This is a genomic window from Ruegeria sp. BH6, assembly GCF_056538105.1.
This window is the reverse complement of sequence record NZ_JBQFSR010000003.1, coordinates 171253-226077: the sequence shown is the minus strand read 5'-3', so window position 1 is coordinate 226077 and position 54825 is coordinate 171253. Positions and strand designations below refer to the sequence as shown.

At 56.0% G+C, this 54825-nt stretch carries 59 protein-coding genes and 1 tRNA gene (2 of these 60 cut by a window edge); 34 read left to right on the top strand and 26 right to left on the bottom strand.

Features of this window, described 5'->3' with window-relative positions:
• The 9 genes from hmgA to ACR0B8_RS09065 form a co-directional block, all read left to right on the top strand.
• Window positions 1–1206, top strand: the 3' portion of a protein-coding gene (hmgA, locus tag ACR0B8_RS09105) for a homogentisate 1,2-dioxygenase (protein ID WP_226688901.1). 150 nt of this gene lie to the left of the window's left edge; the window shows 1206 of its 1356 coding nt (coding positions 151–1356); its start codon lies beyond the left edge, outside the window; the stop codon is at window positions 1204–1206.
• 7 nt (window positions 1207–1213) lie between these two features.
• Window positions 1214–1837 carry a LysE family translocator gene (locus tag ACR0B8_RS09100; protein WP_170578297.1) on the top strand — a complete coding sequence of 208 codons (624 nt, stop codon included), beginning with the start codon at window positions 1214–1216 and terminating at the stop codon, window positions 1835–1837.
• Between the two features lie 22 nt (window positions 1838–1859).
• Window positions 1860–3116 (top strand): fumarylacetoacetase, encoded by a 1257-nt coding sequence (gene fahA / locus ACR0B8_RS09095; protein WP_226688900.1) that lies wholly within the window; start codon window positions 1860–1862, stop codon window positions 3114–3116.
• Between the two features lie 28 nt (window positions 3117–3144).
• Complete coding sequence (locus ACR0B8_RS09090; protein ID WP_170359943.1) at window positions 3145–3621, top strand: DUF2059 domain-containing protein; 477 nt, start codon at window positions 3145–3147, stop codon at window positions 3619–3621.
• On the top strand, window positions 3621–4571 hold the full coding sequence (locus tag ACR0B8_RS09085; protein ID WP_480658344.1) for an MBL fold metallo-hydrolase: 951 nt from the start codon (window positions 3621–3623) through the stop codon (window positions 4569–4571). The genes ACR0B8_RS09090 and ACR0B8_RS09085 overlap by 1 nt, the downstream gene beginning before the upstream one ends.
• A 136-nt stretch (window positions 4572–4707) precedes the next feature.
• Window positions 4708–6318, top strand: a complete 1611-nt coding sequence (locus ACR0B8_RS09080; RefSeq protein WP_480658346.1) for an FAD-dependent oxidoreductase — start codon at window positions 4708–4710, stop codon at window positions 6316–6318.
• A 4-nt stretch (window positions 6319–6322) separates the two neighbouring features.
• Window positions 6323–6520 (top strand): DUF2783 domain-containing protein, encoded by a 198-nt coding sequence (locus ACR0B8_RS09075; RefSeq protein WP_170350302.1) that lies wholly within the window; start codon window positions 6323–6325, stop codon window positions 6518–6520.
• 4 nt (window positions 6521–6524) lie between these two features.
• Entirely contained in the window at window positions 6525–7163 is a 639-nt protein-coding gene (gene maiA / locus ACR0B8_RS09070; RefSeq protein WP_480658347.1) for a maleylacetoacetate isomerase, read from the top strand.
• Window positions 7164–7252: 89 nt separating this feature from the next.
• Window positions 7253–7594, top strand: a complete 342-nt coding sequence (locus tag ACR0B8_RS09065) for a DOPA 4,5-dioxygenase family protein (protein WP_480658349.1) — start codon at window positions 7253–7255, stop codon at window positions 7592–7594.
• On the opposite strand, the gene ACR0B8_RS09060 is transcribed toward ACR0B8_RS09065, so the two are convergent.
• Window positions 7591–9219, bottom strand: a complete 1629-nt coding sequence (locus ACR0B8_RS09060; RefSeq protein WP_480658351.1) for an acyl-CoA synthetase — start codon at window positions 9217–9219, stop codon at window positions 7591–7593. The genes ACR0B8_RS09065 and ACR0B8_RS09060 overlap by 4 nt on opposite strands.
• A 221-nt stretch (window positions 9220–9440) precedes the next feature.
• Here ACR0B8_RS09060 and ACR0B8_RS09055 point away from each other — a divergent pair, with 221 nt between their 5' ends.
• The 3 genes from ACR0B8_RS09055 to ACR0B8_RS09045 all read left to right on the top strand — a co-directional run bounded on the left by ACR0B8_RS09055 (window position 9441) and on the right by ACR0B8_RS09045 (window position 12281).
• Window positions 9441–10832 carry an aminotransferase family protein gene (locus ACR0B8_RS09055; RefSeq protein ID WP_170359931.1) on the top strand — a complete coding sequence of 464 codons (1392 nt, stop codon included), beginning with the start codon at window positions 9441–9443 and terminating at the stop codon, window positions 10830–10832.
• A 122-nt stretch (window positions 10833–10954) separates the two neighbouring features.
• Entirely contained in the window at window positions 10955–11416 is a 462-nt protein-coding gene (locus tag ACR0B8_RS09050) for a hypothetical protein (RefSeq protein ID WP_226688897.1), read from the top strand.
• Between the two features lie 235 nt (window positions 11417–11651).
• Window positions 11652–12281, top strand: coding sequence for a C39 family peptidase (locus tag ACR0B8_RS09045; RefSeq protein WP_170359927.1), 630 nt, complete (start codon window positions 11652–11654; stop codon window positions 12279–12281).
• Between the two features lie 118 nt (window positions 12282–12399).
• Here ACR0B8_RS09045 and rplT read toward each other — a convergent pair whose 3' ends face one another.
• From rplT to ACR0B8_RS09025, 4 genes are all read right to left on the bottom strand, one after another.
• Complete coding sequence (rplT, locus tag ACR0B8_RS09040) at window positions 12400–12765, bottom strand: 50S ribosomal protein L20 (RefSeq protein ID WP_152457001.1); 366 nt, start codon at window positions 12763–12765, stop codon at window positions 12400–12402.
• A 14-nt stretch (window positions 12766–12779) separates the two neighbouring features.
• On the bottom strand, window positions 12780–12980 hold the full coding sequence (gene rpmI / locus ACR0B8_RS09035; protein ID WP_010443552.1) for a 50S ribosomal protein L35: 201 nt from the start codon (window positions 12978–12980) through the stop codon (window positions 12780–12782).
• Between the two features lie 182 nt (window positions 12981–13162).
• Window positions 13163–14713, bottom strand: coding sequence for an alanine/glycine:cation symporter family protein (locus ACR0B8_RS09030; RefSeq protein ID WP_170350296.1), 1551 nt, complete (start codon window positions 14711–14713; stop codon window positions 13163–13165).
• A gap of 14 nt (window positions 14714–14727) precedes the next feature.
• Window positions 14728–15165 carry a universal stress protein gene (locus tag ACR0B8_RS09025; RefSeq protein ID WP_170359925.1) on the bottom strand — a complete coding sequence of 146 codons (438 nt, stop codon included), beginning with the start codon at window positions 15163–15165 and terminating at the stop codon, window positions 14728–14730.
• Between the two features lie 199 nt (window positions 15166–15364).
• Between ACR0B8_RS09025 and ACR0B8_RS09020 the strand changes: the two genes are divergently transcribed.
• A complete protein-coding gene (locus ACR0B8_RS09020) occupies window positions 15365–15808 on the top strand; it encodes an Lrp/AsnC family transcriptional regulator (RefSeq protein WP_174818870.1) in 444 nt (147 codons plus the stop codon).
• A 48-nt stretch (window positions 15809–15856) separates the two neighbouring features.
• Here ACR0B8_RS09020 and pyk read toward each other — a convergent pair whose 3' ends face one another.
• Window positions 15857–17302: a pyruvate kinase gene (gene pyk, locus ACR0B8_RS09015; protein WP_480658354.1), complete on the bottom strand. Its 1446-nt coding sequence runs from the start codon at window positions 17300–17302 to the stop codon at window positions 15857–15859.
• A 133-nt stretch (window positions 17303–17435) separates the two neighbouring features.
• Here pyk and ACR0B8_RS09010 point away from each other — a divergent pair, with 133 nt between their 5' ends.
• The 3 genes from ACR0B8_RS09010 to ACR0B8_RS09000 all read left to right on the top strand — a co-directional run bounded on the left by ACR0B8_RS09010 (window position 17436) and on the right by ACR0B8_RS09000 (window position 18919).
• Complete coding sequence (locus ACR0B8_RS09010) at window positions 17436–18173, top strand: N-formylglutamate amidohydrolase (protein ID WP_226688895.1); 738 nt, start codon at window positions 17436–17438, stop codon at window positions 18171–18173.
• Window positions 18174–18259: 86 nt separating this feature from the next.
• Window positions 18260–18499 carry a DUF6868 family protein gene (locus ACR0B8_RS09005; protein WP_170359919.1) on the top strand — a complete coding sequence of 80 codons (240 nt, stop codon included), beginning with the start codon at window positions 18260–18262 and terminating at the stop codon, window positions 18497–18499.
• A 105-nt stretch (window positions 18500–18604) separates the two neighbouring features.
• Window positions 18605–18919 carry a DUF1244 domain-containing protein gene (locus ACR0B8_RS09000; RefSeq protein ID WP_170377405.1) on the top strand — a complete coding sequence of 105 codons (315 nt, stop codon included), beginning with the start codon at window positions 18605–18607 and terminating at the stop codon, window positions 18917–18919.
• Between the two features lie 44 nt (window positions 18920–18963).
• On the opposite strand, the gene ACR0B8_RS08995 is transcribed toward ACR0B8_RS09000, so the two are convergent.
• The 3 genes from ACR0B8_RS08995 to dgcN all read right to left on the bottom strand — a co-directional run bounded on the left by ACR0B8_RS08995 (window position 18964) and on the right by dgcN (window position 21931).
• Complete coding sequence (locus ACR0B8_RS08995; RefSeq protein WP_170359915.1) at window positions 18964–19824, bottom strand: D-amino-acid transaminase; 861 nt, start codon at window positions 19822–19824, stop codon at window positions 18964–18966.
• A gap of 76 nt (window positions 19825–19900) precedes the next feature.
• Window positions 19901–20866 (bottom strand): N-acetyl-D-Glu racemase DgcA, encoded by a 966-nt coding sequence (dgcA, locus tag ACR0B8_RS08990; protein WP_170359911.1) that lies wholly within the window; start codon window positions 20864–20866, stop codon window positions 19901–19903.
• Between the two features lie 63 nt (window positions 20867–20929).
• Entirely contained in the window at window positions 20930–21931 is a 1002-nt protein-coding gene (gene dgcN, locus ACR0B8_RS08985; RefSeq protein WP_170550753.1) for an N-acetyltransferase DgcN, read from the bottom strand.
• Window positions 21932–22226: 295 nt separating this feature from the next.
• On the opposite strand from dgcN, the gene ACR0B8_RS08980 reads away from it, so the two are divergent.
• Window positions 22227–23186 carry an L-malyl-CoA/beta-methylmalyl-CoA lyase gene (locus ACR0B8_RS08980; protein WP_170359907.1) on the top strand — a complete coding sequence of 320 codons (960 nt, stop codon included), beginning with the start codon at window positions 22227–22229 and terminating at the stop codon, window positions 23184–23186.
• A 36-nt stretch (window positions 23187–23222) separates the two neighbouring features.
• Here ACR0B8_RS08980 and ACR0B8_RS08975 read toward each other — a convergent pair whose 3' ends face one another.
• Together ACR0B8_RS08975 and ACR0B8_RS08970 are read right to left on the bottom strand one after the other, a co-directional pair.
• Window positions 23223–23801, bottom strand: a complete 579-nt coding sequence (locus ACR0B8_RS08975) for a PA14 domain-containing protein (RefSeq protein ID WP_170359905.1) — start codon at window positions 23799–23801, stop codon at window positions 23223–23225.
• Between the two features lie 117 nt (window positions 23802–23918).
• Window positions 23919–24371 (bottom strand): Lrp/AsnC family transcriptional regulator, encoded by a 453-nt coding sequence (locus ACR0B8_RS08970; protein WP_170350285.1) that lies wholly within the window; start codon window positions 24369–24371, stop codon window positions 23919–23921.
• A 73-nt stretch (window positions 24372–24444) separates the two neighbouring features.
• Here ACR0B8_RS08970 and ACR0B8_RS08965 point away from each other — a divergent pair, with 73 nt between their 5' ends.
• Window positions 24445–25041 (top strand): LysE family translocator, encoded by a 597-nt coding sequence (locus ACR0B8_RS08965; RefSeq protein WP_170359903.1) that lies wholly within the window; start codon window positions 24445–24447, stop codon window positions 25039–25041.
• Between the two features lies 1 nt (window position 25042).
• On the opposite strand, the gene ACR0B8_RS08960 is transcribed toward ACR0B8_RS08965, so the two are convergent.
• Window positions 25043–25876 (bottom strand): AraC family transcriptional regulator, encoded by an 834-nt coding sequence (locus ACR0B8_RS08960; protein WP_226688894.1) that lies wholly within the window; start codon window positions 25874–25876, stop codon window positions 25043–25045.
• Between the two features lie 121 nt (window positions 25877–25997).
• Between ACR0B8_RS08960 and ACR0B8_RS08955 the strand changes: the two genes are divergently transcribed.
• Window positions 25998–26960: an acetyl-CoA carboxylase carboxyltransferase subunit alpha gene (locus ACR0B8_RS08955; protein WP_170350282.1), complete on the top strand. Its 963-nt coding sequence runs from the start codon at window positions 25998–26000 to the stop codon at window positions 26958–26960.
• A gap of 4 nt (window positions 26961–26964) precedes the next feature.
• Here ACR0B8_RS08955 and ACR0B8_RS08950 read toward each other — a convergent pair whose 3' ends face one another.
• The 3 genes from ACR0B8_RS08950 to ACR0B8_RS08940 form a co-directional block, all read right to left on the bottom strand.
• Window positions 26965–28092 (bottom strand): lytic murein transglycosylase, encoded by a 1128-nt coding sequence (locus ACR0B8_RS08950; protein ID WP_226688893.1) that lies wholly within the window; start codon window positions 28090–28092, stop codon window positions 26965–26967.
• Between the two features lie 111 nt (window positions 28093–28203).
• The gene (locus tag ACR0B8_RS08945) at window positions 28204–28851 is read right to left on the bottom strand and encodes a GntR family transcriptional regulator (RefSeq protein ID WP_170350280.1); all 648 of its coding nucleotides are present in this window, start codon (window positions 28849–28851) and stop codon (window positions 28204–28206) included.
• 30 nt (window positions 28852–28881) lie between these two features.
• Window positions 28882–29577 carry a M48 family metallopeptidase gene (locus ACR0B8_RS08940; protein ID WP_480658359.1) on the bottom strand — a complete coding sequence of 232 codons (696 nt, stop codon included), beginning with the start codon at window positions 29575–29577 and terminating at the stop codon, window positions 28882–28884.
• Window positions 29578–29677: 100 nt separating this feature from the next.
• On the opposite strand from ACR0B8_RS08940, the gene ACR0B8_RS08935 reads away from it, so the two are divergent.
• On the top strand, window positions 29678–30004 hold the full coding sequence (locus ACR0B8_RS08935) for a TIGR02300 family protein (protein ID WP_170350278.1): 327 nt from the start codon (window positions 29678–29680) through the stop codon (window positions 30002–30004).
• A gap of 141 nt (window positions 30005–30145) precedes the next feature.
• Window positions 30146–30221: transfer RNA gene (locus tag ACR0B8_RS08930), tRNA-Ala, on the top strand.
• A gap of 301 nt (window positions 30222–30522) precedes the next feature.
• On the opposite strand, the gene ACR0B8_RS08925 is transcribed toward ACR0B8_RS08930, so the two are convergent.
• From ACR0B8_RS08925 to ACR0B8_RS08915, 3 genes are all read right to left on the bottom strand, one after another.
• On the bottom strand, window positions 30523–30762 hold the full coding sequence (locus tag ACR0B8_RS08925; RefSeq protein ID WP_226688972.1) for an HNH endonuclease: 240 nt from the start codon (window positions 30760–30762) through the stop codon (window positions 30523–30525).
• Between the two features lie 363 nt (window positions 30763–31125).
• Window positions 31126–31650: a flavodoxin domain-containing protein gene (locus ACR0B8_RS08920; protein ID WP_170359693.1), complete on the bottom strand. Its 525-nt coding sequence runs from the start codon at window positions 31648–31650 to the stop codon at window positions 31126–31128.
• A gap of 134 nt (window positions 31651–31784) precedes the next feature.
• A complete protein-coding gene (locus ACR0B8_RS08915; protein WP_170350271.1) occupies window positions 31785–32165 on the bottom strand; it encodes a hypothetical protein in 381 nt (126 codons plus the stop codon).
• Window positions 32166–32540: 375 nt separating this feature from the next.
• On the opposite strand from ACR0B8_RS08915, the gene ACR0B8_RS08910 reads away from it, so the two are divergent.
• The 8 genes from ACR0B8_RS08910 to ACR0B8_RS08875 all read left to right on the top strand — a co-directional run bounded on the left by ACR0B8_RS08910 (window position 32541) and on the right by ACR0B8_RS08875 (window position 42534).
• On the top strand, window positions 32541–32987 hold the full coding sequence (locus tag ACR0B8_RS08910; protein WP_170359691.1) for a universal stress protein: 447 nt from the start codon (window positions 32541–32543) through the stop codon (window positions 32985–32987).
• A 349-nt stretch (window positions 32988–33336) separates the two neighbouring features.
• The gene (locus tag ACR0B8_RS08905; RefSeq protein ID WP_170359689.1) at window positions 33337–34122 is read left to right on the top strand and encodes a formate/nitrite transporter family protein; all 786 of its coding nucleotides are present in this window, start codon (window positions 33337–33339) and stop codon (window positions 34120–34122) included.
• A gap of 457 nt (window positions 34123–34579) precedes the next feature.
• Window positions 34580–34957, top strand: a complete 378-nt coding sequence (locus ACR0B8_RS08900) for a nuclear transport factor 2 family protein (protein ID WP_170359687.1) — start codon at window positions 34580–34582, stop codon at window positions 34955–34957.
• A gap of 383 nt (window positions 34958–35340) precedes the next feature.
• Window positions 35341–36300, top strand: coding sequence for an HlyD family secretion protein (locus ACR0B8_RS08895; protein ID WP_254437429.1), 960 nt, complete (start codon window positions 35341–35343; stop codon window positions 36298–36300).
• Window positions 36297–38993, top strand: a complete 2697-nt coding sequence (rbbA, locus tag ACR0B8_RS08890; protein ID WP_480658364.1) for a ribosome-associated ATPase/putative transporter RbbA — start codon at window positions 36297–36299, stop codon at window positions 38991–38993. Before ACR0B8_RS08895 ends, rbbA begins: the two co-directional genes overlap by 4 nt.
• Window positions 38994–40112 carry an ABC transporter permease gene (locus tag ACR0B8_RS08885; protein WP_170397480.1) on the top strand — a complete coding sequence of 373 codons (1119 nt, stop codon included), beginning with the start codon at window positions 38994–38996 and terminating at the stop codon, window positions 40110–40112. It abuts the gene before it with no gap.
• Between the two features lie 196 nt (window positions 40113–40308).
• Window positions 40309–40809: an Hsp20/alpha crystallin family protein gene (locus ACR0B8_RS08880; protein ID WP_480658367.1), complete on the top strand. Its 501-nt coding sequence runs from the start codon at window positions 40309–40311 to the stop codon at window positions 40807–40809.
• A 150-nt stretch (window positions 40810–40959) separates the two neighbouring features.
• Window positions 40960–42534: a trypsin-like peptidase domain-containing protein gene (locus ACR0B8_RS08875; protein WP_170411513.1), complete on the top strand. Its 1575-nt coding sequence runs from the start codon at window positions 40960–40962 to the stop codon at window positions 42532–42534.
• Window positions 42535–42543: 9 nt separating this feature from the next.
• Here the strand turns inward: ACR0B8_RS08875 and ACR0B8_RS08870 are convergent, their stop codons facing one another.
• Window positions 42544–44160, bottom strand: coding sequence for an MFS transporter (locus tag ACR0B8_RS08870; protein WP_480658369.1), 1617 nt, complete (start codon window positions 44158–44160; stop codon window positions 42544–42546).
• A gap of 48 nt (window positions 44161–44208) precedes the next feature.
• Window positions 44209–45429 carry an APC family permease gene (locus ACR0B8_RS08865; protein ID WP_170359673.1) on the bottom strand — a complete coding sequence of 407 codons (1221 nt, stop codon included), beginning with the start codon at window positions 45427–45429 and terminating at the stop codon, window positions 44209–44211.
• Between the two features lie 263 nt (window positions 45430–45692).
• Here ACR0B8_RS08865 and ACR0B8_RS08860 point away from each other — a divergent pair, with 263 nt between their 5' ends.
• From ACR0B8_RS08860 to ACR0B8_RS08850, 3 genes are all read left to right on the top strand, one after another.
• Window positions 45693–46163 (top strand): c-type cytochrome, encoded by a 471-nt coding sequence (locus ACR0B8_RS08860; protein ID WP_480658371.1) that lies wholly within the window; start codon window positions 45693–45695, stop codon window positions 46161–46163.
• Window positions 46164–46294: 131 nt separating this feature from the next.
• Window positions 46295–46744 carry a phasin family protein gene (locus ACR0B8_RS08855; protein WP_226688888.1) on the top strand — a complete coding sequence of 150 codons (450 nt, stop codon included), beginning with the start codon at window positions 46295–46297 and terminating at the stop codon, window positions 46742–46744.
• Between the two features lie 60 nt (window positions 46745–46804).
• Window positions 46805–47212 carry a universal stress protein gene (locus ACR0B8_RS08850; protein ID WP_170397468.1) on the top strand — a complete coding sequence of 136 codons (408 nt, stop codon included), beginning with the start codon at window positions 46805–46807 and terminating at the stop codon, window positions 47210–47212.
• A gap of 199 nt (window positions 47213–47411) precedes the next feature.
• Here ACR0B8_RS08850 and ACR0B8_RS08845 read toward each other — a convergent pair whose 3' ends face one another.
• The 3 genes from ACR0B8_RS08845 to ACR0B8_RS08835 all read right to left on the bottom strand — a co-directional run bounded on the left by ACR0B8_RS08845 (window position 47412) and on the right by ACR0B8_RS08835 (window position 49901).
• Window positions 47412–48149, bottom strand: a complete 738-nt coding sequence (locus ACR0B8_RS08845; RefSeq protein ID WP_226688887.1) for an adenylate/guanylate cyclase domain-containing protein — start codon at window positions 48147–48149, stop codon at window positions 47412–47414.
• Window positions 48150–48574: 425 nt separating this feature from the next.
• Entirely contained in the window at window positions 48575–49312 is a 738-nt protein-coding gene (locus ACR0B8_RS08840; protein ID WP_480658374.1) for an SDR family NAD(P)-dependent oxidoreductase, read from the bottom strand.
• Between the two features lie 34 nt (window positions 49313–49346).
• Window positions 49347–49901 carry an NAD(P)H-dependent oxidoreductase gene (locus tag ACR0B8_RS08835; protein WP_170359660.1) on the bottom strand — a complete coding sequence of 185 codons (555 nt, stop codon included), beginning with the start codon at window positions 49899–49901 and terminating at the stop codon, window positions 49347–49349.
• Window positions 49902–50017: 116 nt separating this feature from the next.
• On the opposite strand from ACR0B8_RS08835, the gene ACR0B8_RS08830 reads away from it, so the two are divergent.
• Window positions 50018–50917 (top strand): LysR family transcriptional regulator, encoded by a 900-nt coding sequence (locus tag ACR0B8_RS08830; RefSeq protein WP_226688886.1) that lies wholly within the window; start codon window positions 50018–50020, stop codon window positions 50915–50917.
• 593 nt (window positions 50918–51510) lie between these two features.
• Complete coding sequence (locus tag ACR0B8_RS08825; RefSeq protein ID WP_170359656.1) at window positions 51511–52338, top strand: hypothetical protein; 828 nt, start codon at window positions 51511–51513, stop codon at window positions 52336–52338.
• 306 nt (window positions 52339–52644) lie between these two features.
• Here the strand turns inward: ACR0B8_RS08825 and ACR0B8_RS08820 are convergent, their stop codons facing one another.
• The 3 genes in view from ACR0B8_RS08820 to ACR0B8_RS08810 are tightly spaced (at most 3 nt apart) and all read right to left on the bottom strand, a layout consistent with a single transcriptional unit that may run on beyond the window.
• On the bottom strand, window positions 52645–53109 hold the full coding sequence (locus ACR0B8_RS08820; RefSeq protein WP_170350251.1) for a CoA-binding protein: 465 nt from the start codon (window positions 53107–53109) through the stop codon (window positions 52645–52647).
• A gap of 3 nt (window positions 53110–53112) precedes the next feature.
• Window positions 53113–53472: a 2Fe-2S iron-sulfur cluster-binding protein gene (locus ACR0B8_RS08815; RefSeq protein WP_480640955.1), complete on the bottom strand. Its 360-nt coding sequence runs from the start codon at window positions 53470–53472 to the stop codon at window positions 53113–53115.
• Between the two features lie 2 nt (window positions 53473–53474).
• On the bottom strand, window positions 53475–54825 hold the 3' portion of the coding sequence (locus ACR0B8_RS08810) for a selenium-binding family protein (RefSeq protein WP_226688885.1). 5 nt of this gene lie beyond the right edge of the window; 1351 of the gene's 1356 nt are visible here — the last part of the coding sequence; the start codon falls outside the window, past its right edge; the stop codon is at window positions 53475–53477.

Here is a 54825-nt window from a genome sequence, read left to right as displayed (position 1 = left end):
AATTATGGCCTTTATGGCGAACAGCTTAGCGGAACAGCCTTTACCGCCAACCCGCCCGAGCGGACGTGGTGTTACCGCATCCGGCCCTCGGTCAAGCATTCGCATCGCTACGAGAAGATCGACCTGCCCTATTGGAAATCCGCGCCTTGCGTTGATCCGGATGTGATCAGCCTGGGCCAGTATCGCTGGGATGCAGTGCCTCATTCCGATCAGGGGCTGACCTGGTTGACGGGCATGCGCACGATGACCACGGCGGGTGATGTGAACACGCAGGAGGGCATGGCCAGCCATATCTATCTGGTTACCGAGTCGATGGTGGATGCCTACTTCTTCTCAGCCGATTCCGAGCTGCTGGTGGTGCCGCAGGAAGGCCGCCTGCGCTTTGCCACCGAGCTGGGGATTATTGATCTGGAACCTAAAGAGATCGCCATCATCCCGCGCGGACTGGTCTATCGCGTCGAGGTACTGGAAGGCCCCGCACGTGGCTTTGTCTGCGAGAATTACGGTCAGAAATTCGAGATGCCCGGTCGTGGCCCGATCGGCGCCAATTGCATGGCCAATCCGCGAGACTTCAAAGCGCCGGTGGCGGCGTTTGAAGACCGCGAGGTGCCCTCGACCGTGACCGTCAAATGGTGCGGGCAGTTCCACACAACGAAGATCGGCCAAAGCCCGCTGGACGTGGTCGCGTGGCACGGCAACTATGCGCCCTACAAATACGATCTGTGCACCTATTGCCCGGTCGGCGCGATCCTGTTTGATCACCCCGATCCGTCGATCTTTACTGTGCTGACTGCGCCCTCGGGGCAGCCGGGCACGGCCAATATCGACTTTGTCCTGTTCCGCGAACGCTGGATGGTGGCCGAGGATACGTTCCGCCCGCCATGGTATCACAAGAACATCATGTCTGAGCTGATGGGCAACATCTACGGTCAGTATGACGCCAAACCGCAGGGCTTTGTTCCCGGCGGGATGAGCCTTCACAACATGATGCTGCCGCACGGGCCGGATCGCGAGGCGTTCGAAAAGGCCTCGAATGCCAACCTGGGCCCCGACAAGCTGGACAACACCATGTCCTTCATGTTCGAGACCCGCTTTCCACAACATCTGACGCCTTTTGCCGCCAACGAGGCCCCCTTGCAGGACGATTACATTGACTGCTGGACCTCTCTTGAGAAAAAGTTCGACGGAACCTCTGGCAAAAAGTGAGGCTGAGATGAGCTTTGATATCTGGATCACCTATGTCGTCACCGTCTTGCTGCTGATGAGCACACCCGGCCCCAGCCAATTGCTGATGCTGTCCAATTCCGCAACCAATGGCCTGAAACGCGGCGTGTTCACGGCAGCCGGAGACCTGACGGCCAATCTGTTGCAAATGCTCGCTGCGGGGCTTGGTCTGGCCGCGATCATTGCGGCATCGGGCACAGCGCTGGCGGTGATCAAATGGCTGGGCGTGGCCTATCTGGTGTTCCTTGGGGTGAAGATGATCGTAAAGGCGGACCGCAAGACCACGCAGACCGCGCCGCGCGCCAGCCGCAAGGCGCTTTGGATGCAGGGTTTCATCACCTCGGCCGCCAACCCCAAGGCTGTGGTGTTCTTCGCGGCCCTGTTCCCGCTGTTCATGGACGGCGCGCTGCCATTCTGGCCGCAATTCGCAATCCTCTCTGCCACCTATCTGACCATCGACGGGCTGTTTCTGACTGCCTATGGCGGCAGCGCCAGCTGGCTGGCTGCGCGGCTCAAGGGTGCAGCGCGGTTGTGGCTGGACCGGGCTGGGGGCGGGTTCATGATAGTGGCCGCGCTTTTGCTGGGGCTAAAATCCTTGCGCGACGCGCAATAGATCAGACAAACAAGGATCACAGATGCCTTTGATGAAATCCTGGGTGGCCTCGGCCAATGACGCGGCCCACCCTTTTCCACTGAACAACCTGCCCTATGGCGTGTTTTCGACCGGGGGCGACGAGCCCCGCTGTGGTGTCGCCATCGGAGACTTGATCCTGGATGTCACCACGGCCGAAGTCGAGGGTTTGATCGACCTGTCCGATGAGCCACTGTTTGACCTGCCCTTCTGGAACCCGCTGATGGAGCAAGGCCCCGCCGTCTGGGCTGCCCTGCGCGATCGGCTGACAGATTTGCTGACCGAAGGGTCGGAAGAGCAAGACAAGGTCGAACCCCTGCTTATCGCGCAGGCAGAGGCTGAAATGCACATGCCGTTTGCCGTCAGCGAATACACCGATTTCTATGCGGGACGGCATCACGCCCAGAATGTCGGAACCATGTTCCGCGGCCCGGAAAACGCGCTGCCGCCGAACTGGCTGCACATCCCGATCGGCTATAACGGCCGGGCGTCGTCAGTTGTTGTCTCGGGTACGGACATTCGCCGCCCGTGGGGTCAGCTGAAAGGGCCAAATGACAACACGCCCCGCTTTGCCCCCTCGGCACGGTTCGATATCGAACTTGAGATGGGCGCCATCGTCGGCACCCCGTCGGAGGGTCCGATCTCGGTGCAGGAGGCTGACGACAACATCTTTGGCTACGTCCTGCTGAACGACTGGTCTGCGCGTGATATCCAGGCCTGGGAATACCAGCCTCTCGGCCCGTTTCAGGCCAAGGCCACGGCCACTTCGATCAGCCCGTGGATCATCACCAAAGCGGCGTTGGAGCCGTTCCGCTGCGACACTCCGGAACGTGAGGTCGAACTGCTGGATCACCTGAAAGATTGCGGCCCGATGCTGTATGATATCGATCTGGAAATCTCAATGGCGCCCAATGGCAAGGCCGCCACAACCATCGCGCGGACCAATTACAAGGAAATGTACTATTCAGCCGCGCAGCAACTGGCGCATCACACCACATCCGGCTGCCCGATGAACACCGGCGATCTGCTGGGGTCTGGCACCATTTCGGGTCCAACTAAGCCCGAACGCGGCTCACTGCTGGAGCTAAGCTGGGGAGGAAAGGAACCCCTGACACTGGACAGCGGTGAATCCCGCAGTTTCATCGAAGATGGCGACACGTTAGAGTTGAAGGGCGCTGCCAAAGGTGACGGTTACACGATTGGCTTCGGCAATTGCACCGGAACCGTTCTCGCCGCGCTCGACACCCCATATGCACGATGAAACGTGCCCAAACGTGATTGGATCAAACGTGACCCTGAAAACTCTTGTTGCTTCTCTGATACTGGCCATCGGGTTCAGCCATTCGGCCTTGGCCGCCGATAATCAAGCCTTAGCCGAGGAATATGTGAAGTTGCCGGATGTGCAATTGATGATGGACAACATGTTCTCACCCGAAGGTATGGCAGCGCAGGTTGCGGCCACTCTTCCGCCGGGCGTTACTGTGACGGAGGATCAGTTGCAGCGTATTGGTGTTGTGATGTCTGGCGCGATGCAAAGCCTGCGTCCGAAATTGGAACAGCAGATGATCGACAGCAGCGCTGACTTGTTCTCGGCCGAAGAACTGTCTGCATTGATCGATTTCTACGGATCAGAGCATGGCAGCGCCATCATGGGCAAAATGCAGCCGTTCATGCAGCAAACCATGGGAGCCCTGTCCGCTGACATGCAGCGCGTGACGTTACAAGTCACACCTGAGTTGGCAAAGATCCTGCAGGAAACAAACTGATGACAAAGGCCTTCGCCTCGCAATCGGATCTTTCTGAGAAGGCGATCTCGTTCACCGAAATTGGCGAGGGCCTATATGCCTTTACAGCGCAGGGCGATCCAAATTCCGGCGTAATCATCGGCGACGACAGCGTGATGATTATCGAAGCACAAGCCACACCGCAGCTGGCACGCAAGGTGATCGACTGCGTGCGTTCGGTCACGGATAAGCCGATTACACATTTGGCGCTGACGCATTATCATGCGGTCCGTGTACTGGGCGCCAGTGCCTACGAGGCGCAGCAGATCATCATGTCGGACAAGGCCCGCGCTATGGTTGCCGAACGCGGGCAAGAGGATTGGGATAGCGAGTTTCAGCGCTTTCCCCGCCTGTTTGAAGGGCACGAAAGCATTCCCGGCCTGACATGGCCCACGACTTCATTTCGGGACAGGATGACTGTTTATCTGGGCAATCGCAGGGTCGACCTCATGCACCTGGGTCGCGCCCACACTGCCGGGGACATCGTGATTCATGTGCCAGACCAGAACGTAATGTTCACTGGCGACATCGTCGAATATCATTCCGCCTGCTACTGCGGTGACGGGCATTTCGGCGACTGGGGCGGTACGCTGGACGCAATCAAGGCGTTTGATCTGAATGCCATCGCCCCGGGGCGCGGAGATGCGCTGATCGGGGCAGACATGGTGAACGCAGCGATTGAAAGCACCCGCGACTTCGTCAACAGCACCTACCGACCGGCGGCACGGGTCGCCGCGTGTGGCGGCACCTTAAAACAGGCCTGGGAAGCTGTGCGCGCTGAATGCGACCCCAAATTCGCCGACTATGCGATCTATGAACACTGTTTGCCCTTCAACGTCGCGCGCGCCTATGACGAGGCACGCGGCATTGACACCCCACGCATCTGGACCGCCCAGCGCGACCTTGAGATGTGGTCGAATCTGCAAAGTTAAGGACATTCCGTCGCATTTGATCCAGATCGTTTTGCGTCGGAAAAATCAATGAAAGCATTGGGCAAGGTCTCGGGCGTGGCCGCGTCAGAGGACAGGAGATTTGCGTCTTGCGCGCATATGTATCGGGGGAGAACCCATGAACAAGATTTTCGAAGTCCCACTTTACGCCTACGAACGCAGCCCGGATCAGGACGTTGCCATCGCCATCCGGCACAAGGTCATTGTGGTCGGTGCCGGGCCGGTCGGGCTGGTCACTGCGATAGATCTGGCCCAGCAAGGTGTCCCGGTCGTGGTGTTGGATGACAATGACAAGGTCAGCTTCGGCAGCCGGGCCATCTGCTTTTCGCAACGTACACTGGATATTGCTGACCGTCTGGGCGCGGGTAGCCCCATGGTGGACAAGGGCGTGCAGTGGAATGTCGGCAAGGTCTATTTCGACAATCGCCAAGTCTATGAGTTCAATCTGCAACCCGACACGGGTTTTGCAAACCCGGCCTTCATCAATCTTCAGCAATACTATTTCGAAAATGCTTTGGTCGACCGTGTGCGGCAATTGCAGGCTTCGGGCGCGCCCATCGAAATCCGTGGGCGCAACAAGGTCGAGGCCATCGGCACCCATGACACCCACGTGGTGCTTGAGGTCGAAACCCCCGAGGGGCCCTATAACGTCGAAGCCGAGTGGCTGATTGCCTGCGACGGTGCCAGCTCTCCGACCCGTCGCATGCTGGGGCTGGATTTCGATGGCCGCGTGTTCGAAGACAATTTCCTGATCGCCGACGTGGTGATGGAGGCCGATCTCCCAACCGAGCGCTGGTTCTGGTTCGATCCGCCGTTCAATCGCGGGCAATCGGCTCTGTTGCACAAGCAGCCCGACAATGTCTGGCGCATTGATCTGCAACTGGGTTGGGACATCGACAAAGAGCGCGAAAAACGCCCCGAGAATGTCATCCCCCGCCTCAAAGCGATGCTGGGCGAAGATGTGGATTTCGATCTGGAATGGGTATCGGTGTATACATTCCAATGCCGCCGGATGGAGCGGTTCCGCCATGGGCGAGTTCTGTTTGCCGGCGACAGCGCTCATCAAGTCAGCCCGTTTGGGGCACTTGGGGCAAACACAGGAATTCAGGACGCTGATAACCTGTGCTGGAAATTGAAACTGGTTCTGGACCGCAAAGCGCCCGAGCTTTTGCTGGACAGCTATAGCCGCGAGCGAGTGCAGGCAGCGGATGAGAATATCACGAAATCCAGCCGCTCGACCGACTTCATCACGCCGAAATCCCAGATGTCGCGACTGTTTCGGGACGCGGTTCTGGACCTCAGCGAACATTTCGAATTTGCCCGCCCTCTGGTCAATTCCGGACGGTTGAGCACACCCTGCGCCTATCAGGGGTCTTCGCTCAGTTCAGCCGATGCACTGGACAGCCCGGATATCACGCGACCGGGCTCGGCCTGCCCGGATGCGCCGCTGGGCGATGAATTCTTGTTGCCAAAATTGGCAGGCAAGTTCACCCTGTTGACCATTGACGCCGACGCCCCCGAGCGGATCGAAGAAGACGGGGTTGAAGCCACCCGGCTTGCGTTGTCGGTCAAGGATGACCTGACGCTGGAACTCAAGCGTCGGTATCTGGGCGATGCCGCCAGCGCGGTCTATCTGATCCGCCCCGATCAGCATGTTGCCGCGCGGCGTGACAGCTACGAAGAAAACGCATTCCGGCAGGCGATCCGCCGGGCCACCGGCAAGGAGTAAGAAAATGACTGATCTGATCCTCACCCCCAATCTCGACAATGCCGATGATTTCTATGCCGGACTGCTGGCCGCCCATGACGGGTTGGACAAATCCGCAAGCGACGCGCTGAACGCGCGTCTGGTTCTGGTTTTGGCGAACCATATCGGGGACTCCGATGTGCTGAACCAGGCAGTCGAAGCCGCGGCCCTAAGAGAGACCTGAAACAATGGGCGAAGTGGTTCTTTTTGATTTCTGGCGCTCATCGGCCAGCTACCGTGTGCGCATCGCGCTGAATTTGGCGGGAATTGCCTATCGCCCTGTCTTTGTTGATCTAAAGGCCGGGGGCCAGAAGTCACAAGACCATCTTGCGCGTAACCCGCAGGGGCTGATTCCGGTGCTGGATATTGACGGGCTGCGATTGACGCAATCTTTGGCAATCATCGACTATCTGGATCAAAGCCGGGGGTTGGGCTTATTGTCTGCCGAGCCTGCATTGCGCGCCAAGGCAACGGCGCTGGCACACTCCATCGCGGTGGACATCCACCCGGTCTGCAACCTGTCGGTGGCGCAATATGCCACAACGCTGAGCAACGGTGCAGAAGGGATGCCGGGCGATTGGATGCGCCACTTCATACGACCCGGCCTGCTGGCGTTTGAAACGCTGCTGGCGGGATTTGACCAGACACCCTATTGCACGGGCAGCAGCCCAGGGCTGGCCGATCTGTGCTTGATGCCGCAGCTCTATAATGCGCGGCGCTGGCAGGTTGATTTGTCCGACCTGCCCCGCATCCTTGCAGTCGAGGCCGCCTGTGCCGACCATCCCGCCTTTGCCGCGGCACATCCGAATGCGAATGCCCCTACTTAACCCAGCGCACAGGGTATGTGTGCCGATGAGGATAGGAATGACTGCAAGTTCGACCTAGGTTTTCTGTGAAACAGATGGATGAGGTCACCATGCCCGAGATCACCGGCTATCACGCCCATGTCTATTTTGACGCGGACACAGTGGATGCCGCACGACGGGTTTGCGAAGAAGCGGCACGGCTGTTTTCTATTGATATGGGTCGCGTGCATGAACGCAATGTCGGCCCTCACACACGCTGGAGCTGCCAGCTGGCCTTTGCACCGGACGCGTTCGATCAGGTCATTCCCTGGCTGATGCTGAACCGGCAGGGCCTGACCATCTTCACCCACCCCGAAACCGGACAGCACCTTGAGGATCATCGGGACCGGGCCATCTGGATGGGTGAGATGCTTGAGCTGAACCTTTCGATCTTTGACAAGATGGGCGCTTAGGTCAGCGTACGCGCCTGATCCCTCAGCACAAACTTCTGAACCTTCCCAGTTGAGGTTTTGGGCAAGGTTCCGAACACCACTGTCTTAGGCGCTTTGAAATGGGCCATGTTATCCCGGCAGAATGCGATCAACTCCGCCTCGGTCACGGTGGCGTCAGGCTTTAGCTCGACAAAAGCGCAGGGGGTTTCGCCCCATTTTTCGTCAGGCCGCGCCACTACAGCGGCCTCCATCACTGCTGGGTGTTTGTACAGGATGCCTTCGACCTCGACCGACGAGATATTCTCGCCCCCTGAAATGATGATGTCCTTGGACCGATCCTTAAGCGCGATATAGCCGTCGGGATACATCACCCCCAGATCGCCCGAAGCAAACCAACCGCCGTTAAAGGCTTTGTCCGTTGCCTCGGGATTTTTCAGATAGCCCTTCATCACCACGTTGCCCTGCATGAAAATCTCACCCATGGTTTCGCCATCGGCAGGTACAGGTTCTAGCGTTTCAGGGTCGGCCACCATCAGGCCCGACAGGGCCGAATAGCGCACCCCCTGCCGCACCTTCAGCGCCGCGCGTTCCTGTGCATCCTTGGTGTTCCATTCGTCTTTCCAGGCGCAGACCACCGACGGGCCATAGGTTTCGGTCAGACCATACACATGGGTCACCTCGATCCCCATGGCCTCCATCGCCTCGATCACAGCGGCGGGTGGCGGGGCGCCCGCTGTCATCACCTTGATCTGATGATCAAAGTCTTTCAACTCATCCGGTGCATGGGCCAGCATATTCAGCACAATTGGCGCGCCGCAGAAATGTGTGACCTTCTCATCTCTAAAGGCTGCATAGATCGGTTCGGCACGCACCGCGCGCAGACAGACCGAAACGCCCGCATTGGCCGCCATCGCCCATGGGAAGCACCAGCCATTGCAATGAAACATCGGCAAAGTCCACAAATAGACTGCATGCTTCGGCATATCCCAATCCAACAAGTCCGACTGTGCGTTCAGCGCCGCGCCCCGATGGTGATAAACCACGCCTTTCGGATTGCCCGTTGTCCCGGACGTGTAATTCAGCGTCATCGCGTCCCATTCGTCTTTGGGCAAGGACCACTCAAATTCCGGATCGCTGTCTGCCAGCAAGGCGTCATAGGTCAGGTTGCCCAACTTTTCTCCGCCCTCAAAACTGGCGTCTTCGATATCAATGACCAACAGGTCGTGGTCGACCTGTTTCAGCGCCTCTTTCACCACACCCGAAAATTCGGGATCGACCAGCAGCACCTTGGATTCCGCGTGATTAAGGATGAAGGCAATGATCGCCGCATCCAACCGCGTGTTGATCGCGTTCAATACGGCACCGGCCATGGGCACGCCAAAATGTGCCTCGTACATTTCAGGGATATTGGCGGCGATGATCGACACAGTGTCGCCTTGCCCTATTCCACGTGAGACCAATGCGCCCGCCAGACGGCGGCATCGGGAATAGGTCTCGGCCCAGCTATACCGGCGATCACCATACACAACCGAGGGGTAATCAGGGTAAACCTGCGCTGTGCGCTCGAGAAAGCTCAACGGGGACAACGGCACATAGTTGGCCCGGCATTTGTCCAGATGACGCTCGTAAATTTGTGTGGCTCCCATCCGCTGATCCTCCCAATCGCGATTTGCGCGAATTGAGCACAAAGTTGAGCCCCTGACAAACCCGTAAAAATACGTCTCAGGAATGGACTGGCAATACGGGATGGTGCAATCTGGCCCTATCTCCGACAGGCCATTCAAGGTGATCTGAGCCATCGAAAACATCTGCCGGTTCGGGATAGCCCCTGCAATCCGTGCAACGAGCTTTATTGAAAGGACATGTCATGGACGGCACGTTCAACGAAAACGATCTTTCCCGCGTAGTCGAAGCCGACCGCGCCCACATCTGGCATCACCTGATCCAGCATAAACCCTTTGAAACCAATGACCCACGCATCATTGTCGAAGGCAAGGGCATGCGCGTTTGGGATCAAAAGGGCAAAGAGCATCTGGACGCCGTGTCCGGTGGTGTTTGGACCGTCAACGTTGGCTATGGCCGCGAATCAATCTGTAAGGCGGTCTACGAACAGCTGATGAAGCTGTGCTATTTCGCCAATACCGCAGGTTCGATCCCCGGTTCGATCTTTGCCGAAATGCTGATCGACAAAATGCCGGGCATGAGCCGGGTGTACTACACCAACTCGGGCTCTGAGGCGAACGAGAAGGCCTTCAAGATGGTCCGTCAGATCGCGCATAAGCGCTATGGCGGCAAAAAGACCAAAATCCTGTACCGCGACCGTGACTATCACGGCTCGACCCTGGCGACCATGTCGGCAGGCGGTCAGGACGAGCGCAACGCCCAGTACGGCCCCTTCGCGCCCGATTTCGTGCGCGTGCCCCACTGCATGGAGTACCGCAAGCACGAGCTGGACGGCGCGCCCGAAGAAAACTTTGGCGTCTGGGCCGCAGATCAGATCGAAGAGGTCATCCTGCGCGAAGGTCCCGACACCGTTGGCGCACTGTGCCTTGAGCCGGTAACCGCAGGCGGCGGCGTGATCGAAGCGCCCGAAGGCTATTGGCAGCGCGTGCAGGAAATCTGCAAGAAGTACGAAGTGCTGCTGCATATCGACGAAGTGGTCTGCGGCGTCGGTCGTACGGGCACTTGGTTCGGCTATCAGCAATACGGCATCAAGCCGGACTTCGTGACCATGGCCAAAGGCGTTGCCTCGGGCTATGCGGCGATTGCCTGCATGGTCACCACCGAGGAAGTCTTTGACATGTTCAAGGACGATGCCGCTGATCCGATGAGCTATTTCCGCGACATCTCGACCTTTGGTGGCTGCACCGCCGGCCCGGCAGCTGCGGTTGAAAACATGCGCATCATTCAGGACGAAAACCTGCTGGGCAACTGCGCCGACATGGGTGACCGCATGATGGGCAACCTGCAGGCGCTGATGGAAAAGCACAAGGTCATCGGCGACGTGCGCGGCAAGGGCCTGTTCCTGGGTGCCGAGCTGGTCGCAGACCGTTCAACCAAAGAGCCGATGGACGAAAAAAAGGTTCAGGCCGTTGTGGCTGATTGTATGGCGCAAGGCGTCATCATCGGTGCCACCAACCGCTCGATCCCCAGCCGCAACAACACGCTGTGCTTCTCGCCCGCGCTGATCGCAACGGCAGATGACATCGACCAGATCACCGACGCCGTCGACGGCGCGCTGGGTCGTGTGTTCGGCTAAGTCGCTACACAAAGCTTGTGAAAACCGGCGCTATCGGCGCCGGTTTTTTTGTTTCTACACCATGGTTTGCCAATGTCCTGAACTCGGGTAGCCTGATGGCACCCTTTGCAGGAGATCGCCCCATGACACTCAACCTTTTCCGCAGCATTGCCGCCGCCCTTGCGTTGGCCCTTGCAGCCCCCGCCAGCGCCGAAGACGGCAGCGGCTTCCCTCAGATCGTCGGCACATGGCATGGCACCTACCTGGTGGCCTTCGCCAAATCGAACCCCAACCACGAGAAAGGCCTGCTGCAGACCGAGATGGAGTTGGAAGTCACCAAATTGGACGGCAACCTTATCACTGCCACCAACCGCTGGCGCCGCATTGGGGACAAGGAATGGATCGTCGAAGAGGCGATGGGCACCTTCAGCCTGGATGACCCCACCCGGTTCGTATTGGCTGAGGCCGGGATATCGGGGGATGACGTCTCGGCTGGGATTTTCAACGGTGTCTATCTGGATGACGTGATCATGGTCACCTATGCGGGACCGGGAACCGGCGTGGCCTTTGCAGCGCAGTTGGTGCAGAAGGATAGCAACAATTAGGTGATGCTTATTTGCGATTGCCCCGCATATCGCCATGTAACACCAAATATCTGGGTCCATCGTTGAACGCCCTGGGCCTTCTGGGGCTCAGAACCCAAATTGCGTGCCATACGAGACAAAGCGGCCACTTGCGCGATGCCCAACAGCCTCGACTCTTTCATTGCTGCATTTGCCAAATTGACGGCTTTTAGACTAGCCTCCGTTGTATTTTGACAAATGGTTAATCGAGATGGCTATGAAAAGAACGTCGTTGTTAATTGCTTTTGCTTATCTATTTTGTGCTTCGTGCCTCAGCGCGGAAATAAGTTGGAAGTATGGGGCGGTTTCTCACAATAAACTTCCTCCGCCACAGATTTCGAAGTCCCTTGTGCGTTTGGATGTTCCCCATATCCGTCAGGGGCTCAATCTTTGTGTGCCGACTTCTGCCGCTATGGTTATGAGTTACTTTGGCAACGCCGCTGACCCAAGAGAACTCAAAGCTTTAGCTGAGGGTTACAAGCCAGAAAGTCGAAGAAATGCGGACTTTACCTATTGGCGTGACATGAACCATGCGCTTCAAAGTCTCGGGTATAATTGGAAAATACGCGATTATCCCAAAACTAACTCGGGTTTTGCGTCTGGGCTTAAGCAGATTAAACGAAACTTGGAGAAGGGATTGCCAGTATTGATAGATGTTCATCAAGACGCGGGTCATACCTTTGTTTTGATAGGCTTTGACGACGCGAAACAGGTCGTCTTTGTTCGAGACCCCAATCTTCCGGGAAACCAATCTCGCATTATAAGCTACGCTTCGTTGCGCGAAAACTGGCACAATCACCGATTTGGACATTCACGCAGCGCATTTTTTGCCTATCCGAAGAAATAGCGCGGAGAATTTCAAAGCAGCGCGTTTTGTGTTCCAATTAAGTATCGCACTTGTGTGGGCTTGCAAAAAAGGCCGCCCCAAAGGGACGGCCTTTCATTCACTGTCTCTTTTCAGAGGATCAGGCAGTCAGAGCGGCCTGAGCTTTGGCGACGATCGCGCCGAACGCTTCCGGTTCGTGCACGGCCAGGTCGGCCAGAACTTTGCGGTCCACTTCGATACCGGCCAGGTTCAGGCCGTTGATGAAGCGGGAATATGTCAGAGCCTCGTCATGCGAGCGCACAGCAGCGTTGATCCGCTGGATCCACAGCGCGCGGAAGTTGCGCTTGCGGTTCTTACGGTCGCGGGTTGCGTACTGGTTGGCCTTGTCGACGGCCTGACGGGCAACCTTGAAGGTGCTCTTGCGGCGGCCATAGTAACCTTTGGCAGCCTTGATGACCTTCTTGTGACGGGCGTGAGTTACGGTTCCACCTTTAACGCGGGACATCTCTTAATCTCCTCTTAGCGGTCGTAGGGCATGTAGCCCTTGACGATCTTGGCGTCGGGGGCGGACAGGGTGGTGTTGCCACGGGCATCGCGGATAAATTTCTTGGTCCGCTTGATCATGCCGTGACGTTTGCCGGCCTGGCCAGCAAGGACCTTACCGGTCGCAGTCACCTTAAAGCGCTTCTTGGCGCTCGACTTTGTCTTCATCTTAGGCATTTCCGTCTCCTTTCGGGGTTCGGTTTCAGACGCGACTCGGCATGCCATCTCGGCCGGTCACGCGATCAGAAGCGCCGTTTACGCAAGTTCTTCCATACTGGCAAGGGGGATTTGACCAGAATCTGCGCTTTTCGCAGGGTGGTCAGGCACCGGGGCAGCGCTGGCCGCCCCGGTGGAGTGATTTAGTGCTCGAATTTGCGGATTTCGCCGCTTTTCAGGCGGGCTGCATAGCTGGCCAGCTCTTCGCGCACCACTTTCATCAAGAAGTAGAGCGCAAAGACGTTCACAACCGCCATTGCAAAGATCGCCGCATCCGAGAAGTCGATGACCGGACCAAGGTTGGCCGCCGCACCGATGACAACGAAGATGCAGAAGATGACCTTGAACACCAGCTCTTTGGTGTGTCCTTCGCCGAACAGATAAGTCCAGGCCTTGAGGCCATAATAGGACCAACTGATCATGGTCGAGAAGGCAAACAGAACCACCGCGATCGCCAGAACATAGGGGAACCAGCTGAACGCACTGCCAAACGCCGCAGACGTCAGGCTGACACCCGAATTACCGTCAACGGTGGCAATAGCCGAACCATCTTCGGTCAGCATGTAAAGGCCGGTTTCCGGGTCGATGATCAGCTGCTGAGTGATGATGATCACCAATGCAGTCATTGTACAGATCACGACCGTATCAATGAACGGCTCAAGCAGCGACACGAAGCCCTCGGTGATGGGCTCTTTGGTCCGCACGGCCGAGTGGGCAATTGCAGCTGAACCAACGCCCGCCTCGTTCGAGAACGCCGCACGGCGGAAGCCCTGGATCAGCGCCCCAACCATACCGCCTGCGATGCCGAGGCCAGTGAAGGCACCCGCAAAGATCTGGCCGAAGGCCCAGCCGATCTGGTCTGCGTGCATGATGATGATCACTAGTGCTGCCGCCACGTACATAACACCCATGAACGGCACGACCTTTTCGGTGACGCGCGCGATGGATTTCAGGCCGCCCACGATCACTGCAAACACGATGCCGGCAAAGACCAGGCCTGTAATCCAGCCCGGATAATCCCCGACAATGCCTGCAATCTGTTGGTGCGCCTGATTGGCCTGGAACATGTTGCCCCCGCCCAGCGCGCCAAGAATACAGAAGATCGAAAACAGAACAGCCAGGATCTTACCGCCCGGCAAGCCCAGCTCACTGAACCCTTTGGACATGTAATACATCGGGCCACCGGAAACGGTGCCGTCGTCGTATTCGTTGCGGTATTTCACGCCCAGCGTACACTCAGTGAATTTCGACGCCATGCCCAGCAGGCCCGCGACGATCATCCAGAACGTGGCACCCGGCCCGCCGATCCCGACGGCCACCGCCACACCAGCGATGTTGCCCAAACCGACCGTTCCTGAAAGCGCCGTGGCCAACGCCTGAAAGTGGCTGACCTCACCCGCATCGTTGGGATCGGAATAGTCGCCTTTCACAAGGCTGATCGCGTGACTAAAGAACCGCAGCTGCACAAAGGCAAAATACAGCGTGAACACTGTGGCCGCGACGACCAGCCAACCCACGATCCAAGGGAAGCTAGTGCCCGGAAACGGGGCAAAGATAAAGCTAACGAACGGCCCGGTGAAATCAGCAAAGGCTTGGTTGATCTTGTCGTCCAGACCCGGCGCCTCTTGGGCTAAAGCGGGGCTGGCGAACAGGGCAGCCGCTGTGGCAAAGCCCAGTTTTTTAAGCATATTCATTCTCGTCCCTCCGCTCAGTTCACAACGGTGACCGGTACATCGGCATGCATGACCAGATTCTGGGTCGAGCTGCCAAAGAGCCGTTTCTTGAACCCATCCGCCGAGGCGCGCCCGACGACGATCTGGGTACCACCGTTTTCGACTGTGATCGCGTTCAGCGTTTCAGCCACGTCACCATGGCGTACAATGCCATGGGCCGTAAAACCGGCCGCGTTCAAAGCTTCCACCGCAGGGGTGACGATCCGTGTCGAGGCCAATTCGACCTCTTCCTCGCGCCGCTTATGGCGCAGGGCATTTTCTTCAGGTGTCTGAAAAGTAAATGGGGACCATTCGATCACATAAACCACAAGCAACTCGCATGAACCGATGCGCCCTGCCAAATCCTTGGCAAAAGCGATCGCGCGCTCCCCGGTCTCTGTCCCGTCCAGTCCAATGACAATTTTTGTTGTCATGTCGGTTCTCCAATTTTTTTTCGTTGGGTCGAGGCCCGTGCCCTCGACAAGACAGCCAAACTTGGAACACATTGACGCAGCTGTCTTCAGATAAGTATCAGGAATAATCACTAGGAATTGGGGATTATTTTAGTCTATATTCAGTGAAAAATGTCGTCTTGCACTAAAATTTCAGGGATTTTTACTGATCGATAGAGAATTGGACAAAATAGACCAACGCATCCTGCAAGAGCTGGAAATCAACGGAAGGTTGTCGATCGTCGATCTTGCGGCACGTGTCAACCTGACCAATACCCCCTGTTCCGAGCGGGTCAAGCGCTTGGAAAAAAACGGGTACATCAAAGGCTATTGTGCCATCGTCGATAAAGAGCGAATGGGGCTAGCCTTGGTCACGGTTGTGCAGGTTTCACTGGCCGCGACGGCTGAGCAATCTCTTGGCAGGTTCAATGACGCTGTCCGCAATATTCCAGAAATTGAAAGCTGCTTAATGGTGGCAGGATCGTTTGATTATCTCCTGACAGTCCGCACGCGGGATATCACGCACTTCCGCGATATCCTCGGTGAGAAAATAAATAAGCTGCCTGGAATTCACCAGACAAGCTCATTTACTGTAATGGAGATCGTAAAAAGCCCTGTCGCTTGACAAGTGACCTGTCTGCCATGAGGCAGCATGCACGTTGACGCAAGTTCATCAGCCCGGATCTGTGTTGTAAATCAAACGTTCGTCACAGGGCGCAATACGCAGGATATTAGTGGTTCCGGGTACGTTGAACGGCACCCCAGCGGTGACCACAATCTGATCGGTCTCGGTAGCAAACCCAGCAGCGCGGGCCGTTCGAGCAGCATTGACAACGGCACCCTTAAAGCGCTCAAGCTCGGGCGTCATCACGCAATGGCAGCCCCAGCTCAGGCACAGGCGCCGTGCGGTTCCGGTGGCGGGCGTCATGGCGATGATCGGCACACCGGGACGTTCCCGCGCGGTCAACAGCGCCGTTGTGCCGCTTTGGGTAAAGCAACAAATGGCCTTGATGTCTGTCTTTTCAGCAATCTCACGCGCAGCTGCCACGATCCCGTCAGCAATTGTGGTGCCCTTTGCGGTGCGCGAGGCGGCGATGATCTGGGTGTAGGTCGGATCGGCCTCGACCTCGATAGCGACCTTGTTCATGGTTTGCACGGCCTCTATCGGATACGACCCCGCCGCTGATTCAGCGCTGAGCATGATGGCATCAGTGCCTTCATAAATCGCTGTCGCGACGTCCGAAACCTCGGCTCGCGTTGGCATCGGGCTTTCGATCATACTCTCCAACATCTGAGTGGCCACGATCACCGGCTTAGCCGCCGCGCGGCATCGTCTTACCAGCCGTTTCTGGATCGGCGGTACGGCTGAAACCGGCAATTCGACCCCCAGGTCGCCGCGGGCCACCATGATCCCGTCCGAGGCATCGAGGATTTCGTCAAATGCCTCAACTGCCGCAGGTTTTTCGATCTTGGACAGGATTGAGGCCCGGCCATCAGCCAGTGCGCGGGCCTCAAAGACGTCCTTGGCGCGCTGAACAAAGCTCAACCCCAGCCAGTCAACGCCCAATTTACAGACAAACTCCAGATCATCGCGATCTTTTTCAGACAGCGCGGCCAACGGAAGAACCACATCGGGGACGTTCACACCTTTCCGGTTCGATATCGTGCCTCCGACCTCCACCGTGCAATTGGCGAATTCCTTGCCACAATCCTGAACGATCAGGCGGATTTTGCCGTCATTAACCAACAGCCGCGCGCCCGGTTCAAGTGCGGCGAAAATCTCGGGATGCGGCAGACAAACGCGGCCTCTGTCCCCCGGAGTAGCGTCAAGGTCCAGACGGAAGGCTGCGCCCTCTTCCAGTTCTTCGGCGTCATTGGCGAACTCACCCAGGCGCAGTTTGGGCCCTTGCAGGTCAGCCAGAATCGCAATCGGGCTTTCCAGATCCTTTTCCACCTGTCGGATGATCCGGTGACGTTCGCGAATCTCATCATGGCTGCCGTGGCTCATGTTCAGACGAAACACATCTGCCCCGGCCTCGTGCAGCGCACGGATGGTGTCATAATCATTGGACGCCGGTCCCAGCGTCGCCACAATTTTTACATTCCTCAGGCGTCGCATTGGTATTTCTCTCCTCACGTCTTCTGTCTGAATCGCACAAATGTTACCGCAAACATTGCATCAGGCTGCTTATTGCGCAATTCCCTTTCCGAAGCAACTGCCCTACACCTGCGGCAAACTAGATGACAGGCTTATGACGTATTCCCCGTTTTTTATCCGCGGCGCTGATCGCCCCTCGCGCTGGCTGATCACATGTGACCACGCAACCAACACGGTGCCCCCCGAAATCAACGGCGGAGACCTCGGCCTGCCGCGCGAGGATATGGAGCGTCACATCGCCTATGACGTGGGCGCGTATGAGGTGTCAAAGCATTTGGGAGAGATCCTGAACGCGCCAGTTATTGCCGCCAATTTCTCACGTCTGGTGATTGATCCCAACCGGGGTGAGGATGACCCGACCCTGCTGATGAAGCTGTATGACGGTTCGATCATCCCCGGCAACCGCCACGCAGACGCGTCTGAGCGTGAACGGCGTCTGAACATGTGCTACCGCCCCTATCACGAGGCGCTGGAACGTATGGCGGGTCTGCCGCATGCGGTGATCGTGTCGATGCATTCCTTCACCCGCCAACTGCGTGGCCGCGACCCACGCCCATGGCATATTGGAGTACTGCACACTCCGGATGAACGGTTCTCGCGCCCGTTGATCGACCGTCTTGGGGCCGAAGCAGACCTGTGTGTTGGCGTCAACGAGCCCTATACTGGCGTGCTGCCCGGTGACGCAATTGATCGGCACTGCACAACGCATGGTCGCCCTAACGCCTTGATCGAGCTGCGTAATGATCTGATCGCGGACAATGCCGGACAGCGTGAATGGGCAGAGCGTTTGGCCATAATCCTGCAGGACGCTTTGGGCGAAAGCGGTCTTTGACGTCAGGTCAAATAAGGTCGATTCCGGGTCTCACGTTATTGTGAGGGTATCCCGAGCCCCCATATATTAAGTGAAAGGAGACGACCATGACTCAGGAATTCCTGACGACCGTCTTCGGCTGGATGACGGTCCTTAACCTCGCCCTTCTGGTGTTCACTACTCTGATGATCGTTGTTTCACAGGACTGGGCTGCCAAGATACACGGCCGGATGTTCCAGATGGAGCCTGGCGATGCGAAAAGAGCCTATTTCCGGTATCTGGCCAACTACAAGATACTGACCATCGTATTCTGCCTGATGCCGTGGCTGGCCCTGAAGCTGGCTTAAAACCGAAATCGATCGCTGGGAAGGGCCTGCTGGCCCTTCCTGTTTATTGTAACGACGCCTTCGGATTGTTAGGTCAGGCAAACGACACGCATTGGGAGCCCGACAATGGACAAGCAAACCGAAATCGAACTTCAGGCCGCCGCGTTCCGCCGGTTGCAAAAGCACCTGATGGAAGACCGCACGGACGTTCAGAACATCGACATGATGAATCTGGCCGGGTTCTGCCGCAACTGCCTGTCGCGTTGGTATCAGGAAGCCGCCAACGAAAAGGGCATCGAAATGGGCAAGGACGAAGCCCGCCAGATTTTCTACGGCATGACCATGGATGAGTGGAAAGCCAACTATCAGACCGATGCAAGCCCTGAAAAACAGGCCGCCTTCAAGGTTGCGTTTGAAGAGAATGTTGGGAAAAAAGACTAATCCCCTAAAACGAAAAAGGCCCGCCAATCCGGCGGGCCTTTGCTTTAGATCGCTGCCTTGCGGCTTTCGTCCAGGTAAATCTCACGCAGCCGTTTGGCGATCGGGCCCGGCGTGCCATCCCCCAGCGTTACACCGTCAATTTCAACTACCGGCATGACAAAGGCACTGGCCGAGGTGGTAAAGGCTTCGTCCGCCTCTTTCGCTTCGTCGATGGTGAACAGGCGTTCTTCGACTTCCATCTGCGCCTCAGCCGCCATGCGCAGCACGGCCTTACGGGTGATCCCGTGCAGAATGTCGGTCGACAGCGGGCGGGTGACGATCTTGCCGTCTTTCACGTAGTAGGCGTTGTTGCTGGTGCCCTCGGTGACATAGCCGTCTTCGATCAGCCATGCATCGTCGCAGCCCGCTTTCTTGGCCATCATCTTACCCATCGACGGGTACAGCAGCTGAACAGTCTTGATATCGCGCCGACCCCAACGGATGTCCTCGATCGAGATGATCTTTGCACCTTTTTTCGCCGCTGGGCTGTCGGCCAGACCCGGCTTGTTCTGCGTGAACAGAACCAGACTGGGCTTGGTGTCCGCCGACGGGAACACGAAATCCCGGTCGCCATCCGATCCACGGCTGACCTGCAGGTACACAAGACCTTCTTCGATGCCGTTCAGCTCAACCAGCTTGCGGTGAATGTCCAGCAGCTCATCCTTGGTGCAGGGCTCGGCCATCTCCAACTCGTCCAAAGACCGCTTGAGGCGCACGGCATGGCCTTCAAAATCGATCAGCTTTCCATCCAGAACGCTGGTGACTTCGTAAACGGCATCCGCGAACAGGAAACCACGGTCAAAAATGGAAACCTGGGCTTCGGTTTCAGGCAGGTATTCGCCATTCACGTAAACGGTGCGGGTCATGTCATATCCTTTTCGTCTCAGGGCTTCGCCCGTTCCTTACTGAAAATGATCCACCGGATCATTTTCCGGGCGTTCGTCACCCCCAGAGCGCCGCCAAAGGCGGATGCACTCCGGCATCATCAAAATTTAGCGGGTTGTCGCGGTCTTCGGCCAACAGAAGCGGGCCGTCAAGGTCTGTTACCATCGCACCCTGCGCCAGCAGTGTCGCGGGCGCCATAGCCAGCGAACTGCCGACCATGCATCCGACCATAACTTTGTAACCCTCGGCCAGCGCCTGTTCACGCAGGGCCAGCGCCTCGGTCAAACCGCCAGTCTTGTCGAGCTTGATGTTTACTACGTCATACTTGCCCTTCATCGCGGGCAGGCTACTGCGGTCATGGCACGATTCATCGGCACACACCGGCACCGGGCGATCCATCCCGATCAGGGCGTCATCTTCCCCGGCTGGCAGAGGCTGTTCGACCAGCGCAACTCCCAGCCGCACCAGATGCGGTGCCAGATCGGCATAGACTTCGGCCGACCAGCCCTCATTGGCGTCGACGATGATCTTGGCGTCAGGGGCACCTGCGCGTACGGCTTCCAGACGAGGCATGTCGTCTGGCGTGCCCAGCTTGATCTTCAACAGCGGACGATACGCGTTCTCAGCCGCCTGTGCCTGCATCTTTTCCGGCGTGTCCAGCGACAAGGTGTAGGCGGTGATCTCTGGGCCGGGCGCGGGCAGTCCGGCCAGTTCCCATGCACGTTTTCCGGCGCGCTTCGCCTCAAGATCCCACAGCGCACAGTCTACCGCATTGCGGGCGGCACCAGCGGGCAACAGATCCATCAACTGCGCTCGATCAAACATCCGGGGCAAACCGGCAATTTCGGCCTCGACCGACTCCAGCGTCTCATTATACCGAGCGTAGGGCACACATTCGCCCCACCCCTGATGCGCGCCATCCGATACACGTACAGTCAGCACATTCGCTTCGGTCCTAGACCCGCGCGAGATCGTAAAGACCTGAGCCAACCGGAATACATCACGAGAGACGTCAATCTGCACGCGCCCACTCCTTTATTCATTCAAGATTTCCCCGCCAGAGAGTCCTCTGGCGGGGTCTATTGATCACAACGCGGCCAGCGCGTCGACCAGTTTGCCCGGACCAAAGCGGAACGGATCAGTGGCGGGCAGACCCAGATCGGCCTCGACCTTCGCCAGATAGGCGATGGCGTCCTCTTCACTCATGTGCTGTGTGTTGACCGAGACACCCACGACCTGACAATCAGGGTTTGCAACCTTGGCAAGTGCCAGCGCGGTGTCGCGCAGGTTTTCAAGCGTCGGCAAAGTATAGGTCGGCAAACCGCGCATATGCTCACGGGTGGGTTCGTGGCTCAGGATCAGTGCGTCCGGCTGGCCGCCGTGGATTAGCGCCATGGTCACACCGGAGTAGGACACGTGGAACAGCGATCCCTGCCCTTCGATCAAGTCCCAGTGGTCGTCGTCATTGTCGGGTGTCAGCCATTCGACCGATCCGGCCATGAAGTCAGCGATCACGGCGTCCAGCGGCACACCGTCACCGGTGATCAGAATACCGGTCTGGCCGGTGGCACGGAAGGTGGATTTCATGCCACGCTTGCGCATTTCGGCATCCATTGCCATCGCCGTGTACATCTTGCCGACCGAGCAATCCGTGCCAACTGCCAGACACCGCTTGCCCTTGCGTTTGATGCCGTTTGCGATCGGGTACTCGACCTCGGGAACGCGCACATCGTGCAGCTTGCGGCCCGTGGCCTCGGCAACGGCAACCAGATCGGGCTCGTCGCGCAGCAGGTTGTGCAGGCCAGACGCCAGATCAAAGCCTTCCTCCAGCGCCATCACCAGAACCTTTTTCCATTCCTGGCTGATCACGCCGCCACGGTTGGCCACACCGATGACCAGAGTCTTAGCGCCCGCCTCTTTTGCTTCGGTCAGGGTCATGTCCGTCAGGCCCAGATCGGCCTTGCAGCCGTCCATCCGATATTGGCCCACAGCGTTTTCCGGGCGCCAGTCTTTGATGCCGACTGCGACTTTGGCCGCCAATTGGTCGGGCGCATCGCCCAAAAACAGCAGGTACGGTGTCTCGATCATTGCGGTTCACTCCTTTGATTCCGGCGCAGCCTATGGGACGCGCCTGACGAGTGCTTTGCGTTTTCGCCTGGCATAGTTGCCATTGGTGGGAAATTTTCGCGCGAACTCTTCATACATTGAAATTTTCTTTCAAGTTTTCACAGTGATTAAACTTTAATCACCAGTTTGATCGCTTTCCACGGCAAATGCTGCGAACGCAATGCCGCACCTGCATAAAGATGCTTGCGCATAAGCACGCAATTTAATACCTCAATGAGCAGGAAAATTGTAATTTCATTTCTCGCACGAGGTCCAGATGAGCTTTCGCCTTCAACCCGCCGCCCCCGCCCGCCCCAACCGTTGCCAGCTGTTCGGGCCTGGATCGAACACCAAGCTGTTTCCAAAAATGGCCGCGTCAGCGGCAGACGTGATCAACCTTGATCTTGAGGACTCGGTGGCGCCGTCGGACAAGGACGCGGCCCGCGCCAATGTGATCGAGGCACTGAACACCGTGGATTGGGGCAACAAGTACATGTCCGTGCGCATTAACGGACTGGACACACCCTATTGGTATCGCGACGTTGTGGATCTGCTGGAACAGGCTGGCGACCGTCTGGACCAGATCATGATCCCCAAGGTCGGCTGCGCCGAAGATGTCTATGCCGTGGACGCGCTGGTTACCGCCATCGAACGCGCCAAGGGCCGCACCAAGCCGGTATCCTTCGAAGTGATCATCGAATCTGCCGCAGGTATTGCCCATGTCGAGGAAATCGCTGCCTCGTCACCACGAATGCAGGCGATGAGCCTGGGTGCGGCGGATTTCGCGGCCTCGATGGGCATGCAGACCACCGGCATCGGCGGAACGCAGGAAAACTATTACATGCTGCGCGAAGGCGAAAAGCACTGGTCCGATCCTTGGCATTGGGCACAAGCGGCCATCGTCGCCGCTTGCCGAACCCATGGCGTGCTGCCGGTGGACGGGCCGTTTGGTGACTTCTCGGATGATGAGGGATACATCGCACAGGCCAAACGCTCAGCCACGCTGGGTATGGTCGGCAAATGGGCGATCCATCCCAAGCAGATCGCACTGGCCAACGAGGTTTTTACCCCCTCGGACGAGGCTGTTTCGGAAGCGCGCGAAATCCTGGCGGCAATGGAACAGGCCAAGGCCAATGGCGAAGGCGCGACCGTCTACAAAGGGCGTCTGGTCGATATCGCGTCGATCAAACAGGCCGAAGTGATTGTGGCGCAAGCGGAACTGATCGCCGCTGGCTAATGGCCAAAAAAAGGCGCCCCGCGGGGCGCCTTCTTGTTACCGCCCGAAGATGTCGTTGGGTACCCAGGTGAGTTTTTCGCCTTGTTTGCCCGATTTCATCATCAGGCAAGAGGATCCCAATTTTTGAAAATAGATGATCTTCAACGGATACCAGCCCGCTTGGGGCACTTCTACTTCGGTACGTTGATTGGCTTCACAGCCTTGAATACCGGTTACGCGGCCAATCTGTTGACCACCAACCGAAGCCTCAATCCCGTCATTTGACCACGTTTCCAACTCGTAAATCCCCGGCGAGTCGAACCGCATATACCCAGTAACTTCGGCAGCAACGTTGTAAGCGCCGTCGAATGTCATGACGTCCTCACCCTTGCTGGTGTCCCTGTAATCCAACCCCCGCAACGGTGTTCCGGGTTGCGCTTGAGACAGCAGGCTTTTTGCCTGGCTCAGATCTCGGATCTTCTTGTGTTGATTGCCTGTACCATAGTATTTCACATTCAACCCGGCCTGCGGGCTGGGTTGTGGGTTTGCGGGTTGCAGCTTAAGCGGCGCTGACGCTACCGCTCCGGCAATCAATGCCATAGCTGCGGCAAGCGCACCGGCTTTGATAAGTTTCATGATCGTCTCCCTGTGACGGCATAAGAGGGGTTTGTCCCCATTTTGGTTTTCCCATTGCTGTGACACTAGGATGAGAGGATTTTCCCCGCAAGACAGTTAAAATTCACAATTTCCCTGTCAGGCGCGCAAATCCTTGGGTGAATCCATCACCACGTAGGAGGTGATCGACGTCACATGCGGCAGGGTTCCCAGCACCTCTGTGTGAAAGGTTTTGTACTCGGCAAGATCAGCGCATTCCACACGCAGCAAGTATTCGATGGTGCCGGTGATATTGTGGCATTCAATCACTTCGGGCGCATGCTGCACGGCCCGTTCAAAACCTTCCTGCGCGGCTTTGGTATGCTCTCCCAATCCAACGCCGATGTAACCCACGAACCCTACGCCCAGTTCTTTCGGGCTTAATACCGCGCGGTAGCCGGTGATCACGCCAGCGCGCTCAAGTTCTTGCACGCGACGCAAGCAGGCCGAGGGCGACAGGCCAACGCGGTCCGCCAGTTCCAGGTTGCTGATACGGCCGTCACCTGTCAGCGCGCGCAATATTTGTTGATTTATGTGATCAATCTTCGCCATTAATTGTGTAATTACCCCAAACACGCACAAAAACGCAATTTCATTTGCTGTTTTGTCAGTGATTATCCCCGCCATGACCTATGACGTCCTTCTGGCCCTGATCGCCTTTGCTTTTGTCTCGTCCATCACGCCTGGGCCGAACAACCTGATGCTGATGGCCTCGGGGGCCAATTTCGGGTTTCGCCGAACCATCCCGCATATGTTGGGGATCGGGTTGGGGTTTACTGTCATGGTCCTGCTGGTCGGTGCCGGTTTGGTGCAGGTATTTGACCGATACCCGGTCAGCTACACGGTGCTGAAACTCGTCTCGGTCGTCTATCTACTGTATCTGGCGTGGAAGATCGCGCATGCGGCCCCGGCCAATGGCAAGATGGCCGAGGGTGATCCAATGACCTTTCTGCAAGCTGCCGCCTTTCAATGGGTCAATCCAAAGGCCTGGGCCATGGCCCTGACGGCTACTACGGCCTACACGCCAGATCACACGATGCAAGCCATCATCATCGTGGCGCTGATATTCGGAGCGGTGAACCTGCCGTCGGTCAGCACCTGGACGGTGCTGGGGCAGCAGATGGCGCGGATTTTGACAAACCCGCGCCGGTTGGTGGTTTTCAACTGGACCATGGCGATGCTGCTGGTCGCCTCGCTCTACCCGGTCCTGTGGCCAAACTGACCTATTTCAGCGGTAGGCAAATTTCGGTCAGCAGCTCTTCGGGTGCGGTGTTGCGCGGATCGTTCAGGTAGATCTCGTAGCACGGCTGGTCCGCGGGTTCCTCGCCTGACTCGGGCAGCCAGTTCCCGAACAGCGTGTGATACGCCGCGTGCAAACCGGAGTATGGGCCCTTGTAGGTCAGAATAGCTGTTTTGCCGCCTGGAATCTGCACGTCTTCCATACCCTCAGGTGTGTCACCACCTTTGAATTCGGCGCCTGCATAGCTGCGCAGTTGGTCTTGTGACACATCATCGGGGCTGTCCAGATAGACGCCGATGACTGGACCAAGTTGAGACCACAGGTTGCGGGATTCACACAAGGCACCAAATGCCTCAAACTTATTGCCGATCTCTGCGTAATCCCCTTTATGAGCCAAGGCGATTACGCGGCGGGCGGGTTCTGTACGGGTTGTAACGGGATGCATTGGATATTCTCCGATTCTCAATTTGCGATTAAGCACCAGCCAACGCCCGGATTTTCTAAAGGCCGCCGGGCTGGCGCTGTAGGCCTGCGAAAAGGCCCGCACAAAGGAATTCAGATTAGGATAACCCACCGCCGACGCGATCTCTGCCACGGAGCGGTCGGTTTGCACCAGCCAACACGCGGCACGGTGCAACCGGATCCGGCGGACAGCTTGCGCGCAGGTTTCGCCGGTAATCGCGTGAAACACACGATGCCAGTGAAACCGGGACATCGCAGCCACATCAGACAAGGCATCCAACGACAGATCCCCGGCGGGGTGATCGTGGATGTAAGTCAAGACGCGCAGAATGCGATCTTCGTAGCTGTTTGCCATCGGCAACCTTCCTTCTCTTTGCTTATCCGTGGTCGCATATTCCGCATCCACAAATCTTGCTGAGTTGCATCCCGCGCAACCTCAGGTCATATAGCAAAGAACTTCCGCGTTGAGAGGCGTCATGACCCAGTATCTGGATTTCGAAAAACCGCTGGCCGAGATTGAAGGCAAGGCCGAGGAATTGCGTGCGCTGGCCCGCGCCAACGAAGAGATGGACGTGGCCGAAGAAGCCGCCGCGCTGGACGCCAAGGCCGCAAAGCTTCTGGAAGAGCTTTATGGCGATCTAACCCCCTGGCGAAAATGCCAGGTGGCGCGCCATCCGGACCGCCCGCATTGCAAGGACTATGTCGAGGCGCTGTTTACCGAGTTCACCCCGCTGGCGGGCGATCGCAACTTTGCCGACGATCTGGCAGTTATCGGTGGTCTGGCCCGATTCAACGATCAGCCGGTGATGGTGATTGGTCATGAAAAGGGTTCGGACACCAAATCGAGGATCGAACGGAATTTCGGCATGGCCCGCCCCGAAGGGTATCGCAAGGCCGTGCGCCTGATGGAAATGGCCGGTCGCTTTGGCCTGCCCGTTATCACTCTGATCGACACGGCAGGCGCCTATCCCGGCAAAGGGGCCGAGGAACGCGGTCAGTCCGAGGCCATTGCCCGGTCGACCGAGATGTGCCTGAAGATCGGCGTGCCGCTGGTGTCGGTGATCATCGGCGAAGGCGGGTCCGGCGGGGCTGTGGCCTTTGCGACGGCGAACCGCGTCGCGATGCTGGAACATTCGGTCTATTCGGTGATCTCGCCGGAAGGCTGCGCCTCGATCCTGTGGAAAGATGCCGAAAAGATGCGCGAGGCCGCCGAGGCGCTGCGCCTGACCGCGCAGGACCTGCACAAGCTGGGCGTCTGCGATCTTATCATTCAGGAACCCAAAGGCGGTGCCCATCGCGACCGTCCTGCCACCGTCGAATCCGTTCGGGATGCTATCACCCTGATGCTGAAAGAACTGGACGGCAAAGACGCGGCGGCCCTGATTCAAGACCGCCGGCAGAAATTCCTTGATATCGGATCGAAAGGGCTGGCGGCGTAAACCGTCAGCCTCCCAGACTACGCAGCAACGCAACCGAAGGCTCTCCGGTAACCGGCATGCCGCTGGCGCGCTGATAGGCGTTGATGGCGGATTTTGTGTTGTTGCCGATCACCCCGTCCGCGCCCTCAGTATCATAGCCGGCCGATGTCAGTCGGCGCTGGAGCTCCTTGCGATCTTCCAGCGTCAAACCCGTTGCGTCCGGCCCGAATGAGGCCTGAAACGGCGCACCGCCTGCAATCCGGTCAGACAAATGTCCGACGCCAATCGCGTAGCTGTCCGAGTTGTTATAGCGCTTGATGACCTGAAAATTGCGGAACACCGCAATGCGGGGGCCAGGTGTCTGCGGCTGCAAAACTGTAACCGGCGTGCCGGATACAGTGCCAGCCTCACCGCCCCAGGGCTGCCCGCGTACCCAGCCCGCGCGCGCCAGATAGGCCGCGGTCGAGGCCAGCGAATCCGTGGGATCCTCGGACCAGATATCCCGCCGTCCGTCGCCGGTGAAATCCACCGCATAGGCCAGATAGGATGTCGGAATGAACTGCGTGTGTCCCATTGCTCCGGCCCAGCTGCCGGTCATGTTGGCCGGGCTTGTGTCGCCCTCTTGAATGATCCGCAAAGCTGCGATCAGTTGCTTTTCAAAGAACGCACCGCGCCGCCCGTCATAAGCCAAAGTCGACACTGCTGACACCACCGGCACATCCCCGCGCCGCGCGCCGTAGCGGCTTTCCAAGCCCCAGACGGCCACGATCACTTCTTTGTCGACGCCATATTTCGCCTCGATCTGCGACAGGGTGCCTGCATGGCGCACCAGCATCTGCTTGCCGGTTGCGATCCGCTCATCTGAGGCCGCGATGGCCAAATAGTCCTCGAGCGAACGTTTGAACTCGACCTGATTGCGGTCCCGCTCGATCACATCGGGCAGGTACCCCGCCCCCTGAAAAGCCAGGTTTAGGGTTGTCTGCGATATCCCCCGCGACGCCGCGCGGCCCTTGAAACCGGCAACCCACGCATCCCACCCGGCGTTGGGCACAGGCCGCATCCGGGATGCCGGGGTGCTGGTGGGGGTGCCTGTGGAACAGGCCGACAACAGGGCTGACCCGATCCCCAAAGAAAATATCCGTCGATTGATCATAACTGAAAACTGCTCTTGTTGTGATTTGGTCCAGACTAGCCCAGACCCTATCCCCAAACCAGAACGACGATGCCAATCAGATGCAAATTCTGGGCTTCGGCAACAAGCCGCTCAGCTGACCAGCAACCTCAGGCCCTGGGTCACGTCCGAGCGGACGGCCAAGCGCAATCCAGGCTCGTCACCGGCCTGCAAAGCGGCGATGATCAGTTTGTGGTTATGCGGCGGGTCGGTCCGCCGCAGTCGGCCGTACAGCGCACGCATGGTGGGACCAAGTTGCAGCCAGACTGTTTCTGCAATCGCGAGCATTGCCGGAGCCTGCGCCCGCAGATACAGAGTGCGGTGAAATTCTAGGTTTGAGCGAATATAGCCAACGGCATCACGTTTAGTGACCATCTCGGCCACGTTCATGTTGATGCTTTGCAGCCGGTCAATCAGCGCCATATGTGCACGCGGCAGGGCGCGGCTGGCAAGTTCAACCTCAAGCAGCGCACGAAGCGCAGCCAACTCTTCGATCCGGTCATTAGTCAGCTCAGGCGTCGAAACCCGGCCCGATGTGGATAGAAACAGCGCTCCCTCGGCTGCCAAGCGGCGCACGGCCTCGCGCGCGGGGGTCATCGAGACGCCAAATTCCTTACCGATCCCGCGTAGGGTCAGCGCCTGCCCGGGTGCCATTTCACCGTGCATAATGCGTGCGCGAAGAACACGATAGACCCGATCATGGGTGGCAGTATGGGATTCAGTGGGACGCGCTGACAACATACCCCCATGTGATCACAAATGAGCCCAGGGTCAACTCGCGGACGCATCAAATCTGTATTGATGCAGTTGCGCCCCGTTGTCGCGCAGCCAACGCCGCTGATCGCGGTAATCGCCGAAAATCCGCTCGACCTGCGCCCAAAAATCAGCCGAATGGTTCATCTCTACCAGATGCGCCACCTCATGTGCGGCGACATAATGCAGGATCTCAGGCGGCGCGAGGATCAATCGCCAGGAAAACATCAGACCGCCAGCGGAACTGCACGACCCCCAACGCGACCGTGTATCGCGCATGGTCAGGTTGGAATAGGACCGTCCCAGCATCGCCGCGTAATCATCGCAGGCGCCGGTCAGGCGATCACGCGCCAATTCCTTGAGAAATCGCGCCAGACGCCGTGCCTCGGCACCCTCGGGTACTGCAACCTCATCGCCCTGTAACAGAACGCGCCGCCCGCTGGCAGGCACGATTCGCCGCTCTGTGCCTTCGATCGGGATGGTTTGCCCGAACTGAACCACCGCAGGGTCAGGACGGTCCAGCAGGTGCTGACGTATCCACTCTTCTTTGGTGCGCGCAAAACTCAAGGCTTCGGCTTCTGGCACGCCTTGTGGATAGGTCAGCGTAACCCGGCCATCCAATTGGGAAATCCGCAAACTGATCCGCCGCGCTCGCGCCGATTTACGCAACGTCAGTGGCACCGGTGGCGTCCCGGGCAGTGCGTGATCTCCCATATACCTGTTTCTCCTGCGCAAAGGCTTTGACAGTGCCCGCTGCATGTGGCACGTGACCTGAATCGTTGATACGACTCACCTGATATCAAGGGGATTTCACATGCCCAAGGAAGAATGGGGCGTAAAGCGCGTTTGCCCGACAACCGGTAAGCGGTTTTATGACCTGAACAAGGACCCGATCGTCAGCCCCTATACCGGCGAGATCGTGGAGCTTGAGACCGGCAAAAGCCGGATGATCGCCGCAGATGCGGAAGATGCGGCCTCGGCCAAAGCGCGTGAGAACGCGTCGGATGAAGATATCGTTCTGGATGATGACGACAATGTCGACGTCGAACTGGACGACGATCTGCTGGACGATGATGACGACGACAACGATAACGTCTCGTTGGACGATATCACCGACATGTCATCGGAAGACGAAAACTAAAACCGGTCAGAGGCGGCCCTGCGTCGCCTCATGCCCACCCCGGACGCGGGTCGGAAACTTTTTGGCAAATTCCATTTTTGGTCTTGCGCTCGCCGTCACCGTCTCATAAACGTCCGTCCACTGCTTCGGCAGTACCTTGATGGGGCCTTAGCTCAGTTGGGAGAGCGCTTGCATGGCATGCAAGAGGTCAGGGGTTCGACTCCCCTAGGCTCCACCAAAATCCTTTGATTTTGCTGGATAAATTGCGGCAACGCCGTCACTGCCCCTAATCTAACCCTAAAATTTAGTCGCTTCACCAGGCTTTTGCCGGTGCCAACCCATCACCATCCGAGTCGGAATATCGCACCCCACCCCCCGGCCTCACCCAGACACCGTGCAGTTTTGTTTATACCCCACGCACACCAAGCGCGGGGTATCTGGACTTTTTGACTGTTAGGTCATGCTTTTTACCACATTATACATGTAAGAGACGCACAGGAGGCAGGAACCCAATACGAGAACCGGCTCGATACTCACCGCTACGACGCGGTTAGACTTTCCCCTGCGTTCCCTTTGCTGGTGTTACAAGCAATGCAGGCAACTTGGCCATTTGATACGGCTGTCGTGCCACCTTTTGAATAGGGCAATACATGATCTGCATGCCAATCATCCCATCCTAGTCTCTCGCCGTTGCACTTGACGCGAAGCTGGCACCTCCCTTGATCTCGGCGGAAGATTGCTAGGCGCTGCTCATGAGTGAAGGTGCGTATTCCATCCACCGTTGGAATATCTGGGTACGCGAGGAAGAAGTCTTTCTCCAAATGCTCAAACCGATCATTGAGGAGCGGACGAGGTGAGCATGCACTGCGGTTTCTCGAAGGGCTGGTTCGAGAATAACCACAAGACACGATAGTCGAAGAAGTTAGATCCAATGACACGCATCACTAATTTAATATTTCAGGCCCCAATCATAGCCATCTTGTTCAGTGTCATATCGTGCATCTTATAGCCTGGCTGGTGGCGGCACGCGAATGGAATTCAGTGAATTCGAACGCCTGTTAAAACTGGCGTAGGTGCAATGTGGCGGCGACATTTACAGGTAAGACAACTGAAGAAAGGCAGCAGTTAAGCCACGGGATGGATCAATTGTCCAAGAATGTTACCACGGTTTCCCTTAAAGCGTCCCAATCGGTGAACTCCCGAGCACCGTCCCTTGGATCGATCTTTTGATCCTTTAAGACAACATGCTGAACGATCTCTTCTTCAAAATACCCATAGTTGTCAGGCTGCACAGCGCCCGCAACCAAAGCCGTTAGGTCAGGTTCAAAATGCGTACGCATCAGCATTTCGGTAAGATAGTCCCAGGCGTCTTCCTGGCCTCTTGCAAAAGCCGCCTTTAGGCTGACCGAAAGCACTAGCGACTTCCGGGACGCAAGCGCGTCTCTATGCGTTTCAACAAACGCTTCGAATAGCTTGGGGTGCCGGCGTTCATGGACAGGAGCCGCAAGAATGACCCTGTCCACACCTGCCAGGGACACGTGTCGTATCTGGTCTCCGGTGTTGATCAGTATTGTATCGTAGCCGGCTTTTCTTGTGACATCGTTGATAAAACGAGCAATCTTGGCAGTCTGACCTTCAACGGTGCCGTAAGCAATCAGCACTGTCATTTCGATCCTCCCGTGAATCTGTCCGAAAAGCGCGCCAACTATGCCGAAACCGTTCGCTTCAGCCCTTGATCTCAATCAAAAGTGACTGTCTTGCCAAGTTTTTTTGGACGCGGGTGCGGCGTCGTTTGGTCGGCTCATGCGGTTCTGGAAAGCGCGACAGCTATCGCCAGCCAAAATCCAGTGCGTATGGTCATTGCACCGACGGTTCGCCATTCAAACGGCGTTCCAAACAGTGCCACTAATATCAGAACAGCGAACACAAGTAATGTTGATAAGCCTATCACCCAGGCAATTCGAGTTGCCCAGGTTGTTGATTTAAAGAGCGCGATTGCACCAAGCAAATAGACAAATCCAGCCAGAAAATTGAACCAAAGCACGAGTGGAACTGCATCTCCAACTGCTGCTTTAGCGGCGGCACCCCCAAACAGGGCCGTTCCGCCGGAGAATATTGTCAGGAGACCGAAGAATGCCGCGGCTATTGCAGCTGGGCGAATCCAAGGCGGAGAGGGCTGCATAGTCGTTATCCTCAGGAATTAGATTGAATTTCGTGTCGTAGGAAAGCTGCCAACTTCGCCAAAGGGACTGAAAAGCACGTCCATAATAGCAATTTTTCTCGCCAATACTCTTGATCTTTATCATTGGGCCCAAATTGACACCCTTTGAACAAAGCAGTGCCTGCGGGAGGCTTTTTGCAGTAAAAATACGCTGTCGCCCCTTTGGCGCGACTAGCTTGCAGCTCCAACGGTCATTAAATTTGTTCGGTTACCGTGAATCTTCTGGAAATGGACGGACGGCTACGCTCGAATTTGCAGCGAAAAGTGTTGATTTGAGTCAATGCTAGTTGCTGCAAGTTCACCCATACTGACCCCTCACAAAGGAGGGAGTGCGACATGTTCAAAATAATTGTGGTTGGCTTGGATGGATCAGAGGCGTCAGAAGCAGCTCTACGCGTTGCCTGTGATATCTCAAGCAAATATGGCTCCCAAATTCACCTTGTCCATACACCTCAGCCGCAAACCGTGGCTTTCGCAATGGGCGCTGTTGCTGGCTATCACGCCGTCACGACAATGCCATCAGACGAAGAGGTTCAACAGGCAGCAGACAAGATCATTTCCGCGGGCAAAGAGATTGCCAAAGAATACAATCAGACGGTTTCGCAAACGCATACCCAACGCGGTGATCCGGTCGACGAGATCATAGCATGCGCCGAGCAATGCAATGCTGACCTGATTGTGACGGGCCGCCGCGGATTGGGAAGCATTGGTAGCCTGATTCAAGGGAGCACCTCTCAAGGCATCAGTCGGAATGCCACTTGTGCGGTTTTGACCGTTGCCTAAATTTCAAACTTGGTCCCAATCGGCACAAAAACGATGACGATCAATAAGCTTTGCATTGAAATCTCGTGGCAGAATTAAGTTTCGATGGCTACCCCGTGACGCTGAACTCCCGGCCGTGAAAACGGAGTCTGACATCCACTGCTTCATGACGGTGACACGAAAACGGATGCTGAAACCGAGGTCATGGGTGCCTGTGGCGATGACCGGCGACCAAACTGTGTTAGGCGAAGCTACCCGAACTGTGGCGGAACAGATGAACTTCCCCTTCTTATTTGTGCATTGGTTCAAGGTCAGAAGATAGACTGTACAATCCCTGATACGTAGATCCGTGGTAACTTTGGAGCCCGACATGAACACCCCGTCCCTGTTCGACGCTCATAAACCCTCTGAAATTGCGGCGTTAGTTGAGACTGCTGGGGTCACAAAGGCAAAGTTGCCAATGGCACCCATGTTCGTTCTTGCGATGCTGGCCGGGGCATTCATAGGGTTTGGCGCAGCGGCCTATACGATGGCGGTTACTGGCGCAGACAGCGCTGCGGGGCCGATCCGCGTTCTGGGTGGCGCGGTGTTTTCCCTGGGCCTTATCCTGGTGATCACAGGTGGTGCAGAATTATTCACCGGCAATGTTTTGATGGTGATCGCAGCGGTCGACCGCAAGATACCACTGCGACTGCTGTTTCGATGCTGGGGCATCGTCTACGCCGGAAACTTCGTGGGCGCCCTCGGGCTTGCATTGGCCTTCTCTCTGACCGGCCTGCTCGAGGGGCCGATGGGCAATACCGCCGTGGTGATAGCCGATGCCAAAGCGGGGTTGGAACCGATGGAGGCCTTCGCCCGTGGCGCACTGTGCAACGGGTTGGTATGCCTTGCTGTTTGGCTGTCCTTTGCCGCCCGCAGCGTCGCCGGCAAGGTTCTGGCCGTTTTGTGGCCCGTCACTGCTTTTGTGTTGCTGGGACTCGAGCATTCGATTGCGAACATGTTTTTCTTCCCGCAGGGTTGGGCGGCGGGGGCAACTGTGCCGGTTTTCTCAGCGGCGACCAATCTATTGTGGGTTACTCTGGGCAATATTGTCGGCGGGGCGGGAGGAGTCGCCTTGGCCTACTGGTTTGCTTATCTTGGCGCTACTAAAGGGTAGACCCACTTCTTCGATCACAGCGCCTGCCAGAGCAAAACGAACGGTTTCAGATGGTTTTGAAGGCGTTGTCTAATAGTGCAGCCCAGAACAAGATTTTCCTGCACTCAATAGTCTAGATGCCGGGAGCATGGTTGTCTTAGTGGTCGATATCGGTTGTCGCATGATGGTGCAACACAAGGTGAAGCGGCACAGGCTTGCCTAAGTCCGCTGATTGGGATGCGAGCCGGTTGATCAGTCAGATATGAGAGTTGGATGCGGAGGTGACTCACCGACCACGAGGCAAGGAGATGGCGCATTGGCTGATGACGGCGCCGGGAATTGGGCCGTTCTTTGTCACTGCACTAGTTGCCCTCTCATTCCCGTGCTGCATTCTTCGCCAACATCTAAATTCATTGATCCTCGTCAAGATAGGAAAAGGCAAGATGTGATACAGTTGATGCCTAAAATGAGGGCTATCATGGAAGAATTAGTCGAGATTGGAAGAACATTTGTTCAGGCGATGCGTGATCGCAGGGGCCTTGCAAATGTTGATGAAATGTATGCCGAGAACGCTCAATCCATAGAAGCGGTTGTGCCTCCGGTTCGACAGTTTCGCATCACAAAAGGCCGTGATGCTATCAAAGGGAAAAGAGAGGATTGGCTGGCAGCTCATGAAATCATCGAATTTGACGTCGATGGCCCCTATGTTCATCCCCCAAACCGCTTCAGTGTGCGATATAAGGCTGAAGTAAAGCAGAAGGAAACTGGGCAACGTATCACTTTGAGTGAGATTGCAGTTTATTCAGTAGCAGACGGAAAGATTGTACTGGAAGAGTTCTTCATGTTGCCGAAGTAGCAGCGGCAACCCGCAATACTGACGCAGTGTTGATTTCATCCGCACACTGGAAGTGTGACTTGTAAGTGCTTTGACACGATGGATGGACAATTGGGCATTTGTTTCGACCGCGTGATGCTTGCCCATGCGCAACAATTCCGTCAGTTCGGCGCAACCGAAATCTAAAGTCACGCCGTGAAATCCGCATTGAGCCATTGATGCGGGTTAACAATCAGACTGCTGCGCCGGTTTTCTACCCGAGTTTGGCCTGAACAACCCTCTAAAGGGCTATGTTTGATCCAAAACAAAGCGTTTTGCGGGGTTTGAGATAACGTCACCTAGTAGCTTTAACCGCGGTACGCCAGATCATGAAAAAGAATGTGCGCGCAATACTGATCGTCGTAATGCTCCTTCTCGCAGGTGCGGCGTTGTACATATTCGTTTCAGAAGACAGCAGTGAATTGCCAGTTGGATTTGTACAGGGCAATGGACGGATAGAGGCCGAACAAGTGGAAATTGCCCCCACTTTCGCAGGGCGGGTTGCACAGGTTTTGGCGGCAGAAGGCAACTTGGTTGTTGTGGGTGAACTGTTGGTCGAGATGGACACCGATGAACTGTCTGCAGCGCTTGATCGCGCCAAAGCCGAAGTAGCATTGGCGCGTCAAGCCAAGGCCGAAGCCGAGGCTGTTGTTGTCCAACGAGAAAGCCAACAGCGTCGCGCGGCGCAGGAACTGGAACGGGCAAAGGCACTGTTGGCCGGTCAAAACATTTCGATGACAGTCTTTGAAGATCGCGAAACCGCATTTCAGGTTGCCGACGCCGTTCTGGGTGCCGCCAAGGCCCGGGTTGCAACCTCGGACAGCCAGATCGCGGCTGCCGAAGCCGAAGTGCGCCGGATCGTCGCCCAGATCGAGGATGCTTCGCTTGTTGCCCCTATGCCGGGGCGCATTCTTTACAGACTGGCTGAGCCCGGTGAAGTTGTTGGCGCGGGTGAGCCGATCCTTACGCTTCTCAGCTTAGAGAACGTCTATATGGACGTGTACCTGCCCGCACGCGAAGCGGGGTTGCTGCCCATCGGGGCTGAGGCGCGCATCGTACTTGATGCCTTGCCGGATTTTGCCGTTCCTGCAACCGTCACTTTTGTATCCCCCGAAGCCCAGTTCACTCCGAAGCAGGTAGAAACATTGAGCGAGCGTGAACAGTTGGTCTTTCGCGTTCGAGTTCGCATTCCTGAGGATCTGATCACAGAACGGATCGAACATGTGAAAACCGGCCTTCGCGGTATCGCTGTGATCAGGCTTTCTTCTGACAGTGTATGGCCGGAATATCTGGAAAGGCGGATTCCACCCGAACTGTTCGAATGAGTTCCCAGGCGGGCACATCTGATTTCTGCGTCAGTGGTGTCACGCATAAGTACCGCCAGCGCATTGCACTCGATAACCTGTCGCTTGATCTGCCGGTTGGTCAGCTTATTGGGTTGATCGGGCCTGACGGGGTTGGCAAATCAACGCTTTTGGGATTGATCACCGGCGCGAAGAAGCTTCAATCCGGCACAATCAATGTTCTCGGAGGCCCAATCGACGACCGTGCCCATCGTCACAAAATCTGCCCTGCGATCGCATTTATGCCGCAGGGGTTGGGCCGGAACCTCTATGCAGAATTGTCGGTGCGCGAGAACCTTGAGTTCTTTTCGCGTTTGTTCGGACAGGGGCAGCAGGAGCGTGACATCCGGATCGCAGCATTGCTATCGGCAACCGGGCTTGCGCCATTCTCTGATCGGCTGATGGGAAAACTCTCGGGCGGCATGAAGCAAAAGCTCGGGCTGTGTTGTGCACTGATCCATGACCCTAAGCTTTTGGTTCTGGATGAGCCGACCACCGGCATCGACCCACTGTCGCGGCGTCAGTTCTGGGCGCTGATCGACGCGGTCCGAGAGGCTTCACCCGACCTCTCCATACTGGTTTCGACAGCTTATATGGAAGAAGCCGAACAATTCGACTTTATCGTCGCGATGGATGCCGGGCGCGTGCTTTTCCATGGTTCTCCGGCAGAATTGAAGGGGGAAGCCAGCGATCTTGAAACGTCCTACCGGCGGTTGCAGGCGCACGGAGATCCCCTGATCGCACCAAGGAAAGCGCCCACACATCACCTTGAGGCAGACCCAGTGATCACGGCACGCGGATTGACGCGGCGCTTTGGCGATTTCACGGCAGTCAATAACGTCGAATTCTCGATCAAACGTGGTGAGATTTTCGGCTTCCTCGGGTCGAACGGCTGCGGCAAGTCGACCACCATGAAAATGCTGACAGGTCTTCTGCCCGCAAGTGACGGTGAGGCGCTACTGTTCGGAAGACCGGTTGATGCACGCGACCTGAGGATGCGTCGCGAGATTGGCTATATGAGTCAGGCATTCTCGCTTTATGGCGAGTTGACCGTTCGGCAGAACCTCCAGCTACATGCCCGCATCTTTGCGATCACGGACCGCGATAGGCGTATCGATGAACTGGCGGAACGCTTTGGCCTGATTGCACATATGGACATGCTGGCCACGGCGCTGCCACTTGGCATCAAGCAACGTCTCTCCCTGGCGGTCGCTGTGATCCACCGACCTCGCGTACTGATCCTGGATGAACCAACTTCAGGGGTGGATCCTGAGGCGCGCGACTCGTTTTGGGCGTTGCTGATTGAGCTTTCGAGAGATGAAGAAGTGACGATTTTCGTCTCGACCCATTTCATGGCCGAAGCAGAGCGCTGTGATCGGGTGTCGTTCATGCACGCGGGCCGTGTTCTGGCTGAGGGAACACCGGATGAGTTGATCGCCGGGGCACAGGTAGACAGTCTGGAAGAAGCATTTGTCACGGTATTGAAGGCAGCTGACCCTCCGGCACCGGTAAAAGCTCCTGAGGCATCGGTTCATGCCCTTGATGACAGCGCTGGCGGGGGTATCAGGCGCACACTGGCATACACGAAGCGTGAAACCATCGAGATTTTGCGCGACCGCGTGCGTTTGGCGTTTGCGTTCCTGGGCTCGGTGATCCTGATGCTGGTCTTTTGCTACGGGATTACGCTGGACATCGAAGAACTGGATTTCGCGGTACTGGATTTGTCACAGGGGCCAGAAAGCCGCGCCTACATTGCAGAGATTTCAGGATCGCGCTACTTCAACCCAACGCAGCCACTGACGAGTATCGATGAGGGCCATGAACGGCTGGCCCGAGGAGATGCCTCGCTGGTTGTCGAACTCCCACCTGACTTTGGGCGCAAGATCCGCTCTGTTGAAGCAACGGACGTGCTTGCAATTGTGGACGGCGCAATTCCGTTCAAAGGCGAGACTGTAGAAGGCTATGTGGCGGGGCTCCACAATACCTTTTTGGCGGCAATGGCCCGCCAAAACGGTGTGCATCCGGTCGAGATCGCCCGTATCGAGCCACGCTTCAGGTACAATCAGAGTTTCGAGAGTATTGCCGCAATGGCCCCGGCCATGCCTGCGATCCTTTTGATAATGTTACCGGCAGTTCTGATGGCGGTTAGCGTCGCACGTGAAAAAGAGTTGGGAACAATCACCAATTTCTATGCAACGCCAACGACGCGGCTTGAGTTTCTGGTTGGCAAGCAAATCCCTTATATCGCAATCGCGTTCGCCAATTTCCTGCTCTTGGCTGGAATGACGGTCTTGGTTTTTGATGTACCGCTCAAAGGCAACCCGGTTCCTCTGGCAATCGGCGCGTTGCTGTATGTCTGGGCTACAACATCCTATGGGCTACTCATTGCGACCATGACTTCAAGCCAGGTGGCCGCTACCTTCGCCACCGCGATCGCCTCGGTCGTACCTACGATTCAGTTCTCCGGGTTGTTACAACCGGTTTCAACGCTTGAAGGCGGTGCGCAAACAATCGGATCGCTCTGGCCGTCATCCTATTTCCTGCACCTGAATGTCGGTGCCTTCACCAAAGGGCTGGGCTGGGATGCGCTTGCCCCTGATCTTCTGGCCCTGGCCTGTTTCGGACCGGTGCTAACGTTGATCGCTGCCCTTTTACTTCGAGCGCAGGAGAAATAAATGCAACGGTTGTCCTGCATCTTCTGGCTTGGCTTGAAAGAAATGATGAGCCTTCGGCGTGATTGGGTGATGATGGCGCTGCTGGTCTGGTCATTCACGCTGGCACCCGTGATGGAGGCGACGGGGGTTTCGAACTCGGTCAACAATGCCTCCATTGCATTTGCCGATGAGGATGGCTCGCCCCTTTCACGGTCTCTTGCCACGGCATTCTTCCCTCCGGAGTTTCAACCCGTTGTCCAGATCGCACCGGGTACCGGAGCCGAAAAGATGGATGCCGGGCATTTCCTGTTTGTGGTCGCGGTGCCACCAGGGTTCGAGAAAGATGTTCGCGCCGGGCGCACGCCGGAAATTCAGGTTTTGATTGATGCGACGGCGATGGAACAGGCCGGGATTGGCGCAAACTATATCGTCAATATCCTAAGCGCCGAGATCCGTCGCTTTGCCATTGGTGCGGACCTGGCTGAGTCATTGCCCGTCGATATCATCATGCGCAGTGCGTTCAATCCCAACCGTGATACTGTTCGTTTTGCTGGCATCGTGGCGCTCATCGGCCAGATCATGTGGCTGACCACGATCCTCACCGGTGCCGCGATGATCCGCGAGCGTGAACATGGTACAATCGAACATCTGCTTGCGATGCCGCTTACCCCGTTTGACATTGCGATGGCCAAGATTTGGGCAAACGCAGCGGTGGTTCTTGTCGCGGCCGCCTTATCGCTGACCTTTGTTATGCAAGGTTTCCTGGGGATCAACATCGCGGGGTCGAAGGTGTTGTTTCTTTTTGGCACCGCGCTGTTTCTTTTCACAGCAACCGCACTTGGGGTATTTCTTGCAACGATTGCACGCTCAATGGCGCAATTCGCACTTTTGGTAATGCTGACAGTCCTTCCGATGCTGATGCTGTCGGGAGGTGAGACACCGATCGAGGGGCAGCCCGACTGGCTTCAGGTCGGAACATCGATCCTTCCGTCCCGCCATTACATGTCCGCCAGCCAATCCATCATCTTCAAGGGGGCGAGGTTTGAGACGGTCTGGCCAGAGTTCTTATGGATGGCGTTACTCGGCGCAATCCTTCTGGCGTCAAGCCTGATGCTTTTCAGACGCTCGGTGGCGCAATAGAGTCAGATCAGTTTACCCCTTGGCCTGGACGTATGACCGGTAATGCGCCTTGTTTCATTCGGAATGCCGATACGGCCGGGATGTCCTTTTGGCGCGTTACCGAGGACGCTTGCTTGCGCAAGATCAAGGTAATTGGACGAGTTTTTTGCCATAATGCAGCCTCCCCCCAATCGCACCGAAGGAGGAGGATCAGAAAATGCTTGAAGACAAAAAAACACAACTGTTTGCTGGAACACATCCGCTCTCTGATAATTTTCGACGCGAAATGGAATCCATGATGTCGCGCTTTTTCGGGGGCGCAGCGCCATTCCTTCCGCTGGAAACAGCCGCGCAACGCACGGGCTTCCCGTCGTTGGACATGACGGGTGCGATTTCGCCGGCGATTGACATCCACGAAACGGATACAGCGATCGTTCTCACGGCTGAATTGCCGGGTCTCGAAGAAGACGACGTCGAAGTCGAAATCAAAGACCGTAGATTGACGCTGCGGGGCCAGAAGAATGTTACGCATGATGACACAGGCGATCTGCGCGTTAGCGAGAGAAGCTATGGCAGTTTCACTCGGACAATGACGCTGCCTGATGCAATCGATATCGAGGAGATTTCCGCTGCGTTCGACAAAGGTGTCCTGCACGTCACGATGCCGAAAACCGAACCTCAGGATCCCAGCCGGAAGATTAAGGTCTCATCGAAATAGGCGCAATGGAGGCGCACGCGCAACCATCATGGCCCGGGCAGCATGCGCGAACCTTTGGTGTTCTTAAAACGAGCACATTATTGCCCACCATAGCGGTTTCACTGCTGCGCATGATAATGTGCCAATAGGGCTAGAGAACTGAGATGGACAATGCGGACGCCGGACAAAAGCGATGTGGAAAGTGAAACGGGCGATGTCCGTGCATTTCTGGAGAGCTTGACGGGGCCGTCCCGCGGAACCGTTACCTGGCTTGTCGGCAACGCTTTGGCTGCTTCGGTGGGTCCTGATCGTATCCTGAAGTTCAGGCGGAAAGAGGATTTGCCCCCGCATGACGAAGACGTGGCGACCATTCAGTGGTCGCAAGGCGGTTACGCGCTAAACGCGTTGCCTGGCCGGGATATTTGGGTCAATGGTCAAAAAACTGCTTCGGCAGTTCTTGGGCATGGCGACATGATTGAGTTCGGTGCAGAGGGGCCCATGTCACGCTACAGGGTGTGTGACCACTCATTCCCTGCACATCACACGGTCGAAGACATAATAAGTGACGCATATGTGTATGCGCGCTCCAGCCGACGACCCTTTGCCAGAAAAATGTCCGGTGCGCTGCGCGAAGGCGGGCGTCGGCTGACATCACAAACCACGGTTTTGTTCAGGGTTACCGTTATTGGTGTGCTTCTTCTGATCTTTGCCTTTGGTTATTTGCTTTTTCAGAACGACCGGAAGCTGGCGGACAGCCTTAAACAGGAGTCTCTCAAGATCGAGGCGGTTGCTGTCATGCTTACGCAAACGCGAGAAGATGCACTGACGGCGGATGATCTGGTCGCGCTCAGAGAAGCGTTTGACAACCAGGTGATTTCCACCGAGCAGCGCCTTGGCACTTTGGAAGAACGCGCTGGTGCGTCAAGGCGAGTTATCACAGCCTCGACGCGATCTATTGCCTTTATCCAGGGTGCTTACGGATTGCGACAGACCGAAAGCGGCAAATTGCTGCGGCATGTGCTTGGCCCGGACGGGGAGAAACTAAAAACTCCATTCGGAAAACCATGGATTGAGCCAGATGCGGAAGGCGCGCCGGCAGAATTTCAGTTCACCGGAACCGGGTTTCTATTGCAGGACACCTCTCTTTTGGTGACCAACCGTCATGTCGCCTTGCCCTGGACGACCGGGGATCGGGCGCAGGCCCTGAAGGCAGCAGGGCTTGAAGCCGAGATACTTAGCCTGCTGGCTTATCTTCCAGAACAATCCAAGCCAATGGAAGCGGTATTGCTTAGGGCAAGCAAAACGGCCGATCTGGCGCTTCTGTCCGTTGATGCGAACCGTGTTCAAGGGCTTGGACTTTCACTGGCACCTCACCCGACGCGAGCAGGTGAAGAAGTTTTCTTGCTTGGATTTCCGACTGGCCTTAAGGCCTTGATTGTGCAGGCTGGGTCGGATTTTCTGAAGACGCTTGAGAGAGACGGCGCCGTCGATTTCTGGACTATTGCAAAACACCTTTCAGAGCAGAACAAGATCAGGCCTCTGGCCAGCCGGGGGATCGTCGCCCAGACCAGCCCCGGTGCAGTCGTTTATGATGCTGAAACCACAACCGGCGGAAGCGGCGGACCTGCCCTTAACCGAAACGGCGAGGTGGTTGCTATCAATGCCGCGATCTTACCCGAATTTGGCGGCTCGAATATTGGCGTTCCGGTGTCACACCTCAAGATACTTCTCGATGAAAGCGATTGATCCGCATATTCAATCGCGCGTCTGATAAGGCGAGTTTTGCACCAGAAAAACCACAGCCAGTGGGATGATGACAGAGATCAAGCCCACGGTAATCAGCAAGTTCCCCAAATGGCTATAGTCAGCGACGGAGGCAACGGTACCCGTTCTGGGATCGGTAATCGCGCGGGTAACGGTAAAGATCTGATTCAGGTATTTTGTACCGAGACTGCTTGCTGACAATGCCATGTTGGTGAACGACGCCATGACCGCAAAAAAGGTAGCCTTCAGATGTGTTGGGGCGTTGCGCGCGATCCAAGCCAACATTGGGACCATCGCGATCTGACCCAGCGGTGACTCAACGGCTGTGTCAAGAATCGCTATAAACCTTGCATCCACGACCCCACCTGTGCGCGCGGCCGTCCATTCATGCACCCCGTAGTACAAGGCAAGGTTTGGCAGGGACAGCACTCCGGCGGCAATCGTGAGTAACACTACAACCTGCGCAATCGAACGACTTGCCATAAACGGCCTGAGGATAATCATACCAAGCAGAGCAAGTAGTGAGGTCAGAAGCGCTAGAATGGCCAGGAACTGTTCGTCAAACCCAAGCTCGTCGATCTCGAACCAGGTCAGGCCCGGTCCTGGCAAGGGAACTGCTCGAAAAACGAAAATGATAGTTGCTGTCCCGATCAGAACTTTGGCCTGTTTCGACTCCAGCTCTCTCAGCAAACGCGACATGAGGTAGAGAATGACCGTGAGCGACACCGCAAAAACGGTCTCTTGCGCGAAGGCAAAATTTGCGGTTCCCAACACTATGCTGAGAACAACAAACGCAAGTCCGCCCAGCAGTATCGGCCACCTGACTTCGGTGGTTTGATCTGGTTTGTGCAGAAGGTGTCCTCGACGAACGAGGCGACGCTGTATCAGAGCGTGAAGAACCACTCCACTGACAGACAACAGTGGGATAGCCAGGGCAATGAGATAGACCCGACCGTAGAGAACCAAACGATCGGCTTGCTCCAGATTTTCCGCCCCCGAAAAAATCCAGATGTTAACCGCGGCGACCCCCGCAAACCCGGATATGATCGCAATCCTGCCGAGGGTCTGCATGGTGGTGTGCCGGGCACGAACTTCGTCCTGAATAAACGCGCGTCCGTCTCGGTCCGATTGCGGCACTGCTTCGACTGTCATGGCGTCAGCAACGACATCCTGAATGGCATAACCTGAAGGAGCCAACATCAAGGCAACGACGTACCAATCCTCAAGTGGCATAATGCCGGCCATTTGGTCAGGCGCAGCCACAAGCCTGTACATGATGAGCAATGACGCCGTGATAAAGGATGCGCCAACGACAATCAGTAGAGATTTCCAGCGCCAGAACAGGTCAACCAGATGACCCAGCGGCATTTTTAGAATCCACGGCAACCCGGCCCAGAATGCCAATCCCGCAACAAAAGCGGCGGATAGATTCAGATAGTCCTTAAGAAAAAACGCACCGACGACGGATGTTAGCCCCGAAACCCCGGCCGCAAAGTAAACCATAAATGGTGGCAGGTAAGACCATTGCAATTGCGCGACCAGATCAACGAAAGTCCGGTGCCACCAGCCTGAAATCCGCCTTCCAAATGTTGATCGGTCAGTGTTCATGCGTCAGTCGGACCCCGTTCTGGTGACCCTGTGCTGTCGGCTTTCCTCTCAGAGAAATCCGGCACCAAAAAGCAGAGCGCTGGTCAGCACCCCAAGGATTGGCACAACAAGAGGTACGCGGAAATGTTCCCGAGTTGACCCTGGCCGGGTCTTCAGCAATATCAACGAGACGTTGACCAAAACAAACACTCCCAAAACGATCTGGGATGTGCGTTCCGCTAGTATGCCGATTGGCAAAGTTTGCGTCAGCAGAAGAATTATCGCAACTACCAACAGGGTTGCGACGACCGGTGTTTGGGTAACCTGCGGGACAGCCGCCAGTATTTTCGGAAGATGATCCCGGTCGGCAAGACCATAGATCACCCGCGACGCCATAATCATCTGGATCAAGACGCCATTGACTGTTGCAACGACTGCGACTGCGGCGAACCCTTGTTTGATTACTTCGGGTGCGTCGAAGAAAACCAGCGTGAGTGGGGCGGCCGAGGTCGACAAGGTATCGATAGGAACAACGAGCAGGACCGTGATCGAGGTCGCTAGATACAAACCCGTCGCGAGAACGAGCGTCAAAAGGATAGCCTTTGGAATTGTGTGGGTTGGGTCTTTCACCTCTTCGGCGACGTTTGCCATGTCCTCAAAGCCGACAAAGGCAAAAAATGCCAGCAGAGATGCCGCCATAATACCGCGCCAGGTACTGAGCTCGAGTCCCGGAATCATCTCACTAATTTCATGGCCTTGCGGTTCCTGCACAGACATGCCCCAGCCAATCACAAAAAGAAGCCCCGCGATCTCGATGACCGTGATCACGGCTGCCACAAATACCGATTGTGTAATGCCCCAGATTGCAATCAGCCCCATGACCGACACAACGCCGATCGTAAGCAATGCGGTGCCAAGCCCCGTCAGGGTGTGAAGGTATGAGGCCGCCCCAATCGCAACAGCGGAGGCTGAAATAATCCCGGACGCAGCAACGGCAAGACCGATTAAAACCGCCATCCAGCCCCTTTGAAATCCCGCTTCAACGTATGCCGCTTCACCCGCGCTTACGGGATAGCGTGTCGCGAGTTCGGCGTACGACAAAGCCGTCAGCGAAACGACGAGCGCTGCAACAAGAAACGAAACTGCAGCATAAGGGCCCGCGGCCTCGGCGGTTGCGCCGACGAGCACATAAATTCCCGCACCGACGGTAACACCGAGCCCATATAATGTAAGCAACGGGGTGGTGAGAGAACGTCGGAGTTTAGGGGACGGTGGATCAACTGTATGCATTCACCTCACTCCTTGATGGGCAATTGCCGGGTTACCGAAGCTGTGCCGCAAACAAGCACCCCGATGATAAACCAAGGGCTCATCACTGCTCATGCCGAGCTTATTCTGAAACATTCATACTTTGATATGTAATTCTTTATTTGGCATTGATCTATATCATCAGGCGCTAAGACTGATCAGAGAGGCGGATCCGAATGCTGCGACCGTCGTTTCGTGATGGTTTTTCCCAGCTGGTACTCAAAGGTTGAATATGAGCGAGATCAATGAAGCATTCATTCGATATCGCGTATTTTCAACTCGAAATGCTGATCTCGGAGGAGGAACAGATGCTAGTTTGTCGCGGACTTCTTTTGTCAATACTTGCTGCAAGTGCTGCACTGGCGCAGGATATTGACCTTCAAAATGGGCACGATCTCTACAGAACTTATTGTTGGCAATGCCATGGTTTCGAGGCCACAGGAGATGGTCCAATGGCGGAGATGCTGGCGATAAGGACACCTGATCTGACGAGGCTCGCGGCCCAAAACGACGGTGTTTTTCCGATTGAGGCGGTGGCGCGTCAAATTGATGGTCGCGCACCATTGCTCGCGCATGGTGGAGAAATGCCCATTTTTGGACCAGCTTTGGATTCGGATCAAAAAGTTGCACTGACGATGCCTGACGGCCAACCGATGTTCGCAGGTGTGCCGTTGGCGAATGTGATTGCGTATCTTGAGGCTATACAGACCGAATAGGTTGGCACAAAGTCCACCCTTGGATTGCAGGACACCACTACCACGTTTGCCGGCGGTGGTTGATTTACATTAAGGCAAGTTTCCACGATCTCAGTTAATATTCAGCATTTAGAGATGAGGAGGAATCTCCGATGCCTGAAGAGAAGCCAAAATCAAGTTACTCCAACCCACTTGTCGATATCTTCAAGCAGATGCAGCCATCTACTTCAGCCAATCCGTTTCTGGACGCTCAGCTTGAGCAATTCTGGGACATGCAGGAAAAATCGCTGAAAGAGGCAGAGGCCTTTGCTCAGCATTGGTTTGAGAGGCGTCACGAGGCTGTGCGAACCGCGCTGGAAGCTGCGCGCTCGGCATCTGCTGCAGACCCGACTGATCCGGCGAAAGCACTGCAATCCATAGCTGAGTGGCAGAAGCATTCAGCCGAACGCCTTGTGGCTGACGCTCAGGAATGGTTCGAAACAGTTGCCCGATGTGCAGCATATGCAGCGGAAACCGAAGTCGAAGCTGTGGAAAAGACAATGGATGATGTTGCAAGCACAGCTAAGAAGGCGGGTAAATCTCCGAAATCCGATCCGGTATAGAGAGCCGTATCACCGCAGAGGTCGGAACGATCGCAGCTGGAGCAATGGAAGGTAGCTCATATGTATAAAAACATTCTGGTACCAGTCGCACTGGACAAAGATCACGATACACAGGCCTCATTTGAAGCTGCTCGTTTGCTGGCGAATGCCGATGCGGAATTCACAGTGCTTCATGTGCAGGAACCGATCCCTGCATATGTGGCATCTCAGATACCCGAGGAAGTTCTGGCAAATACGCGAAAAGAACTTCAGGAAAGCTTACATCGGAATGCTGCGGAGCTATCGGGTGCGAAACCGCGCCTTGTCTCGGGGAGCGCTGGCCGCGCGATCGTTGACTTCGCAAATGAAAATGACATCGATTGCATAGTGCTGGCCTCACACAAGCCGGGGATCGAGAACATTTTTATTGGGTCAACTGCAAACCGGGTCGTTCACCACGCCAATTGTTCTGTCCACGTGATCCGCTGAACCGGTTTCTGGTAAGTGCCGCACGTCGATTAAGCGTTGTGGATGAGTCGATTTTCCAGACCCGAGTTGTTTTACGATCGTCACACGCTGCATGACCATATGGAAATGGATGGCGTTGACCGGCTCAATGAGCGGGTCCGACTGAATGGATTGCGAAAGTTGAATTCGGGGGAATGGCAAAGCCATGCGCAAACACTTACTACTTCAGCGGGTAGATCCAAACGCCGATCTTTCCGCGTCGCCCCCTCAAATCTTGCACTCCGGCGGACACCAACCTCTTAACTAAGGATTGCCCAGCCTTGTCCGTCGGACTTATGGCCTCGATCAACAAATCGCTAACCAACAAAGAAGATTTTAGGTTCCGCGACAACTGCTCCAGCCTGCTTGCGACGTTCACGGTATCGCCGATGACACTGTATTCAAGACGGCGCCGGTTTCCGATGTCACCAGAAATTACAGGACCGAAGTGGATGCCAATTTCGATGCGTACCGGAGGAAGCCCTTCAGCATTCCTGTCACGATTCCAGATGCTCAATACCTCAAGCATGTCAAAGGCGCATTGAAGTGCGTTACTGGCGTCGTTCTCACTGGGCTCTGGTGTCCCGAAGGTCCCCATCAGCCCGTCGCCCAGATATTTGTCCAGTGTGCCTTCGTTCTCGAAAACTGCCTTGCCCAACCTGTCATGATACCCGTGCAAGAAATCAACGACATCGCCAGGGGCGTCGCTCTCGCACATGGTGGTAAACCCAGTTTCACCAAGTCGCCTATCAATCGCCACGTTGAACAATGTAAGATCGCGCAGGTTGCCCGCCAATTCGAGCCGCGCTCGGATCGCCCAGACCTGTTTCGGCAACAGCGGTCGTTTCTGGCCAATGAACCGGCCCTTGATCCAGGCTCTTCGTTTCGGGGTGACAGCGGGAAGTTGAATTCTTGGCATGTTGGGCCCTCCAATCCTCCCGCCAGGCCCAGACATCAGCACTGCGCTGACACCTGAACTTTACAGTTGGTTTGAATGGCCGTTGTCCGATTGCTTGTTCTTCGGGAAACACTGCGGGTGCATTGAGCTGGTCTGAGCCCCAATCTTCCAGATGCTGCTTAACGCTTGAAGAGGCGCTAAACGCAGAGTTCGTACATTGCCCTACAAAGGCTAATTCAAGTGAGTCAGTCTTTGCGGTTTTCGTTGCTTCAGCAGCGCAATATTGATCCCGACGGTGTAACTCAGCAAATCGTTTGGTTCGGCAAGAAATCTCATGCTGTAATCATTGAAGACCCGACAACATCATCTTGAAGATGTTGCCGGGTCGCTTTTGACCCTCTGCGGATATCTATTGAAGCTTGATGTTCAAAATCACCCTCGTCGCCTTACAACAGGAACCCTCCACCTGCTTGTACAGACTGGCCTGTGATCCACCCGGCACGGTTATCGGCAAGCAAAAGAACCGCGTTTGCGATGTCTTCAGGTTCACCGATGCGACCCATCGGTGTTTGAGCGATAATCATTCCTAGCATTTGTTCATTTGACTTTACGTCTGCCGTTATTTCCGTGTCTGTAAGTCCGGGTGCGACCGCATTGACCCGGATGCCCATTGGACCGAGTTCCGCAGCAATGAGTCTGGTTGCGTGGTCCACAGCTGCCTTTGACGATGCGTAAACCGCAGCACCAGGCATCATGCCGCGCGCGACTACCGAAGAAATATTGATGATTGCCCCCTTACTGATGGCAAGATGGGGGGTTGCCTCGCGGGCAAAAGCCAGCGGTCCAAACACGTTGGTTCGGTAAATGCTTTCGATATCCTGGTCACTGGTTTCAGACAGTGGACCCATCTTTCCTGTTCCAGCATTGTTGACCAAAACATCCAGCCGGCCAAATTTGCGGATGGTCTCCTCGATAATTCGGGCCGGTTCGCCATCTTTGCTGACATCCCCAACAATAGCGTAGGCTTGCGGCCCAAGTTTCTGAGTTGCTTCTTCAAGAACGGATTGTCTGCGACCGGTAATAACCACCTTCGCCCCATTGGCAATAAAGGCAGATGCCGTGGCTTTCCCAATTCCCGCACCACCACCGGTGATAAGGATCACTTTGTTTTCGAGGTTTTCCATTTACTTCTCCTGATTTTTAGCGAGGGGTATGTGCCTATCCAGCCAACTTGGCGCTGGCTTCAGGCTGTTGCCCAGTCAGATGCGCAATCAACGCCGGAACGCTTGCTTCGATCCGGATCTGGTCCTGGCTCATCGCACTGTGGAGTACGAACGGCGGCAGATAGGTCATGCCAGTTGTAAGTGCCGTCTGTCGAAACGGAGTCAGAAACTCGGACATGGAAAAATTGTTGAATGCAGCAGTCCGGTAGCTTTCGACCGGTCCGCCAGTGGAAACGGCAAGCACGAGCTCTTTTCCGTTTAGTTGGTTGCCACCGGGGCCATAGGCAAACCCGGCAAGCAACACCTGATCAAGCCACGCCTTGAGTACGGGCGGGGAGGAGTACCAGTAGAACGGAAACTGTAACACGACACGGTCAGCATTCCGAAGCAGCGCCTGTTCGACCTCCGGATCAAATTTCATCTCTCGCCCGCCGACGGCCATCAGGTCACGGGTTGCGATGCCTGCCACATCTGACAGGGCGTCAAACCACACTCGGTTTACCAATGAGGCTTTGAGGTTTGGATGAGCGGTCAAAACGAGAATGTTCATTGGTGATTTGTCTCTGCCGTCCGGGGGGGCGCGTTTACTTGTTGGCCAAATCTATTTATTCCATCACAGACAACAATATGCCTGTTAACCATCTCTATGGTGTAGGAGATGCACCAATGCGCCTGCCTCTTTCCACTCTCGAAGTGTTCAATGCGATTGCTCAACACGGCAGCCTGAGTGCTGCTGCACAAAAGCTGGGGCTCAAACGGTCCACAGTAAGTCATCAGCTAAAGAACCTAGAAGACAGACTTGGAACTGCACTGTTCATCCGGACGACGCGGTCAATCAATCTGACAGAAGCCGGGCGTGCTCTGGCGAGAAGCTCGGGCCCGGCATTTGATCAACTTGCCGACGGGCTTGAAAGCGCACTTACAGCAGGCCATTCAGCCCGCGGTACGTTGAAGCTCGCGATTTCCGAGATCGCCTATCATCTGGTCGTTCGCGAAGCGCTGGTCTCATTCCAGGAGCTATACCCCGAGATCGAGGTTGAGCTGCTGCTAACCGATGCTTTGTCGGATGTGCTTGGCGAGGGCTTCCATGCTGGATTTCGTATGGGTGGCATGATTGCGCAGGATATGATTGCCATCTGCTTAACAAGTCCATTGCAAACAGCTGTGGTGGCAAGCCCGAAGTATCTTGCGGAGAATGGCACCCCAGAAAACCCAAGGGATTTGTTGGAACACAATTGTCTGCGCTACCGCTTCCAAAGCTCCGGCCAATTCGCCCCCTGGACATTCACCGGCCCTGAAGGTGACTACGCCGTCGAAGTGGGCGGTAGCCTGATCGCAAACTCTTCGCCGGTCACGGTTGAAATGGCGGCCCGCGGGCTGGGAATAGCTTATTCGTTTCGCGACACGTGTCTGGAATCACTGGCATCCGGTTTAGTCGAAGAAGTCTTAGTCCAAAACAGGGTTTCCATCCCCGGCATCAATATCTTTTTCCCGCGGGAATACCGTTCGATGACACCACTGCGCCTCTTTATTCAACACCTGAAAAAGAAGCCCGTTGGTGCTTAATCAAAAGGGCGCCATTGAGCTCACTCCAATGTCGTCTGAATTAGCACTAAGTCCGCGACCTGTGAGTTGGCGCATCCATTGTCGCTGCGCTGCGCAGGAACGGCCGGTTCTTCAGACGCGTTGCTGTGCACAAGATGATGCGCACGCGGAAAAGTCTGTGCTGCGAGCTCACGCAGCGAGAAAATCAAATTCACAGGATGGGCTCGCAGCCGACATCCGATCATTTCACTCAGACAATGGCGGGCATCTAGGCGACCAAGGTCGACAATGCGCGGAGAGCAGACAAATGCACCCGCAGCACTCAGTTCTCATAGTAATGGCGGCTCCGGGCTCTCAGCCCGCATTCGCCGCCTGTAGCGCGAAGCTCGGCTCCTGATTTGTGAACGACCGTCCGGCGAGCGAGGCGACTCAAGATCAAGGGCTTGGCTCGATCTATCGACGGCTGGTTCCGCGACGCCTGCGTCCAATGCCTTGCTGCATGGGCATTGGTCGACTGCGAGCCCAAATTTAACGATACTGCACGGTGCCAGAGTGTCTGCTTTCAAAGGTTTTTCATTAAGGGTAACGTCAGTTCCAGCAAGTGGAGCAACCGTGTGCGCAAACCCAAGGGTCGGCTGACCGACGTTTTTGCCTTACCAGATGATGAATTTGGAAAACCTCGAACCGTCCTGATGTTGGATCGGCTCACACACGTTCCAGAGGCAGGAGACGTATTAACGGTTGCGGACCAGCACTTGACTATCGCTCAAGTCGATAGGCGGTGGTTTAGAGACTGCCTGACTGGTTGGAAGATGCCGGGGCGCGGCAGTATTGCTGTCTTGGTCAACAAACCTAGCGAAGCTCTTCGCCCGTTAGCGCAGAGTCCAGATCGCCCTGTCGTCACTTGGATCCCTAAAGACGAACTGCCTTGGCACTTCCAAACGGATGATCTGCCGACATTTAATCACCTCAATGAAACTTGGAACGCGCATCCAAATGATGTCGGCCTCAAGATTGAGCAGAATGATCAAACGTTACTGGCCCAAATGCGGCCAAATCCATACGCCTATCGTAAATACGAGAACATACCCTCAATCACAGTCCGCTTTTCAGGCTGCGAGCGGTATCGTGTGACACCAATGAATGACCATGGTTGGTATGGGGGCCAATGCCGTTTCAGTGGGCTCGCTCCGTCATGGGGCGAGTTCTACGAAATTTCAGGCGACACCAGAGACGACATGGACCCCACGCCTTGGGTCAAGATGGAAGGGTCTGGGACGCGGCATTTTCATTTCTACCTGAGAGATGAAGCCCTTGAGGTCAAAGCGCAGGAATGGTCGTTGGAAACCAATAGCTGGCTTTCGGTTTCAATTCCTGGACGGCAGCAAAGTCCGCGTCTCGCTCATTACCAGACGAAATCTCGCTGCACCCGGCGCGAATGAACGCTCTTCGCACCGCGTTGCCGTGCTCAAGATGATGCTTACGCGGCAAAATCCGTGCTGCGAGCGCGCGCAGCGAGACTTTGACACTTCCGCTCAGGGCTTGGTGCGGTCGTTCGTCGAATTGTCGTGAGAAACCGCACTGCGGACAAAGCGGCCTTTGGTTCTCCAAACTAATCGGACATTTTTGGTTTTAGACTAGGCGGTTGTGTAGAGTGACAGGATTACTTGTCTTCTCTTCCGTAAGCACAATATCTCAATTGGCACCCTCATTGGATGCTGAGGAGGCCGCTACCAATCGAATTTCCATCATATCTTTAGGTCCAGGCGCGGCTTCCAAAAAGGGCGGAAGAGTTCAATCTTGGGGCATCGGTTCATCACGACTTTAAGGCCCGCCGCTTCAGCGAGTTGCGCTGCTTGGTCGTCGTACACACCGATTTGACCCCAAAGAACTTTTGCCCCGATAGCGATAGCCTTCTCGGCAAAGCCATACAACTCTTCCTTTGGGCGGAAGACGTCAACCATATCAACATGTTTGTCGATCTCTTCTAGCGAGTGGTAGACCTTGAGTCCTCTAATTTCCGAAACATTCGGGTTAGGATTCACCGGTACAATATCATAGCCGATTTCACTGAGCTGTCGCAGAACGCCATAACTGAATTTTGTTTTGTCCGCACTAGCCCCAACCATTGCAATGGTTTTGACCGACTGCAGGATGTCGGCTAGGTACTTGGGGTCGTAATCGTAGATGCGATCAATATCTGCTTCGGGCATCGGTTAACCTTCCTTCGGCGTCGCAATGTCAGCCTTGAGTTCGTGGGGTTTGAGTGGGTCGAGAAACGGATTGCGGTACAGTTCGTCATGGCTCTCGACCCCTATCTCAAGCGTGATGTCGGATGTTGGACGTGCCACGCAAAGAATCACATAGCCGTTCGCGATTTGCCGATTATTCAGCGCAACCTGTCGGCGTTGATCGATCGCGCCAGTCTTTAGTTTTGCCGCGCAGGTAATGCAGCCGCCATACTTGCACCCAAAAGGCAAGTCGACGCCCTGTTCTCTCAGCGTTTCCAGAAGTGGACGCCGCGCATCCACACAGTATTGCGCGCCATCTCTGTTCGCGATCGTCACGGTATACATAGTCATAGCCAGATGTCGCTTGTGCAATCACCACCCGGATACCGGCTCTCGTGACAGCGCGATGGACCATTCGGTTCTTTGCCAAAGTCCACAATGAAATCCTCGTTGATCTTCATACCACCGTTTTCAGGGTCGCAATCGATCATCACCATTACCCCGCCCTTTTCGCGGATCTCGGGATAGAACTGGTTATCCCAAGTCGAAAACAGCGAGGTCGTGACATAAAGCCTTCGTCCGTCGAGAGAGAGCTGGAACATTTGCGGACCACCCGCGACCTCGACCCCGTTAACGATCGGAGCTTTACCCAAAAGGCCCCCCATAAACACTTGGCCGGTCAGCTTGGGATTATGCGGGTCGGTGATGTCATACTGGCGCATATCTCCATGCAGCCAATTGTTCAGATACAAGTATTTGTCGTCCATCGAGATCAGGATCGCCGACATAACCCCCGGCAACGGGATCGGCCATTCGGGGTGCATCTCGTTTTCCACGTCGATGATCTTTTCCCACCGCCACTTTTTAGAATCGTCTTGCCACCAATGGATCACATTGGTCGAAAGAGCTGCGCCACAGAACCCATGCGTGCTGTCGGGGTCATGGTGGAACTTGACTTCCAGTGGCAACAGCCCGTCTTCACCCAAATAGAAGCTTTCGACCGGCTCGCGCTTTTCGAAATCCCAAAAATGCAGCTCCCGCCCATATTTCAGATGGCCCACTTCTTCCAGATCGAAGCCCGGCATGAAGGTATTGGGCGCAGCCCATTCGGAACTGACCATCACGTTGTGGCGCGGTTGGTACCAGAAATCGTAGCCAAACTTGATATCGCCCATCGAGGTTTCCCAGCGACCGACGATGTTGAACTCTTTGTCGAGATGCAGATAGCCTCCAGGAGCTTCACCCTTGGCATTTCCAAGGAAGGAAATGATGATTTCCGAGCCCAAACAATGCACCGTATGCGGGCCCGATAAATCTGCCTTGGCCTTGATCTCGGCCCCGTCGATGACCTTATGCAACCGCGGCGCACGCGGGTCAGTGGCTGTATCTACGATGTGAAGGTTGTTAGAGCGTACGCCTGGCAGGATCAGGTATTTGCGGGACATCGAGCCGTCGTCGTGACAGGACGAACAGGCGTTCCACCCCATATGGTGAAGCTCGTCCCCAATCCCCGGCATTTCCAGCCTATTGATTACCTGAGAATAGGTCGGGCTGTCAGGGTCGACATCCACAGTAGCAAGGTAATCAGGCTTCTGGATCCCTGTCCCGGTGTAGATGGCGATCGTGTAGAGTAGCTTTTCTCGGGGGGCTTTGATGGCTTCTTGCGGACTCTTGAAGCCCGGTCCACAGCATTGTCCA

Bases quoted from the DNA above. Each gene is read 5' to 3' on its own strand.
- ACR0B8_RS09100 (WP_170578297.1), top strand. From the start codon at position 1,214: ATGAGCTTTGATATCTGGATCACCTATGTCGTCACCGTCTTGCTGCTG.
- fahA (WP_226688900.1), top strand. From the start codon at position 1,860: ATGCCTTTGATGAAATCCTGGGTGGCCTCGGCCAATGACGCGGCCCAC.
- ACR0B8_RS09085 (WP_480658344.1), top strand. From the start codon at position 3,621: ATGACAAAGGCCTTCGCCTCGCAATCGGATCTTTCTGAGAAGGCGATC.
- ACR0B8_RS09080 (WP_480658346.1), top strand. From the start codon at position 4,708: ATGAACAAGATTTTCGAAGTCCCACTTTACGCCTACGAACGCAGCCCG.
- ACR0B8_RS09075 (WP_170350302.1), top strand. From the start codon at position 6,323: ATGACTGATCTGATCCTCACCCCCAATCTCGACAATGCCGATGATTTC.
- maiA (WP_480658347.1), top strand. From the start codon at position 6,525: ATGGGCGAAGTGGTTCTTTTTGATTTCTGGCGCTCATCGGCCAGCTAC.
- ACR0B8_RS09065 (WP_480658349.1), top strand. From the start codon at position 7,253: ATGCCCGAGATCACCGGCTATCACGCCCATGTCTATTTTGACGCGGAC.
- ACR0B8_RS09060 (WP_480658351.1), bottom strand. From the start codon at position 9,219: ATGGGAGCCACACAAATTTACGAGCGTCATCTGGACAAATGCCGGGCC.
- ACR0B8_RS09055 (WP_170359931.1), top strand. From the start codon at position 9,441: ATGGACGGCACGTTCAACGAAAACGATCTTTCCCGCGTAGTCGAAGCC.
- ACR0B8_RS09050 (WP_226688897.1), top strand. From the start codon at position 10,955: ATGACACTCAACCTTTTCCGCAGCATTGCCGCCGCCCTTGCGTTGGCC.
- ACR0B8_RS09045 (WP_170359927.1), top strand. From the start codon at position 11,652: ATGAAAAGAACGTCGTTGTTAATTGCTTTTGCTTATCTATTTTGTGCT.
- rplT (WP_152457001.1), bottom strand. From the start codon at position 12,765: ATGTCCCGCGTTAAAGGTGGAACCGTAACTCACGCCCGTCACAAGAAG.
- rpmI (WP_010443552.1), bottom strand. From the start codon at position 12,980: ATGCCTAAGATGAAGACAAAGTCGAGCGCCAAGAAGCGCTTTAAGGTG.
- ACR0B8_RS09030 (WP_170350296.1), bottom strand. From the start codon at position 14,713: ATGAATATGCTTAAAAAACTGGGCTTTGCCACAGCGGCTGCCCTGTTC.
- ACR0B8_RS09025 (WP_170359925.1), bottom strand. From the start codon at position 15,165: ATGACAACAAAAATTGTCATTGGACTGGACGGGACAGAGACCGGGGAG.
- pyk (WP_480658354.1), bottom strand. From the start codon at position 17,302: ATGCGACGCCTGAGGAATGTAAAAATTGTGGCGACGCTGGGACCGGCG.
- ACR0B8_RS09010 (WP_226688895.1), top strand. From the start codon at position 17,436: ATGACGTATTCCCCGTTTTTTATCCGCGGCGCTGATCGCCCCTCGCGC.
- ACR0B8_RS09005 (WP_170359919.1), top strand. From the start codon at position 18,260: ATGACTCAGGAATTCCTGACGACCGTCTTCGGCTGGATGACGGTCCTT.
- ACR0B8_RS09000 (WP_170377405.1), top strand. From the start codon at position 18,605: ATGGACAAGCAAACCGAAATCGAACTTCAGGCCGCCGCGTTCCGCCGG.
- ACR0B8_RS08995 (WP_170359915.1), bottom strand. From the start codon at position 19,824: ATGACCCGCACCGTTTACGTGAATGGCGAATACCTGCCTGAAACCGAA.
- dgcN (WP_170550753.1), bottom strand. From the start codon at position 21,931: ATGATCGAGACACCGTACCTGCTGTTTTTGGGCGATGCGCCCGACCAA.
- ACR0B8_RS08980 (WP_170359907.1), top strand. From the start codon at position 22,227: ATGAGCTTTCGCCTTCAACCCGCCGCCCCCGCCCGCCCCAACCGTTGC.
- ACR0B8_RS08975 (WP_170359905.1), bottom strand. From the start codon at position 23,801: ATGAAACTTATCAAAGCCGGTGCGCTTGCCGCAGCTATGGCATTGATT.
- ACR0B8_RS08970 (WP_170350285.1), bottom strand. From the start codon at position 24,371: ATGGCGAAGATTGATCACATAAATCAACAAATATTGCGCGCGCTGACA.
- ACR0B8_RS08965 (WP_170359903.1), top strand. From the start codon at position 24,445: ATGACCTATGACGTCCTTCTGGCCCTGATCGCCTTTGCTTTTGTCTCG.
- ACR0B8_RS08960 (WP_226688894.1), bottom strand. From the start codon at position 25,876: ATGGCAAACAGCTACGAAGATCGCATTCTGCGCGTCTTGACTTACATC.
- ACR0B8_RS08955 (WP_170350282.1), top strand. From the start codon at position 25,998: ATGACCCAGTATCTGGATTTCGAAAAACCGCTGGCCGAGATTGAAGGC.
- ACR0B8_RS08950 (WP_226688893.1), bottom strand. From the start codon at position 28,092: ATGATCAATCGACGGATATTTTCTTTGGGGATCGGGTCAGCCCTGTTG.
- ACR0B8_RS08945 (WP_170350280.1), bottom strand. From the start codon at position 28,851: ATGTTGTCAGCGCGTCCCACTGAATCCCATACTGCCACCCATGATCGG.
- ACR0B8_RS08940 (WP_480658359.1), bottom strand. From the start codon at position 29,577: ATGGGAGATCACGCACTGCCCGGGACGCCACCGGTGCCACTGACGTTG.
- ACR0B8_RS08935 (WP_170350278.1), top strand. From the start codon at position 29,678: ATGCCCAAGGAAGAATGGGGCGTAAAGCGCGTTTGCCCGACAACCGGT.
- ACR0B8_RS08920 (WP_170359693.1), bottom strand. From the start codon at position 31,650: ATGACAGTGCTGATTGCTTACGGCACCGTTGAAGGTCAGACTGCCAAG.
- ACR0B8_RS08915 (WP_170350271.1), bottom strand. From the start codon at position 32,165: ATGCAGCCCTCTCCGCCTTGGATTCGCCCAGCTGCAATAGCCGCGGCA.
- ACR0B8_RS08910 (WP_170359691.1), top strand. From the start codon at position 32,541: ATGTTCAAAATAATTGTGGTTGGCTTGGATGGATCAGAGGCGTCAGAA.
- ACR0B8_RS08905 (WP_170359689.1), top strand. From the start codon at position 33,337: ATGAACACCCCGTCCCTGTTCGACGCTCATAAACCCTCTGAAATTGCG.
- ACR0B8_RS08900 (WP_170359687.1), top strand. From the start codon at position 34,580: ATGGAAGAATTAGTCGAGATTGGAAGAACATTTGTTCAGGCGATGCGT.
- ACR0B8_RS08895 (WP_254437429.1), top strand. From the start codon at position 35,341: ATGCTCCTTCTCGCAGGTGCGGCGTTGTACATATTCGTTTCAGAAGAC.
- rbbA (WP_480658364.1), top strand. From the start codon at position 36,297: ATGAGTTCCCAGGCGGGCACATCTGATTTCTGCGTCAGTGGTGTCACG.
- ACR0B8_RS08885 (WP_170397480.1), top strand. From the start codon at position 38,994: ATGCAACGGTTGTCCTGCATCTTCTGGCTTGGCTTGAAAGAAATGATG.
- ACR0B8_RS08880 (WP_480658367.1), top strand. From the start codon at position 40,309: ATGCTTGAAGACAAAAAAACACAACTGTTTGCTGGAACACATCCGCTC.
- ACR0B8_RS08875 (WP_170411513.1), top strand. From the start codon at position 40,960: ATGCGGACGCCGGACAAAAGCGATGTGGAAAGTGAAACGGGCGATGTC.
- ACR0B8_RS08870 (WP_480658369.1), bottom strand. From the start codon at position 44,160: ATGAACACTGACCGATCAACATTTGGAAGGCGGATTTCAGGCTGGTGG.
- ACR0B8_RS08865 (WP_170359673.1), bottom strand. From the start codon at position 45,429: ATGCATACAGTTGATCCACCGTCCCCTAAACTCCGACGTTCTCTCACC.
- ACR0B8_RS08860 (WP_480658371.1), top strand. From the start codon at position 45,693: ATGAAGCATTCATTCGATATCGCGTATTTTCAACTCGAAATGCTGATC.
- ACR0B8_RS08855 (WP_226688888.1), top strand. From the start codon at position 46,295: ATGCCTGAAGAGAAGCCAAAATCAAGTTACTCCAACCCACTTGTCGAT.
- ACR0B8_RS08850 (WP_170397468.1), top strand. From the start codon at position 46,805: ATGTATAAAAACATTCTGGTACCAGTCGCACTGGACAAAGATCACGAT.
- ACR0B8_RS08845 (WP_226688887.1), bottom strand. From the start codon at position 48,149: ATGCCAAGAATTCAACTTCCCGCTGTCACCCCGAAACGAAGAGCCTGG.
- ACR0B8_RS08840 (WP_480658374.1), bottom strand. From the start codon at position 49,312: ATGGAAAACCTCGAAAACAAAGTGATCCTTATCACCGGTGGTGGTGCG.
- ACR0B8_RS08835 (WP_170359660.1), bottom strand. From the start codon at position 49,901: ATGAACATTCTCGTTTTGACCGCTCATCCAAACCTCAAAGCCTCATTG.
- ACR0B8_RS08830 (WP_226688886.1), top strand. From the start codon at position 50,018: ATGCGCCTGCCTCTTTCCACTCTCGAAGTGTTCAATGCGATTGCTCAA.
- ACR0B8_RS08820 (WP_170350251.1), bottom strand. From the start codon at position 53,109: ATGCCCGAAGCAGATATTGATCGCATCTACGATTACGACCCCAAGTAC.
- ACR0B8_RS08815 (WP_480640955.1), bottom strand. From the start codon at position 53,472: ATGTATACCGTGACGATCGCGAACAGAGATGGCGCGCAATACTGTGTG.